Here is a 40844-nt window from a genome sequence, read left to right on the forward strand (position 1 = left end):
GGGTCACATAGCGCCCAAAGAAGGCGGCAAATTGGGCGCTAAGTGACCCCGCGTTGCCGTCTTCGCACCTGCTCAGCCCGTATCGGACCCGGGGTTGGTCAATAATCATTCCGCAGGTCGGTGCTTGCGACGCCCGCGTTGCAGTGGACGCACGCCGTTCGCCGGACTACGGCAGCGGCTGCCGTTCCCCGACGATCACCGCGTCCTCGAGCGTGACGTACGTCCGCCGTCGTCGTTCCAGCCTTTCCTGCTGCGAAGGCGACGGGATCCGCGCACCCTTGGCCCGGTTGCACCCGCTGCACGCGGCGACGAAGTTCTGCAGGCTGGTGGAGCCGCCCTTGGACCAGGGATAGAAGTGGTCGCCATGTTCGGCGGGGCGGGAACAGCGGCGGCCGAAGCCCGCCTCCATCTCGCACTGGCCGTCGGCCCGGGCCATTCCTTCGCGGCGCTGTTGCCGGGTGAAACGGCGGACGGGATCCCGCCGCCGCACATCCCGGGAGCGGATGATGAGCACCGTGATCACCAGGGCAACAATGACGAGCCCCGGGGCCGCGACCGCCGCCAGGACGCCGTCGAACATCTTGCCCAGGATGTCGGTGACCGACGGGCCGGCGTCGCCGAAGGTTGTGTGGACTGTGTTCGGCTGGAAGGAAAAGACGAACGCTGCGGCGAGCCAAACAATGGCCGCGGAGTATGCCATCCGAAGGGACACCCGTGTCCAGTAGATGCGCTTCAGTTCCAGCACTGTATGTTCCCCCAAGTTGGCTGCGATGCCAGATGTTCCCTACTTGGGCGATTGTATGCTCAGAGCTCTGCCGCAGATCAGTTCTGGGCGTTTTCGGAGCGTTGAGCTCTCCGGCGTTCCAGGCTCTTGCGGACTCGGCCTCTGCGCGAAGCCCTTCCGTGCAGAAACAGATGCTCGACAAAGGCCAGTGCTCCTTCGATGAGCAGGAGTATGAAGTCAACGACCATGCGGCCCCCTTCGTGGCTTCGATCCGTACTCGCCCATTCTTCCCGACGTCGCCGCCGTTACACTGCAGCGCTACGACGCGGCCGAATTGAAGCCTGGGTCTGTCGTCGCAGTTTCGAGCAGCCGGTCAAAGCTGCCGATTCCGTAATCGGGAGGGATGGCTGCGATGACGATCCGCGTCGTGGTGACCGCCTCCGTCTTCGGCTTGTTGCTCTGCTTCGGCAGCTGTGCCCGAACCACCTTCAAGCGCAGGCCGGACACCCCGTTCACCAGCAGCGGGTGGCTGCCGCCCTCGACCAGGAGGGAACGGAGTTCATCCGGCGAGAGTTGCGTCGTCCGGTCGGCCGTCAGCTCAAGCATCACCTCATTGACAGTTCCGGTCAGCCGCTGCAAAAACGCCCGCTCGCGCGAATTCGTGCCCAGGATGGCCAGAACCGTGAACGTCGTAGCGAAGATTCCGACGAACACAATCGTGGCGCCGACGTCCCTGAGGCCAGGCGCAAAGATCATCAGGATCAGGCACAGCACGAAGCCGACGATAGAAAGCCCGCCGAACATGGCGCCCGCGCCGTCGGCCGGCCTGCCCGTCCATTCCTTGGAGGTGAAGCTGCACACTTCCCGGGTCTCGGTGCGTGGAGTTGCCATGATCAGTTCCCTTTCACTTCCAGCAGGGCCTCGGCCAGAATGATTGCTTCCCGCGCTTCGCGAAGACTTTCCCGAAGGCCCGGATCCGGGAAGCCGAGACTGAGGCCCTCCGGGGAGAGGGAAAGATCATCGGCGGCCTTCCGGAGATTTTCCCGCTCCAGCGCGAGCATCCGGGACGACGTCAGCTTGACCCTGCTCTTCTCCAGTTCAAACAGGGACGTGTTGATCTGGTCCCGGCGCGCCCGGATCGACCGGCACACTTCCTGCACGCGCTGCGTCCGACTGGTGAACATCCGCTCCATCTTGGCTGCAACGTCCTGAAGTTCCCTCAGGGTGCTGTATCTCCGCGCCTCACGTGGCCCGCTGTGCCGGGCCAGAAGCTGACTGATGAGCGAGAGGCGCTGACCCCACAGCTCCAGCCCTGTCTGGTTCTGGGTGGCGAGCATTTCCGCAGCCCCCAGGGCCGTGCTGAGGGCATTCCGCCGCGGAGTGAGCTTGCCGGCCGCGGCGTCCAGCCGTGCGATGAACTCTGCGTAGTTGTCGAGCGACGGCGGAGCGGGGCTTTCCTCCCTGCTCGCCACCCGCATGGTGGGCTGGGCAGGCGGCCCGTTGGCCGCCGTCGGACTTTCCTTTTTTGTTCCGGCGCGCGGAGGATTCGGCGGCCTTCGCGGCGGGACGGCGCGGGGTTCTGGTCCGGAGTCAGGTGCGCCGTCACTCATGATCAGTCATCCCCATTCATGATCCGCCCACGGCCGCTTCACACCGGCCGTGAACGAAGCAGGAGCGCCCGCGCACCTGCCTGTGAATGCCCATTGTAAAGCGCGGAACTGACGTTGTCTCCGGCTCGGTTTCGCAGGCTCAGCCAGCGACTGCTCCTGACCACCCACCCGGAGTTTTTGTCCAGATAATCCACGTTTGACACGATTCATGTCGCGATACCTGCCCAAAAACTCGGGGCTTCGGCCGCCCGGCGTGCTTCGGTCAGGGATTCATCTCACGTCCCAGGCGGGAACAGTGGCCGGTACACCGGCGGGAAGGCGTTCGCGGGCAGGGTGTCACGTTTGGGCGGGTCTGCCGTGATCGGGTCGTTGGTCCGCAAATTGGCCACCGCGTACTGCACCATCATGTCGTGGTCCTCGTGGACCAGGTTGTGGCAGTGGATCATGTACCTCCCTCCTTCCTGAGCCGTGGCGTCGAACTGCATCAGCGCGGTGATGGATTCGTTCTCACCTGCGTAGAAGACGTCTTTGGGGCCGAGCTCCCAGGCGAAGGGTTTGCCGCCGTTGGTGTTGCGGGCGATGATCCTGGCATCGATCAGGTGGATGTGGACGGGGTGGAACCATCCTCCGGACTGGTTGATGATGGTCCACTGCTCGACGGCGAAGGGCTGCGGGTTGCCGAACAGCTTGGTGAACCCGGACCTTTCGATGTCGTCCCACAGGACCCCGTTGATGCTCCATTGGCCATTCTGGCGCTCGAACCTGAGCTGCCTCTTCACCGTAGCCATCTGCGGCGTCAGGCTCATCGTGTCGATGCCGCCCCGGGACGCGGTGGGCGAGCCCCCGTTGTCCAGCCTCGACGGGATAGAGGAGATGGACCCTGCCCCGGAACCCGAATCGGCCACTACCTGGAACCGCATGATCTTGTTCGTGTTGGCAAAGTCGATGTTGTTCTTGTTGCTGAGGTTGCGCAGGTCGACGGTCTGCCCGGGCCTGTACTTTCGGAAATCGATGAGGATTTCGTAGCGCTCCGCTGTGCCCTGCCGCCACGACGACACAGCCTGGACCACCGGTGTCATGCCGGCATCGGTGCCGACGATATAGACGGGTTCACCGTTGGAGAGGGTAGGCCGGTAGGAGCGTGAGATTGACGCATCGAGCACGCGGAACCGATAAATGCGTGGCTTGACCCTCATCGTGGGCCAAGGCACCCCGTTGACCAGGATGATGTCGCCCCACAGCCCCTTTTCGCCGTTGTCGTTGTAACCGAGCGAGCCGTCCGCCTGGAAGAGTGCGTCGGAAATCATCAGCGGCACGTCGAACTCCCCTTGCGGCAGCTGCGCCCGGTCAAAACGGTCCGACAGGGGGTAGAACGCTGCGAGTCCCGAATACACATTCTGTGCGGTGATGTGGTGCTTGTGGTCGTGGTACCAGAGCGTGCGCGATGTCTGCCTGTTGGGGTAGTGGTAGTTCTTGAAGAAGCCGGGAACGGTGATGTCGTTCGCATAGCCGTCGTACTGGGGCAGGGACGCCGAGCCGTGCAGGTGCGTGGAGGTGCTGAACGTCCCCGGCTGGAGCAGGCCGGTCTGCGGGAACGCGTTGCGGATCCGCACCTCGATCCTGGTGCCCTGCTTTGCCCGGATGGTGGGACCCGGGAAGATTCCGTTGAACCCGGCCACAGTGGTGGTGAGCCCCGGCAGCATCCGGGCTTGACCGAGTTTCTGGGTGAGTGCGTAGCGCTCGAACGGTCGTTTCGGGTCACCGCCATCGAAGCCCCGCTGAAACGGCACGAGCTCCGCGGGCCGCCGGAAGACGCCCCTGAACGGGACGGGCGTGTTCTGCGGGGCAAGCTGGCTCTGACTTATCGGCTCTGTGGTGGCCGCCGCCTCGGCGCCTGCCAACACGCCGGTCATGGCAGCGCCCACAACACCCAGTTTCAGTACTTCCCTGCGAGACGCCATTGTCTCCTCCTGCATCGGGATCAGCCGTATTGAAATACAAAGGCCCGCGGCTTTTTAGCCGCGAGTCCGTCCTCCCCCTTGGAGATGCAGAGACCTAAGGTGCAACGACGCAAGTGTCCGCCGAGCACACTGGGAAAATCTTGCAGGCTCTGCCAGCGTGGACAGGGCCTCACCCTATATGGGGCGTTAACCGCCGCGGGGTGGCTGGTTCCGGGTCCTGGATCGTGGCCGGTTTCGGTACGCGAGAGGGATGTTTTCTTCCTCGCGACGGCGGCTTCTGGGCAACTGAAACCGCCCTTCCGTTGACGCCGGCGCGACATCGGCCGCGGAAAGGCCGTCGGAACCGGAGACCTGATGGCAGGCTTAGCGGGAGGCCGATGGAAATAATTTTGCCCGGGTGTCCTTTTGGCGGCATCCCGTCCGTCGTACTGGTGTAGCAACCCCTAAAGAAGGAGTCATCGTGGAGTACATGCTTTTCATCTGCAGCGATCCCACAGCGCCGAAGTACGTGGCAGCCGAGGACAACATCGAGGAATGGGTGGCCGAGATGGAGGCACGCGGCGTCGCCCTGCACGGCGACCGGCTGCGTCCCGTCGAGGACGCCACCACCGTCACCGTCCGCGGCGGCGAGGTAGTGGTCTCGGACGGGCCCTTCGCGGAGACCAAGGAATGGATCGCCGGTTACGACGTCATCAAGTGCTCCGATCTCGACGAGGCCATCGAGGTGGCGTCCAAGCACCCCATGGCACGGTTCGGCAAGATCGAGATCAGGCCCGTGTGGCCGTTCGGCGAGTAGCCGTCCGCCCGGCGGACGGCTCCGCTGACCGGAGTGGAGACCCAGTGGCACCGACGACGGCGGCCGTCCAGGCCGCCGTCGAAACCGCCTCCGCCGCCGAGACCGCGCGGATCACGGCAACACTCATCCGCGTGACGGGCGACTGGAGCCTGGCCGAGGACTGTGTGCAGGACGCGTTCGCCCGCGCCCTGGCAGACTGGCCGGAACGCGGCATTCCCCGGAACCCCGGGGCGTGGCTGACAACCGTGGCCAGGAACAGGGCGATCGACCGCATGCGGAGCGCTGCCAGCGAACGGAAGGCCGTCCGTGAACTGACAGTTCTTGCGGAGCTCGAGGGGCTGGCCGAAGATGCCGTCATTGATCCGGCGGCCGACGACGACCGGTTGCGTTTGATTTACACCTGTTGCCACCCAGCCCTCCCGCTCGATGCCCGGGTGGCGCTGACGCTGCGTACCGTCGCGGGGCTCACCACCGCCGAGATCGCGCGCGCGTTCCTGGTCTCGGAGGCCACCATGTCCAAACGGCTGGTCCGGGCCCGGACCAAGATCCGGGATGCAGGAATACCGTACCGGGTGCCGCCGCCGGAGCTGATCACCGAACGCACGGCGGGGATCCTGGCCGTGCTGTATCTGCTGTTCAACGAAGGCTACTCGGCCACCGGCGGCGACTCGCTGATCCGCGAGCCGCTGGTCCGGGAGGCCATCCGCCTCGCCCGGCTGCTGAATGCCCTGCTCGACGGGTCCCAACAGGAACCGGAGGCCATGGGCCTGCTGGCACTCATGCTGTTCCACCACGCCCGGCGGACGGCACGGACTGACGCGGCGGGGGACCTGGTCACTCTGGAAGACCAGGACCGCGCACTGTGGGATTCGGCTGCCGTTGCAGAGGCTGCCGCGCTGCTCGCGGCCGCCGGCCGGCTCGGCATTTCCCGCGGTGCCCGGCCCGGGAGCTACCGGATTCAGGCCGCCATTGCGGCGTGCCACATGACGGCCGGCAGCCCGGACAGCACGGACTTCGCCCGGATCGCCATGCTCTACGACGCCCTGGCGCACATTGCACCATCGCCCGTCGTCGAGCTCAACCGTGCGGTCGCCGTCGCCATGTCCCAGGGGCCGGAGGCGGGGCTGGCGCTGATCGAGCAACTGGACCGGACACGGTCACTCGAGGGCTACTACCTGCTGCCGGCCGCGAGAGCGGACCTTCTTCGCCGGCTGGGCCGAAAGGCGGAGGCCGGCCTCGCGTACCGGCGGGCCCGGGACCTCGCACCGACGGAGGCTGAGCGCCGCTACCTGGACAAACGCCTCGCCGAGACCAGCCCCGCGTGCCCGTCCGAATCCAGCCTGAACACGCACTCGGCACCTGCCGGGAAGGAACAACAATGAAACATCTGATGCTGATCCCCAACAATGTTGAAATCTGGAACGCCCTGTCCGCCTCCGAGATCGAGGCGATCATGCAGGCGCACACCTCCCTGCAGCAGGAGCTCCGCGCTTCGGGGGAGTTCGTGGAGGCCCATGAGCTGGGCGAGGAGGCGAAGTTCGTCAGGCACAACGGCGCCGGGTACGCCGTAACCGACGGTCCGTTCATCGAGACGAAGGAAATTGTGGCCGGCTACTACGTCGTCGACTGCGTGGACACAGCCCGCGCCGTGGAAATCGCCGGTAAGCTCGGCGAGGCCCGGCTGTGGCCGATCGAGGTGCGCCGGATCGACCCGTGAGGTTCCGGGCCGGGAAACTCCGGGCTCAGCCGCGGCCGTCCGGCCCACGGCCCCGGCGGAGCAGGTACCCCGTGGCGGCATAGCCCGCCGCGATCACCAGGACACTGCCCAGCCAGCCGAGCGCCAGGACGGCCAGCGTGAACCCGTCCCTGTCCTCGTACGGCGCGAGCGACTGGCCGGCCACGATCACCCGTCCGTCGGAGGGCCTCGCGATGATCGCCAGCCGCAGGCCGGGCTCCGGCTGCCAGGTCACGGCGTCGTACCCAGTTCTCCTGGCCGCCTCCAGCACCCCGGCAGGAATCAGCGGCAGTTCCTTGTGCAGGGTGGCTGTCCCTGATTCCGGCCTGTCGTCGGCGCCGTACACCAGGATGAACACGCCGCTGTCCGGGGTCAGCTCCAGGCGGGGTCCGGCGCTCGCGGTCCCCGCGCCGATCAGCTGGACCTGCGCAGCGGCGGCGGCCGCCGGAGCGTCATTGGCCGACCGGCGTTCCACCTGCTGAAGCACAAGGTAGACGCTGCCGAACAGTGCCGTGACGACTACCGCCGCCGTCAGCCACCCGATGATCCTGCCCATCGCCGCCTCCCAGGGGACACTGCCACTGTGGGACCGGCAGCTTGGGAAAAGACTGGACTGACGGCCGACGGCGGCAGCCGCCGGCCGCCGTCGGGCTCACCTTACAGACGCCGACGGCGGTACCCTCACCGAACGCCGTCGGGGTTCCGGGCGGCGAAAAGTGTGGCGAGCCAGACGAGGCCGGCGAGGACGGCATAGCCGGCGGTGATGACAGGGAGGCTGAGGACGCGGCTGGCCTGGCCGGCGATGAGGCTGGGGACAGCGGACCCGGTGTAGGAAATGGCGTAGATCACGGCGAGCAGGCCGGCACGCTCGCGGGGGAGCGCCTCGGGCAGGAGCGTGTTCATGCTGCCGGAGGTGGCGAGGCCCATGCCGATGCCGCCCACGACGCCCGCACCGATGTACAGGCCGAGAATTCCGGCCATGCTGGCAAAGGCAAGGCCGTGCCCAGCGGTGGCCACCAGCGTCATTCCGATGCGCTGTGCGGCCGCGGGGCTGAAGCGTCCCGCAATGAACCCGCCCAGGAAACTCGGCGCCATGTAGGAGGCGAACACGGCGGCCGCGACCAGTGGACTGTGCGAGCCGAGGTTGTCGGCGGCGATGGAGGGGCCGAACGAGGTGAAGTAGCCGCCGAACGCCCAGGTGGCCACGAAGATGCCCGACGCGAGGGGCAGGAAGGGGCGGGACGCCATCGGGACGGCGAGCCGCGGGATCAGCGAGGACCACGCGCCGGGGGTCCGGGCAACGGTCTCTGGACGGGTGGCGAGAGCTGCCGCGCAGCCCAGCAGGAGCGCGGCGAACACGCAGAAGGTGAGCTCGCGCGGGGCGGGTGCGAACTCGACGAGCAGTCCGGAGAGGAAGACGCCGAGGGTGAGGCCGACGGTTGCGGCGGCCGTGGTCACCGCCGCGACAAGCCACCGCGGTCGCCGGGGAGCGGTGTCCACGATGTAGGCGCCGATGGCGCTGGAGGCGAGGCCGGCGGCAAGGCCCTGGAGGGCCCGGCCGAGCAGGAGGGGGAGGAAGCTGTGGACCCACAGCAGGGTGAGGCAGCCGGCGACGGCGAGCAGCAGCGCGGCAATCGCGACGGGGCGGCGCCCGTGGTGGTTGGAAAGCCGGCCGAGGACGATCAGGGCGAACACGGCGCAGACAAAGTACGTGACGGCCACCAGCGAGAACTGGTCGTTGGTCAGGCCGTCGGCGCTCCGGTAGGTGTCGTAGAGGGGGATCGCCGCGGCGCCGGCGGCGAACACGGAGACGAACGAGACGGTGGCCGCGACGAAACCGCGCCCCTCGGCGGGGGCGGCGGTTCGGCCGGGGCGGGGGTGTGTTTGCGTCATGTGCTTTCTTAGGTGCCGTCGGGCCTTCCGTCAGCGGTTGACGTATCCCAGGTGCTGGCTGTTGTAGCGCTCGCCCTGCACGCCGATCCGCCGCGCGAGGGCGTCCAGGTCGGCGACCTCGTCGGCGGAGAGGCTCACGGCGGTGGCGCCGGCGTTCTCCTCGATCCTGCCGGTGCTGCGGGTTCCCGGAATGGGCGCGATCCACGGCTGCTGTGCGAGCAGCCACGCCAGCGCGATCTGCGCGGGGGTGGTGCCCTTGCTGCCCGCGAGGGCGGCGACGTGCTCCACGAGCGCGGCGTTCGCGGTCCGGTTTTCCTCGGTGAAGCGGGGGATGGTGGCGCGGACGTCGCCCTCGGCGAAGGAGGTGGCAGTGCTCACGGTGCCGGTGAGGAAGCCCTTGCCGAGCGGGCTGAACGGCACGAACCCGATGCCCAGCTCGGCGAGCGTCGGAAGCACCTCCGCCTCGGGGTCGCGGGTCCAGAGAGAGTACTCGCTCTGGAGGGCCGTCACCGGCTGCACGGCGTGGGCGCGGCGGATGGTCTGGGCGGACGCTTCCGACAGCCCGAAGTGCCGGACCTTGCCTTCCGCGATCAGCTCGCCGACGGTGCCGGCAACGTCCTCGATGGGAACGTCCGGATCGACGCGGTGCTGGTAGAACAGGTCGATGACGTCGGTGCGCAGGCGCTTCAGTGAGGCGTCGGCGACGCGGCGGATCTGCTCGGGCCGGCTGTCCAGGCCCACGCTCTTTCCGTCCTCGATGCGCCAGCCGAACTTCGTGGCGATCTGCACCTGGCCCCGGATCGGCTCGAGGGCCTCACCCACCAGCTCCTCGTTGACGTACGGGCCATACACCTCGGCGGTGTCGAAGAAGGTCACCCCGAGGTCGAACGCGGAGCGGATCACCGCGATCATGTCTCCGCGGCTGCCGGGGTTGGGCCCGTAGCTCTGTGACATGCCCATGCAGCCCAGTCCGATAGCGGAGACGGTCAGGCCTTGTCCGAGGGTTCGTGTGTGCATCGTTCGGTCTCCGTTGCGGTCGGTGGTCAGTGGTTTGGCGAGAGGTCCCGGGCGAGAGGTCCCGGGCGAGGGGTCAGGACTGGGTGCCGTTGTACTCGTCGTCGGTGATGTGCTCGAGCCAGGTGGTGGTCGTGGCGGGGTCGTCACCGTTCTCCAGCATGGCGATGTGTTCCATGAAGCAACCCGGTGCGGCGGCGTGCCAGTGCTCTTCGCCGGGCGGCGTGTACAGGGTCTGGCCGGGGTGGACCTCGATGATCTTTCCGTCGCGGCCACCGAACCGGGCGACGCCCTGGGTGACGCGGAGGTACTGCCCGCGGGCGTGGGAGTGCCAGGCGGTGCGCGCGCCGGGAGCGAACCGGACGGTGGCCACGATCATGCGCTGATCACTTTCGTGCGGCAGGGCGATCGGATCCAGCCACACATCACCGGCGAACTGCTCGGGCGGGTTCTTGCCGGTGGGCCTGGTGGGTTCGATGTTCATGCGTTCTCCTTGCGGGTGGTGGAAGTCGATTCGGTGGCCGCATGCGACGCCGCGGCGGCGGTGGCCGCCGTCGTCGTTGCTGTCGCCGTCGTTGTCGCCGCCCAGCTGGCGAGCAGCCGGAGGCCGTCCTCTGACGGGGTGCCGGGGTCGGCGCTGTAGGCGGTAAGCGTCAGTCCGGGTGCGTTCGGGAGTTCAAGGGCGTCGAACGCCAGGTGGAGGTCCCCGACGGAGGGATGGTGGAAGTCCTTGTAGCCCCCGCGGTGGAGGCGGACGTCGCGTTGCGCCCACCGCTTGCGGAAGTCGTCCGAACGGGTGGACAGCTCCCCGATCAGCTCGGTGAGGGACTTGTTGAACGGGTCGCGGCCCGCCTCTGTATGGAGGAGGGCTACGGAGGTGCTGGCCGCCTTCTCCCAGTCCGGGTAGAGGAGATGGGCGCGGGGGTCGAGGAAGGCGAAACGCGCGAGGTTCACGGGTGCGGCGTCCTGGCCGTACACCTCGGAGTACAGGGCACGCCCGAGGCTGTTGATTGCCAGGACGTCCAGCCGGCCGTTGCGGACAAACGCGGGCACGCCGACCATTGAGTCCAGCAGCCTTTGCACGCTGGGGGTCACAGCCTCGCTGGGCTTGCGCCGCGGCCGCGCCGAGGGGGACGCCGCGCGGGCCAGATTGTGCAGGTGGTCCCGTTCGGCCTCGTTCAGCTGCAGCGCCCGGGCGAGCGACTCGAGCACGCTTTCAGAGACGCCGGCGAACGAACCGCGCTCCAGTTTGGTGTAGTACTCCACCGAGACGCCGGCCAGCAGCGCAACCTCTTCGCGGCGCAGCCCGGGGACACGCCGGGTGCCTCCGAACGTGGGCAGGCCCGCCTGCGCCGGGGTGAGCTTCGCGCGCCGGGTGGCGAGGAATTCACGGATCTCGCTGCGGTTGTCCATGCCCACCACGCTACGTCCACCATCCGGGTCTGAGGGAGTCCCTGCCAGTACCCGTATGGGCAGGGACTCCCGCGGGGGCAGGAAAAGGGCGTTGACTTGTTCCCATCGATCCCGCTGAAAGGACAACAACTATGACCGACCAGACAACTGGCTGGACCGGCGGCCAGCGCGCCTTTGGAGATTTCGCGCCAGGCTTGGTCCACTACACCGACCGCGTCCTGTTCGACGAGGTGTGGGAGCGGCCCGAGCTTTCCAAACGCGACCGCAGCCTCATCACCGTCGCCGCACTCCTCACCGGCGGCAACACCGAGCAGCTGAACTTCCACCTCGACTACGCCAGGAGGAACGGCGCCACCGAACAGGAACTTATCGAGGCCATCACCCACCTCGCCTTCTACGCCGGCTGGCCCAAGGCCATGTCCGCCATGACCGTGGCGAAGAACGTCTTCACAGCCGAGCCGGCCCAGGAGAGTTCGGCACGGAAGAACTGACGTCCGTTGGCGCTGGGGCTTGGAATTCGAGAGGCTTGGGTTGCGGCGGGCTGAACCAATGGCTTGCAGGGCACGGAATCGGCATTGAGTTTTTGTCCAGATAATGGCCGTTCCGAGGTCTTTAGGAGCCGATATCTGGACAAAAACTCCTAGCTTGGTGGGCAGGCTCCATCCTCGCGGCGTCGCGGAGGGCCAACGCTGCCTGGACCAGCGCGGCGTGGGTCATGGCCTGGGGGTAGTTGCCGAGCAGCGTCCCGGTGGCGGGATCGGCTTCCTCGCTGAACAGACCCAGCGGACCGGCGACGCCAAGCAGCGCCTCGAAGACTTCCGCGGCCTCGGCCGCCCTTCCCGTCAGCGCGAGGGCCTGGACGAGCCAGAACGAGCACGGCAGAAAGACGCCCTCGTCCCCGGGCAGCCCGTCCTGGCCCGGCGGGTAGCGGTAGAGGAACGGGTAGCCGGCCGACAGCTCCGCCCAGACGGCATCCACCGTGCCCCGCAGCCGTCCGGAGTCCGGCGACTCGAAGCCCGTCACCGGCAGGATCAGCAGGGCCGAGTCCAGGTCGGCCGATCCATAAGAGCGCGTGTACGTGTCCCGGGCGGCGTCGAAGCCCCGCGTCCTGATGTCCGCGGAGACCGCGGCCCGCGCTTCCTCCCACCGGCGCCTCCGCCGGGCGCTGATGCGGTGCGTCTCGGAGATCCGTAAGGCCCGGTCCAGCGCGAGCCAGCCCATGATCTTGGAGTGCACGTGGTGCGCGGCGTCGGCGCGGACTTCCCAGATGCCGGCGTCGGGTTCCGGCCAGCGCCGTGCCACGAGATCCGTGAAGCCGCGCATCGCCCGCCAGGTCTCCGAATTGAGCCGGTGCCCCTGCCGGACGAGGTTCCACGCCGCATCAATAACCCAGCCGTAGCCGTCGAGCTGGTGCTGGTGCGCGGCGCCGTTGCCTACCCGCACCGGAGCGCTGCCGGCGTAGCCCGGCCAGTTCTCCAGGGTGCGCTCGCGGGGGACATGCCCTCCGGTCAGCGTCAGCAGGGCCGGCAGCCGCGGGCGCTGCAGCCTGCTGGCGTGCAGGAGCCAGTTCAGGAAGTTCAGCGCCTCGCCGTCCTTGCCCAGCCCGAGGAACGCGGCGATCCCGATGCTGGCGTCCCGCGGCCAGGCGTACCTGTAGTCCCAGTTCCGGATGCCGCCCGGATCCTCCGGCAGGGACGTGGTGGGGGCGGCCACCGGCGCGCCCGAGGGGGAGTAGGTCAGCAGCTTCAGCGTCAGCAAACTACGCAGCACCGGTTCCCGGAACGGCACATCCCCGCTGATGCCTGACGCCCACTCCCGCCAGCGGCCCTCGTCATTCTCCACGAGGTCCCACGCAGTTTCGGGATCGACCCAGATCAGGGGTTCCGTGTGCGCCAGGGCGAGCACCATCAGAACGGGACGCCCGGGCTCAACGGTGATTGCCGCCGTCGTACCCGGCTCCACCCGCAGCCCGCCGCTGCAGCCAAGCGACATGGCCAGGGCGCCCCATTCGCAGACCACATGCTGTCCCGTCCGGACGCGGGGGCGGAGATGGCGCTCGCCGAAGCGGGGGTCAAAAACGACGGCGGACTCCGCCGGTGCGCCGTCGGCCTCCAGCCGTCGGACAAGGAGAGTCGTGGGCAGCAGGCGACCCGACACTTCCGCCACCATCGCCTCCGTGAGCGTCAGGGTGCCGCCGCCGTCTGTGGCCCAGACAGTCTCAAGCGTGGCGGTGTGCGGCCGGTACCGGCGGACGAGGCGTTTGGCGGGCAGGGCGGGGCCAATGCGGAAAGTACCCGCGTCCGGGCCGCCGAGCAGGGCACCGAAAACGGGTTCGCCGTCGAAAGCGGGCGCGCAAAGCCAGTCGACGCCCCCGTCCGCCGAGACCAGGGCGGCCGTGCGCGTGTCTCCCAACAGCCCGTAATCCGCGAGGGCGGGGGAGTTGTCGTGGTTCATGGGTCACCTTCTCTCGGTCCGGGGAGGCATCAACTGACGGTGAGGAGCAGCCCGAGCAGCGAGCCGTAGACCACATGGGCTGCCACGGCCACCGCCGGCGTCTGGATTCCGTAGTTCAGGCCCAGCAGGCCAGGCGGTTCAAGAGATGCTCGGCTGGCCGGACCGGCCCGGGTGCTGGCCATCCGGGGATGGATGCCGGGCAGCAGGGGCAGAATGACGGTCAGCGCCACGGCGACGTGCAGGAGCCCCAGCAGCGCGCCGATCCACCACGTGGCCCTGCCCAGCAATGCGAATACCGCCGCGTAGCCGAGCGCGAAGACCTGCCCGGCCGCGAGGTGGATGAAGAAACCGGCGATCCGCGCCTTGTCCGGATCCGGCGTGACGAGACTGCCGAGGACCAGCGGCAGGTCCAGCCGGGTCCAGCCGGCCATCTGGCAGGCGATCATCACCGCGGTCAGGGCTGTGGTGGCGAGCAGCCCGAACAACGCCCAGCCCTGCCAGTCCATCTCAACCTCCCGCCGCCTCTAAAACTAAGTTCTCCAATTTTAGAATGCAGGGTGAACGGCGGGCAAGGCCCAGGCCCTACGCGGGATCACCGCAGCTCAACCCACCGGCGCCGAGTTTTTGTCCAGATAATGGCCGCTCCGGGGGCTTTAGGAGCCATTATCTGGACAAAAACTCCTAGCCTGGGTTCGACAAGCTCAACCAGCGGCTACCGGGCGGCGAGGTGCGTCGCCACGTACTCCGCATCCATCCCCACCGCCGCTACCGTGGACGATGCGTGCCTGGTGAGCCACGGCAGCCCCACCGCATAGAGCCCCGGAACCTCGGTGACGCCCCGCTGATGGCGCGGGTAGTTCCACTCGTCGAGGACCGGGATGTCCAGGAAGCCGAAGTCCAGCCCGTAGCCGGTGCTCCAAATGACGGTGCTGATACCCTCGGCCTCAAGATCCAGGCGCGCCCCGGAGGAAGACGGCTGCCAGTCGATGGCCGGCACAGGTTCAGCAGCAGGTGCCCCGATCCCGGCCGCGGCAATGTACGCGTCAAGCATCACCTGCATCCGCTGCCCGAACGCCTGCTCCGTCAGCGCGATGCGGGCGGCGAGGTCGTCGCTGAAGGTGATGACGCCGTCGTCCGTTCCCTCAAAGTGGCCGTGCAGGCGGACGCCCCGGCGGCCCAGGTCCCGGAGGCGGATGCTGTGCCCGCCGTCGTTGCCGGAGACCAGCGGGTTGCACATGAAGCGGGCGGCGGGCGAGGGGAGCTGCTCCAGCTGCAGGCCGTTGATGCCGTAGTCCGGCCGGCGCAGGTTCACCTCGAGGAGCCAGTAGAACGTGTCCTGTCCGCGGTAGCGCCGCGGCGCCTCGGGGCAGGCCGAGACGGACAGGTGCACCTCCCGGCCGGCGGCCAGCAGGTCCTCGGTGATCTGCCCGCCCGACTGCCCGGTCCCCACTACCAGCACCGCCCCGTCCGGCAGCTGCTGCGGGTTGCGGTACTCATGGCTGTGCAGCTGGGCAATGTGTCGGGGGAGTTTGGCGGCCGACGGCGGAATCCGCGGCCGCTGATAGGCCCCGTTCGCCAGGACCACGTTCCGTGCCACCCAGCGCCCCTGGTTCGTGTCGACGGCGAACGCGCCGTCCGCCGTCGGCCCGCCACCCGCCCGGGCGGCCCGGGCAACCCTCGTGACCTCGGTCCCCAGCTGCACAGGCGCCGCGATTTTCCGGGCGTAGTCCCGGAACAGTTCGATCACCTCGTCCCGGGGGAGGAAGGCGTCAGGCTCCGGACCGTCGTACATCATCCCCGGCAGCAGGAACGCGAAGTTCGGCGTATTCAGATAGAACGAGTCCCAGCGGTCCTGCCACGCGCCGCCCAGTTCCGGGCGCTGCTCCAGCAGCAGATGGTCGACGCCGGCCCGGCCCAGCCAGTAGCTCGTGGCCAGGCCGGCCTGCCCCGCCCCGATGACCAGGGTGTCGATGTCACGTGCGGCGGCCGAAGACGGGGGCATGGCTACTTCTTGGCGGCCCTGGGTTTGGGTTCCTTCGCGGCCTTGGGCGGCAGACTGGCGACATATGCGAACGCCTTCTCCGTCCAGGCCCGCGCCCGCGCATCGTCGCCGTCGCCTTCCTCGTTCCACATCTCCGGCAGGCCCGTGTACCCGCCCATGGGACGCTCGGCGGGGCCGAACGGCACCGTCCGCTCCGAGGACTCGAGCACCTCCCGGTCCCCGTCGGAGAGTTTGATCCCGATGGTCGGCCCGAACAGCCCGGCGAACATGTTGCCGTTGACGAACGCCCCCAGGTTGCCGAACATCGGCTTGATGACCACCTCGGGATGGTCAGGCACCACGGCCCGGAAGTGCTCCTTGTCAGCCTCGGTTGGTTTGGGCATTTCCATCGGTGCACCTCCGGGTAGCAGGGCTCAGGCAGCATGTCATGGGCGCGGCTCAGTGCCGTCCCATGCCGGGATCATACGCCCGGCCGGCGGCCCCGGCCACCGTTTCGGGCACCCGGCAAGTTGCCCACGCCGCGCTCTGCTGTTTCCCGGCGTGCAGTGCTATACATAGCTCAAGGCAACTAAATGCAGTGGCGTTTCGGACGGACCGGGCCTGCCCGGAGGCTGGAGGGAAGGTGCTGACCAGGCCAGCCGGAGCGCGGACGTGCCGCCCAGCACTCGTTTCACTTGTCAGCCTCGGAGCGCTCCTCACCTCCTGCTCAGCCGGCAGCGCGGTCACGGACACCGTGTCCACCGCCGCCCAGGACAGCTCCTCCGCCATCGCCACCGCCAAGCTCGCCGTCGGCCTCGACTCCGGCGGCAAGCTCACCAGGGCCGCCACCTCCACCACGCTCGACGACGCGCTCAAGGAAGTGCAGACCAGCCGCGACACCGTCCTGCGCCTCGCGCCCAGCTCGCCCGGGGACCGGCAGGTGCGGGAGGAGGCGCTGAAGGTTCTGGACGGTTCGGCCGCCAGCCTCACCACCGCGCGGAACGCCGTGTCGTCCGACGACGGCGGGCCGTCACTTTCCGAGGGCGCCCGGGCGCTCGCCGCGGCTGAGGACGCGCTGGCGCAGCTGACGTCGAAGGTGGGCAAGAAATGAAGCGCCTGCTCGGCGTCGCCCTTGGCATCCTGACCGCCATCGGCGGCTTCGTGGACATCGGCGACCTGGTGACCAACGCCGTCGTCGGATCCCGTTTCGGGATGTCGCTCGTGTGGGTGGTGCTGGTGGGCGTCGTCGGCATCTGCGTATTCGCCAACATGTCCGGGCGGGTGGCTGCCGCCTCCGGCCGGGCCACGTTCGAGGTGATCCGCGAACGGCTGGGGCCGCGGGCCGGGCTGGCGAACCTGTCCGCCTCCTTCCTCATCAACCTGATGACCGTGACGGCGGAAATCGGCGGCATCGCGCTGGCCCTGCAGCTGGCCAGCAGCGTCAACTACCTGCTCTGGATTCCACTGGCCGCAGTAGCCGTGTGGCTGGTGATCTGGCGGGTCAAGTTCTCCATCATGGAAAACGTCACCGGACTCCTGGGCCTAACCCTGATCGTCTTCGCCGTGGCACTGTTCCTGCTCAAACCGGACTGGGGCAACCTTGCCAGCCAGGCCATCCCCGCCGTCCCGGCCGAGGAAACCGGCGCCACGTACTGGTACTTCGCCATTGCCCTGTTCGGCGCCGCCATGACGCCGTATGAGGTGTTCTTCTTCTCCTCCGGCGCCGTGGAGGAGGGGTGGAAGATCAAGGACCTGATCCAGTCGCGGATCAACGTCCTGATAGGGTTCCCGCTCGGCGGGCTGCTGTCCGTCGCGATCGCAGCATGCGCCGCCGTCGTGCTCCTTCCCGCCGGGATCGCCGTCACGTCCCTGTCCCAGGTGATCCTCCCGGTGGCGGCGGGCGCCGGAAAACTGGGGCTCGCCGTCGTACTTATCGGCGTGGTGGCGGCGACCTTCGGGGCGGCCCTGGAGACGACGCTCTCCAGCGGCTACACGCTGGCGCAGTTCTTCGGCTGGTCCTGGGGCAAGTTCCGCAAGCCCGCGGAAGCCGCCCGTTTCCACCTGTCGATGATGATCTGCCTGCTCGTGGGGCTGGCGGTGCTGGCCACCGGCGTGGATCCCGTGCTGGTCACCGAATACTCCGTGGTGTTCTCCGCCGTGGCGCTGCCGCTGACCTACCTGCCCATCCTGATCGTGGCCAACGATCCCCAATACATGGGCAAGCACGTCAACGGCCGGGGCGTGAATGTGGTGGCGATGATCTACCTCGTGGTGATCCTCGTCGCCTCTCTGGCGGCCATACCGCTGATGATCGTGACAGGAGCCGGCGCATGACAACACCCCGCCCGCTGCCCTCCGTTCCTCCCGTCGCCGGGCAGACCCTGGACGCCCAGCTGCACCTCCTGGACCGCCAGGTCCTGGACAGCGACGGCGTCCCCGTCACCACCGTGGACGACCTCGAACTCGGCGTCCCCGAGGGTGCGCCTGAGCTTCCCCTGGGCACGGTGATTCCCGAGGGAACGCCGGCGCCGGTGCTCACCGCACTGCTGACCGGTCCGGTCCTGGGGACGCGCATCTTCGGCGGCAGGCCGCCGTCGTCCCGGCTGATCCGGATTCCGTGGACGGACGTGACCGACGTCGGCGTGGTGGTCCGGCTCGGCGTCAGCGGCCAGGGCCTCGACGCCGACTGGGTGGAGCGCTGGATCCGGGACAAGATCATCGCCCGGATTCCGGGATCGGGGGGCCGCCGTGATCCTCGGTGACCTCCTGGGCACACCGGTGCATAACGACGACGGCGTGCGGCTGGGGCGCGTGGCCGACGCCAGGTTTGTGGTGGACGGCGCCCCACACCGGCTGATGGCCGACGCCCGCCTGCTGGGTTTGGTGGTCAGCCCGCACAGCTGGTCCTCGTTCCTGGGCTACGAGCGGAATAGCCTCACGCAGCCGTGGCCGCTGCCCAAACTGCTGCGGTGGCGGCACCGCGGATCCTTCTTCGTGATGTGGGAGGACATCGAGGTGCTGGGCGAGCGGTCCGTCCGGCTGCGGCCCGGGTACACGGAGTACAGCCCGGCACTTGACGGAAACGGGCAGGAGTAGGTTTCTTCTCCGTTCTTCCGGCCGGGACGCTGCCTCCGAAAGGTTGTTCCTGCAAGTTTGGCGTTTGCGCTGGTGGATGTCCTGTAGAGTTGATCACGTTGTTGTGTTTGCATTTGGTAGTTCAGGCAGTACGCGCGGTCGAAAGTCCGCGTTCTTCTGAAGTAGCGGTTTTGAACACCCCACACCGGAGGACCCGAAAGTCGGGACTTTTCCTCCACCTTCACGAAGGACATAAATAATGGCTACTGGCACCGTCAAATGGTTTAACGCTGAAAAGGGCTTCGGCTTCATCTCCCCGGACGACTCCTCGCAGGACGTTTTCGCGCACTACTCCGCGATCAACTCCTCCGGCTTCCGCTCCCTCGAAGAGAACCAGAAGGTTTCCTTCGAAACCGAGCAGGGCCCCAAGGGTCCCCAGGCCGTCAACATCCAGGCTATCTAATTTCATAGATAATCTGGGACCGCAAGGTTTCTGAGCAGGGCCCGTCTCCGGACGGGCCCTGCTTCTTTAACCCGCGGATTGATTGCGTACTAGCGCTGTGGCGTGCTAGCGTCATGGCGATCGTGACCCGTTGGCAGGAGGTGAGACCCATGAACGCAGTATCCGCAATGGGTGCTCCCCTGCAGTCCACGATCGCGCGGCTGAGCTAGTCGCCACCGGGAGCGCCTACACAGGCAATTCGCGAAAGGCGACTCCCATGAACACAACACCTTCTTCAACTGTGCATCCCGCCCCGGCGACGGCCTCTGACCGGCCGGGGTCCCATCAGGATCAGCCGCAGGTCGACGCCACCAAGCGGATGCGCGTCGCGGGTGAGCGGGCGCTGGTCCTTGGCGGCGGCGGATCGACAGGCAACGCGTGGCTGATCGGCGTCATCGCCGGACTGTTTGAGGCCGGGCTGGATGTGACCGTTGCCGACCTGATCATCGGCACATCGGCCGGATCCACCGCCGCGGCCCAAATAACGGGCGCGAACCCGGCCCAGCTGTTTGCCGACATCCTGGCCGCCGCGCCCCAGCCACGGAATGGTCCTGCCGGATCAGGCCGTGGACCTGTTCCGGCGCGGCCCGTGACGAACCATCTGGAGCGGACGGGCGCCATCATCGCCGCCGCCGAGGATGCGGCCGACATGCGCCGCAGAATGGGCGCGGCGGCGCTTGAGCTGGATGCTGCGTCGGACGGCTCCGGGCAGACGCGGTGGCGCGCTACCGTCGCCGCACGGCTGCCGAATCAGCTCTGGCCGAAGCGGCAGGTGCTCATCACGGCGGTCGATGCCCATTCCGGTGAGCCGGTGGTGTTCGACCGCCACAGCGGGGTGGACCTGGTGGACGCCGTGGCCGCCAGCTGTTCCAGTGGCTTCGCGTACAGTATCGGCGGCGGCCGGTACATCGACGGCGGCTACCGGTCCAACGCCGACAATGCCGACCTGGCAGCCGGATACGCGCGGGTGCTGGTGCTGTCGCCGTTCGGCGGTAGGTCACGGACTCCGGTGGGCTGGGGGATGCACCTCGCCACACAGGTCGACGAACTGCGCGCACGCGGCAGCAGAGTCGAGACGATCTTCCCGGACAGCGATTCCGAGCACATGTTCGGCGCCAACGCGATGGATCCGTCGCTGCGACCGCCCGCCGCCCGAGCCGGATACGAGCAAGGCAGACCCCTCGCCGAGCGGCTGACCGAATTCTGGCGGTGACGGCTACGGGTCACATCGAGCCCGCTGGTTGCGCCTGTCCCCGTCGGCTGAACGTCAACCACTGCGCGCTCTGGAACAACTGCCACCATGCAATCAACCGACACCGTCCCCGCCTTCGACTTGCGCATCAGCATCCAGGGCTCTCGGAGCCGGAGATCTGGCGCAGGCTTCAGGTGCCGGCGGGGCTGGCGGTAGCTCAGTTCCACCTGGCCGTTCAGGCCGCATTCGGGTGGGAGGACCGTCACCTGTATGGCATTCGGTACGTGGACCCAAGCGGCAAGCCACGCGTTCTCGCCGGTCCGGACGACGAAACGGAAGATTTGGAAGCGGCGCCGGTCTCCGGCGTCGTACTTTCCGACCTCCTGGACCCCATCGCCCGACGGCGTGGAACTCACCAAGGGCGGCTACCTGAGGCCCGCGATGGTGGAACGCGCAGTGGACGAACTGGGCTGGGGAGACGTGGTGGTGGGCAAGGCGAACCGGGAGGCGAACGTACCGCCTGTCCTGGAACTCCGGGAGCACCTCACCAAATGGCGGCTTCTTCGGAAACTGAATGGCCGGCTGGTCCTGGCGCCTGCCGGCAGGCGGGCCCTGGACCGACCCAGCGATTTGTGGGACTTGGTCATCAAAGACATCTTCTCGCGGCGCGGGCAGCTCACTGACGGCGGCGTGAAGTTCTTTCTGGAAGTCAGCCGGACGTTGACCGATCGCGCCCGTTACCGCTGATTGTTCAGAGCTGGCGGCGGGCTGCCAGGAACGCGGTCAGCGCCGGGCTGTCGATCTCCTTCGCCAGCCAGGGAACGGCCTGGGCTGCGGCCTCGTCACCGAGCACGGCGCGGTGGGACTGTGCCCTGGCCACGAACTCCCGCATTCCGCTCCGGCTCGCGAGGGCCCCGAGCCGGTCGACCACTGCTCCGGCCCGGTCAGACCTCGCCGCGATGGCCACCTCCGCCGCAACGTCCAGCAGCCGGGCCGAATACCAGAGGTACCAGGGCTTGGGCTCCATGCCCCTGTCCACCCAGTGCTGCGCGGCGGCCAGGTCGCCGTGTGCCAGGAACAGCCGCGCTTCCGCCCCCGCTGCGAGGGCCATGTAGCAGTGGTCCCCGGCCAGGTCCGCCATCACCCATGACCGGTCGATCATCTCCGCGGCCGCCTCGAGGTCGCCCGCCTCGAGGTAGGTTTCGCCGCGCACTCCGGCAACGAAGGGCTCGAACGCTGTCCAGTGCTCGGCGAGAATCCAGTGCAGTGCGTGGTCCAGGGTTTCGGCCGCGAGTTCCAGCTCCCCGCGCAGCAGCCACACGCGGCCGAGGAGCGCGCTGCTGAACGCCAGCTGCCGGCGGTTCCGCACCTCGCGGGCAAGCCTGACGGACGAGGTCAACGCATCCACCGCGTCGCCATAGCGGGCGGTATCCGACGCCAGCATTCCCTGGATCGCCAGGACCCGTGCCTGCTCGTCAGGGAACCCGGCGGCAGCGGCGCCGGCCCGCTCCAGCCAGCCGGCCGCGCGGTCCGGGACGCCGCGCTGGACGGACAGGTACCCCAGCTCGCGGTAGGCGGCCGCCGCCGTGGGGGACGCGCCGTCGTACTTTTCCGTCGGCGCCTTGTCCGACGGCGATGTGTCCGACGGCGATTCGGCCGAGAGCGCCCGGTGGAGGAAATCCGCCACCTCTGCGCCGCGGCCGCCCGCCTGGTGGATCATCGCCCCCGCCAGTGTGACCAGCGACTCGGCGAGCAGGTGCCGGTCAGGCGTGCGCTGCGCCAGGACGACGGCGAGCCGCAGCTGGTCCAGCCCCCGGTCCACGGCTCCGACCGAGAGCGAGGCCCCGCCGGCGTCGAGATATGAGCGCACCGTCGCCACGGTGGCGGGAATCCCCGGGTCTGTCTCCGGTGCGGCGCCGGACAGCGCTGTGCGGATTTCGGGCGGCAGCGGCAGCCCCAGTTCATCGCGGTAAAGGTTGGCGCACTTGGTCACGTGCTCGCGCGCACGCCGGTGCTCGCCGATCGCCACCAGCGCCCTGACCAGCACGGCGTTGCAGTCGGTGTGGAACGGGTCCCGCTGCAGCGCCCGTGTGGCCAGCTCGGCGGCCTCGCGCGGATCGCCCGAAGCCAGGGCGGACACGGAGGACTCGTACAGCAGGGACTGCGCGCAGTTCTCCAGCCGGTAGCGCTGGTCCGCCAGCCAGGAGTCGAAGACCGGGCAATCCACGAAGGACAGCCCCTCAAGCAGCTGGCCGTTCAGGCTGCGCGGGTCCGGGCGTCGGACCGACCCCGACCCGACCAGTTCGACGGCGTCGCAGCGCAACGGCGGCTGCAGCGCCAGCCGCAGCGGATCGCCGTCGAACGAGACACCGGCGAGCGTCCGGCGCAGCTCGGACAGGTTCCAGCGCAGGGCGCCGAGCGGATCAGCCGCGTCCGGGAACAGCAGCGTTGCCAGCCGCGACCGCCCGGTGCCGTCCGGCTGCAGCGCAAGGTAGGCCAGCACCGCCCAGGCCTTGCGGCCCCGGGGCTGCGGGGGAGCGTTGTCGGTGGACTCGATCGCGGGCGGACCGAGGAGCCGAATAAGGCTTTCGGCCATACGCGTCATTTTAGCCCCGGCGTTCCGCGCCGTCAGCGGGCGTTCACACGCTTGCTCACACGCCCGCCGGACACACTGAAATCACCCAATCAACACCACCACTCATCCGAGGGAAACACCATGGAACTGCTCATCATCATCGTTCTTGCGGGACTCTGGGCTGCAGGCGCCACCGTCCGTGCCATCCTGCATGACGGCCGGGGCCACACTCCGGGCGAGCGCTCCACCGAGCCCTGGCAGGCGGGCCACCTGCCCAGCGTGCCGTTCTCCGAGGCGCGGCTCTAGGGGCGGGAGAGGTTTTAGGAGCGACGGCCGCTGGCGAGCCTGGTTCGGACAGGCTCTACCAGCGAGCCTGGTTCGGACAGGCTCTACCAGCGGGCCTGGTTTCGACAGGCTCAACCGCTCCGGGAAGCTCAACCAGCGGGGTTATGTTTCGTCGGCCAACCAGGAACTCGACCGGCCATCCGGCTAGGATCGATTGGTGGCGTCGCATGGCGTCCAAAGATCTTGAGGAGCAGGGATGGAACTGGGGGCCACGAAGGTTGAGGTCTTTGCCGACGGCAGGGTATCCGTGGGCGGAGAGTTCATTTCGCCGTCCGAAGGCGTAGATCCTTACTCCGCAGCCATTGCTGTCCTGGCTGACTACGCCAAGATGTCCGGGAGTCCTGTGCGGGCCGAGGCGACGGATCACTCCAGCGGCCAGGAAGGAGAGTTCCACGTATTTCCGGACGGCCGCGCTGAGCCCGTGGCCGCCCCCCAAGCTTCCATGCCGCAGGCTTCCACCCCCGAAGCTCCCGTCCCGGGAAGCTCCGTTCCCCAAACCGCAGCTCCAAAGCAGCCGGTGTCTGCGCCGGGGGATGAGCCGCCTGTAACCTATCAACAGACGGGCACAGCGCAGGCAGACACAGTTGCTGAGCGGCAGGCCTACGGTTTCGCCCATGCGGAAACACAGTTTGTTCGTCCGGACCGGCCGCGCCCCACGTCCGGTATCCGTGGAGCACTCTATGCGGCCACCGGCGGCTACGTGAACCTGGGCCCCAGCGCCAAGGACCAGGACGAGGCCGAACTGGAGCGCCGGATCGCCCGGCCGCTCTCGGGTAGCTTCAACACCGCGATCCTCAGTCTGAAGGGCGGCATCGGCAAGACCTCCACCACTGTGGGCGTCGGCATGATCCTGGCCGAGTACCGCGGCGACCACCCGTGTGCCATCGACGCGAACCCGGACAGCGGTGACCTCGCGGAAAGGGCCATGGGCGAAATGATCTACCAGAAGGTCAAACCGCGGACCGTGACCGACATCGTCCGGGACGTTGACCGCATCAAGTCCCTCACCACGCTGACCGACTACATGCATCACGCCAACCGGCTGCACCTAGTGGCCGGTGAGCAGGATCCTGCCCTGTCCGACGCCCTGACGGCAGCCGAATACCTCAAGATCAAACACCTCGTCTCCCAGTATTACGCCGTGACCCTCACGGACTGCGGCACCGGCGTGTCCCACCCGGCCATGGCCGGGGTGCTCCCGGAAGCCACCAACCTTGTGATCGCCTCGGGCTACGCGGTGAGCGGCGCCAAGCGCGCACGCAATACGCTGCAGTGGCTTGCCGGCCACGGCTACGAGGACCTCGCCCGTAACGCGATCGTGGTGGTCACAGACAAGGACCAGGTGTCCAGCCGTGTGAACAAACGGGCTATTGAGGAACACCTGGCCGGCTACTGCCGGCAGCTCATCACCGTCCCCCACGACCGCGGCGTGGCCGACGGCGACCGCATCTCCCTGGACAAGATCTCCCCGGCAACCCGCAGGGCGTACAAGGAAATCGCTGCCGCAATCGTGGACGGCTACGTATAGGATCCGGGGCCCGTCGCCTCAAGGCTGACTGCGGTCCCTCATCCTGCGGCGGGGAACAGGAGTTTGTGCTGCACGTCCCTGGTCCGGCCCAGGTCCCCCTCGCCGCTCTGGCGGAAACGCACCACCAGGTGCTGGAATGGCGCGACGCCGGCCAGCTCAGCCGTTGCGACCGCGGCCACTTCTGGATTCACCGGGATGCCGAGGTGACGCCCTGGACCCAGAACCAGAAGCTCGGGCATCCGCAGCCGGTCCATCCCGGCGCCGACGCCCGGCCCGTCGGCGCCGAAGTGCCGCTCAATGGACAGTTCCTGCACGTTAGCGTCCACCGCAGCCGCCGCGGCGGCAGCCGCAGAGGGCACGGCCCCTCCACCCCGCTCCGCCAGCACGTCGAAAGCCTCCACCACGCCCGATTCCGTCCGGTACGCGGTCACCGTGCCTGCGAAACCCGCGCCGGCAACGAGCGCACACGCCAACGGCATTCGCTGACGGACCCAGGTGGTCAGTCCGTCCGGATCCCAGGCCCTGCCCAACGGCTCGCTATCGTCCATCAGGAGCGGCGCCAACCCGACACACGAGCCCAACAGCCGTTCCGTGAAGTCGCCTATTTTCAGGCCGGCGCTGGCCTCATGGAGCACGCTCCCTCGGATCACGGTGGCGCGGCATGGTGTGTGGCCCTCCGGCAACGGGGCCCCGGCGAAGCCGTCCTCCAGCCCCGCGGCTCCGGGCGTGACCCACGGAATGCCAGCCGAGCGAAGAAACGCGAGCATGGGGTAGCTGGGCCGTGCCGTGCGTTCTGTCTGCACGGTCACAATGCCCTGCCCGGCCGCGCCCTGCGCTGCTTCACGCAACCTTGCGAGCAACGTGCGGCTCAGCCATGGCCGCCGGCCTGGGACCCGGACCACTGCCAGGGGCGCGCCGCTCATGTGCCCTGTGCCGCTCGTTTGCCCCAGTCCGCGTTGATGAGCTCATTGGACTGCGGATCCATGAGCAATCCCCGGGTGCCGACCACCGTGATCATTAGGAAAGACCGAACCGCCTCTGCAGTGTCCTTGTCATTGGGGCAGCTGATCTCGGAGACCCACGCGTCGCCCCGCAGCTGGGCTGCGGTCTCGCTGCCGTAGATCCTCCCGAGCTCCTCGCCGGGGACCCTGTGAGGGGCCGTCAGGAGCGCCAGGTCGTCGCCGTCGAAGCCCAGGACCAGGTGCTCCGTGTCTTTGACGGCCACCACGGTGAACTTGTTCTCAAACTGTTCAGAGGCGTACGCGAACCGTCCCCGCCGAGGATCTTCAGGGCAGATGAGGTGGAATTCGTAGGTCACTGCGGGACCTCGCCGTCAAACTGGAATGTCTGGATCATGACGGGGTTCCGGCTGGGCCGCAGGATCCTGGCTCGTCCGGTAGCCAGGGGCAGGGGCCGCTCACCGTTTGCGATGACTCCTTCGGACCTGTCCCCGGAGAACAGGATCACCGGGGACCCGGCAGCCCGGAGGCCGGCGATGAACGGATCATGGACGGTGACGGCCGCGCCGCTGGTCCGGCCCGTCACCAAGGCGTGAAGCCCGACGTCGGCACCGGAGGGAAGATATCCGGCCAGCGGCCGCAGAGGCTGGTTGCCGGTGGCAACGAGGATGTCGTAGTCATCCACGAGAAGCACGATCCGCGGAGTCCGCACCGGCGCTGTGCTTCCGTCACCGAGCCGGTCACGCACCTGGCTGGCCACGAACTCGGCCAGCTGGCCAGCCCTTTGGCCGTTGGCAGCATACTCGCCCAGGTATTCCTCGGGAATGAAGTTCTGGAGCTGCTGGCGGGGATCGAACACGGCGAAGACCAGCTCGCCGGGCTGGTGCGCGGTTATCAGCTGGGCTGCTGCCGTGCGGAGGAGGTTGGTTCTGCCCGTTTCGGGGTCGCCGAAAATGACGGCGCCGCGGTCGCTTCCCAGCAGCTCCAGCTCCTCCACGCCGGCATCCTGCTCGCGGATGCCCAGTGCGATCGCGCCCGGGGCGGAGCGGTGTTCGGATGGAAGGACGGCGCGCCCGGGGAGGACCCGGACCGGGGCGGCGCGCCGGGTGGCGTATTGCGACAGCGCGGCGGACAGCTCGACGAGATCCCGGCCGGCGCTGCCTGGGTCGGCTGTCTCAGCGAGCGACGGCAGCGCGAACTGGCCGATGGTCTTGTCCATGGTCAGCGCCCTGCCGGGCCGGTTGGCGCCGAGGGTGCTGGCCAGACGGCGGTCGATCGAATCTGCGGGGTCGGAGATGTGCAGCTCGATCCTGTTGCCCAGCAGGGACTGGCGGGACATCCGGACCTCGGACCAGCTGCGGACAGTCACCAGCACGTGGACTCCCAGGGAGCTGCCGCGGGTCATCACATCCGTGACCACGTCCTCAAGTTCGGGGAACTCCGTGGTCAGGCTCCCGAAGCCGTCGATCAGCAGGAAAGCGTCGGTACAGCCCAGTTCCGGGACGCCGCCCCGGCTGCGCAGCGCGCGCATTGCGGGCAGGGAGTCCACGGCGTGCCTCTCAAAGGCGGCCTGCCGCTCGGCTATCAGATGCTGCACTTCCTCAAGGGTGCGGCGGATCAGTTCCCTGTTTCCGCGTCCCGCCACGCCGCTGCAGTGCGGCAGCCCGGCAAGCGCCGCCAGCGAGTTGCCCTGCAGATCTACTGCGTAGAGGTTGACGTCGTCCACGCTGTGGCTCAAGGCGAGCGACGCGGCAACGGTTCGCAACGCCGTTGAACGTCCGCTCTGGGGCGCGCCGATGACGGCGAGATTCCCGCCGCGCGCGGTCAGGTCCAGATGCCACGGGCCCTGCCACTGCCGCGCCGGATCGTCGAGGATGCCGACGGACGGGTTCAGGTAGCGGGGCTGCCGCAGCCGCGGCCCGGCGGATGTCAGGTCCAGGGAGGCGCCGGTCCTGCCCAGCGCCACCGCGGCCGGCAACGGCGGCAGCCAGACCGGCGGCGTCTGCCGGGGCTGGGCGGAAGCGAATCCCACCAGCGATGACAGGATGGTCGCCGCCTCCGCGGGGACGGCAGCTCCCAGCTCCGGAGGGGCCGGACGAGGTACGACGGCGTCTGCCGCCGCCGTACTTTCGGCAGCTTCCCGGGTGTCCCGGGCATCGAGACGGAAGGTGCCGACGGGGAGGACGGCATCCGCCTCCTCGAACCGCTCGTCCTCAGCCGAAGGAAGCGCAACGGAGACGTACGCGGCACGGAACCGTTTGAACACCGTGGTGTCCACCTTCAGGATGCCGTGTCCCGGGGTGCTGGGCAGGTGGTAGGCATCCGGCACATCGATAATGGTCCGGCTTTCACTCTCGGAATTCGTGTGCAGGGCAATGCGGTAGGCGAGGTAGGTCTCCAAGCCGCGCAGCATTCCGGTCTCAACCTTCTGGGAAGCGAGCAGCAGGTGGATGCCGATCGAGCGGCCGATCCTGCCAATGGAGAGGAGCAGGTCAATAAAGTCCGACCGGGCGGTGAGAAGTTCGCCGAACTCGTCGATGCACACGAACAGGTAGGGCATGGGGTCAGCCAGCGCGGGGTTGTCCGGCTGGCGGTCCCTGGCCTGGCGGTAGTCATTGATGTGGGCAAAGTCCCCGCCGTTTTTCAGCAGCTCCTGGCGCCGTTTGACCTCCCCGGAGAGGCTTGAGTAGATCCGGTCCACCAGGCTTGCGTCGCTGACCAGGTTGGTGACCAGTCCTGCCACGTGGGGCGCTTCCTGGAAGGGGGCGAAGGTGGCCCCGCCCTTGTAGTCCACCAGCACCATGTTCAGGTCCTTGGGGGAGTGCGACGCGATCAGGGACAGCACGATGGTGCGGAGCAGCTCACTCTTGCCGGACCCGGTGGCACCGACGCACAGGCCGTGCGGTCCCATGCCCTGCTGGGCGGGCTCCTTCAGGTCCAGGTGGACGGGCGTACCGTCCTCGTCCTCGCCGACGGCGATCCGCAGGAAGTCAGTCCCGCGCGGCGTATTCCACAGCTGGAGCATGGCCTCTGCCGTGTAGCCGTCCAGGCCCAAAGCCTCGGCGTAGCTGCGGGATGACTTGTGTTGGCCGAACTCGTGGGACAGCTCGGAAAGCCGCAGCGGTGCCAGTGACCGTGCCACAGCCTCCGCCACCACCATGGGAACCTCATCTGCGGTGCCGATGATTGCCTGGCCGCTGGCCGTGACCTCCAGCGTCAGCGTATCCGGTGCCACCGTCAGCCTCAGGTCCACCGTGCCAGGCTCCTGCTGCTGCCCGGACAGGACGTGGATCCTGGTGACGGCCAGCTGGCTAAGAGGCACCTCGGGCGGCAGTCCAGGCAGCGGCGCCGCGTTCTGGCCGGGCAGGTCCGTGATGATGACCAGCCGCGGCAGCGCGTCGGGGGCGAGCCGCTGGAAGTTCCTTGCCGCACTGCTCAGCGCGGCGGCACGGGCATCCAGCGAGTTGCGCAGGAGCGCGGCCAGACCCTGCGCCGAGTCCGCCCAGCGCAGTTTTCCGCGGTCCTGCAGGTGCGGCAGCCACTTGGTCCACTCCCACGCCGCGCCGTCCCGGTCCGCGGAAAGAATGGCCAGTTCCAGGTCCTCGGGTGACTGCCCGGCCGCCAGCTGGCACAGCAGGCTGCGGCACACCATCAGAGCCGTCTCCCGGTCTCCGACGATCGAGATGTCGGAGACCGAGCCGAGGGGAAGGGTCAAGGGCATGTTGGGGGTGCGGCTGAAGCGCTCGCGGAGCTGTTCCGCCTCGGAGAGCATGAACGCGTCAGGCCGCTCGACCGCGTCACCGCTGTCCTGCACGGCGATGTCCCGTCGGGGGACAGTGCCCGTGCCGAACCGTGCCACGAGAAAGTCCCCGGAGGTCCGCCGGCGTTCCCAAAGACGGTGCGGATCATTGATGACCCTTTCCACCAGGTGCCCGGCCGGTGGGTGGGCAGCGTGTGCTGCGGTGCGTGCCTGCTGCTCCTCGCCCTCGAAGTCCTGGCGGCGCCGGCGGACGTAATCCATGTAGAGCCGGCGTTTTCCTGCGCGCTGCCGGGTAGCCTTGCCGCGCTGGGAAAACATGAGGACCACTGACGCCAGGACGGTGGCCACCATCATGACGGCGCCGATGCCGGCCAGCGAGGATCCGCGGAACAGCATCATGACTGTGACGGACGTGGCGGCACCCAGCATGGGCACCAACGCCAGCAGGTTCATGCCTCCTGCGCCCGAGGCCAGTTGTGGCGGTGCATCCAGCCGCGAGGACGGCGGAGCCTGCTCGGGCAGCGTGGTCCGGGCGGGGCGGTGGACAATTCTGGTGGTCATGGTCAGGCCCTGTTTGCGGCAAGGAGCGCCCGGCCGGCGGCTTCGGTGGCGGCAATCCTTGTCCGCGACCCGAGCCTGCTCAGCTGCAGGGCGCCACCGCCAGCCAGATGCCGGTCGAAGGGCAGCAGGTTCCCAGCCGGGTTCCTGCCCTCCAGCCGAGAATGCATCTGCTGCCGCGAGTGCACTGTAACAGCCACCTGCTGCACGTTCGGGAAGGCCTCGGCCAAGGTGTTCCGCACAGACTCCAACCTGAGAGCCCTGTCCTCACCCGGCAGGGCCCTTTCCTCACCGGGAGGGGACACCAGCACCACGGCATGGGCGGTTTCCAGCAGGGCTCCCGCGTGCCGGGACAGGGGAGAGGCTCCGGCGTCCACTACTGTCACGGCCATGAACCGGGACAGGGTGGAGGACACATCTGTCCACTCGGCCAGGGGCACAGGGGAGTCCGCCATCGCCCGCACATCGGTCCGGGCGGCGGCGAACACCTGGTTGCCGCACGCCGCAGCGTTCGCTGTGGCGTCTGGCAGAGTCCGCACCGGCTGGGTGCGGAACTGCTGGATCAGGACGGACAGCGGCGCTGCAGTAGCAGTACCCAGTCTCTGCAGCAGCATGCCCGACTGGTCTGTTGCGTCCACGGCCATCACTGCTTCCTGGCGGATGCTTCCCAGCAGTTTGGCCAGTACGGCGGTGACTGTGGTGGTGCCTGCGCCGCCGGCAGTGCCCAGGACAACGATGCGGCGCCCCGTGGTGATGGGAGCCTCGACGTCGGCGCTGGCGCGGATGAGGCGTTCGGACAGCACACCGGACGTGACGGCGTCGGTCACCTCAAACCGCACGCGCTCCCACAGCGTGTCGCCGCCCTTCCTGCGCGTCCCCGGGTTCACCGCTGGAGAAACGGCAGGGGCGGCCGCCACAGCGCGGGGGCTGGTCGTGCGGGTGCCGGCCGCCCGGGGCCTGGTCACGTGTGCAGCGGTCTCCGAAGCGGAGAGGGCAGTGACCGGCAGGGCCGGTGACATGCCCGGAAAGCCGCCGCCCGCCGTCGTCGTAACCTGTCCCGGGGCTGCGGATGGTTCTCCGGATGATGCGGAGGAGAAGGGGAAACCTGCGCGGGGCTGATCAGCCAAAGGTCTGTCCTAGCTGTGTGTAGGTCCCGGACAAGCCCAGAACCAGGGGGATGGTGGCCAGTACGCAGAGAAGTTCCAGCCGGGAGGCCGTCAAGCGGAGCCGGGCCGCCGTCTCCTCGCGGACCCTGACCACTGAGGCGAGAAGGATGGCCAGGGCCACGGCCCCGACGCCACCCACGAGCCAGGGCTGCCGCAACGCAAGGGAGAGGGCGACGGCGACGCCCAGGCAGGAGCCGGCAGCGGCCAGATACAGTCCCGCCCGCTGGCTCAACAGCGGCAGGGAGAGCCCGCGGAGCGTCAGCGCCCCCAGCAGGGAGAAGGCCAGGGCCGTTGCCCATGCGGGCCTGTCGGCCGCGGTGGCGGTGATGACGGCGGACAGCCCCGCCATGCCGCTTGCGGCCAGAGTCCACCCCGTGAGTGTGGAGTGCGCTGCACGGACGGCGTCCAGTGTGCTCTTTCGGCTGATACGCCTGCCCTGCCGCTGGTCGTCGTCCAGGGCGCTCAGCCCGGTGAGTACGGTGGCCAGGCGCGGAGCAACGCCCACAGCGAAGACGGCAGCGATGCCCGTGGTTCCTGCCGCCAGCGGCACGTCCCCCGTGCTCCAGCCCATGAGCGTCCAGATCCCGCTGAGCCCGGCGAGGAGGCCCGCGCTGGAGAGGAAGGGCACATATCTGCGCGTAGCCACGGCACCGGCGGCAAGGCCTGAGACCACAGCGCCGGCTGAGAGCACGGCCGCCTGGGCGAGAGGCTCCAGCGTGAGGGCGACCGCCACGGCGGCTGCCAGGCCCGCCAGTATCAGGGCAAGTCCGGCCGGCACCGAGCGCCAGCGGCCCAGGGCGGCGCCGGCCACCAGCAAGGCTGCGGCGACGGCCACCGCGACGCCTGCGTCAGGTCCGTCCAGCAACATCACCGCTGCAATGACGGACCCTGCCAGCAGGAGGCCTCCCAGGGAGGCAAGCCCCGTGGTGCGCAGCCGTCCGGACCACAGGGCGGGTGTGCGCTCCGTGGTGTCGGCAGCGAATGAGGCAACGTCGTAGACCTCAGGTGCGGGCGGCACGCTGACGTCGTCGCGAAGGTACAGCAGCGTGCCGTCGGTGATCCCGGACTGGCGTAGGCTGAGCGAGTCCTCGAGCGTGGTCCCGGTGCTGGTGGTCAGCACCGAGGACGCGGCCGGCGCCTGCAGCCCGCCGGTCCTCTTGGTACTCGTCACGGAGCCGTCTTCGTCAGCCATCAGCTGCAGAAGTTGCGGAAGAAGGGAAGCCACCGGCTCGTCAGAAGGGAGCCGCACATCGAGATGCCGGTTGTCACCGATGATGGTGATGCGGCTCAGTGAGGTGCTCATGCGGCTCCCGCCTGGTAGTTGTGCGCCACGGGGGATGCGCCAGCCTGCTGGCTGGACTTACCGGGTTGGCTGGACTGCTCACTGAGCAGGTGCTGGACAAAGCTGTACCCGACGCAGATGGCAGCGATCAGGGCTGCTACCAGAAGCGACTGCAGCAGCCGGGCAGTGAACGTTGAGTAGCTGCGTTCCTGGAGATTCCTGCCAAACAGAAATGCATCATCCAGGCGGCTTTTGCGGACCTTCGCCGACTCGAGAAGCCTTGAGTCGAAATCTTCAGCCATCGCCTGTTTCCCCCTTAGTAAGCAAGCACGGCCAGCTGTGGCCACCGCGCGGCGGCTATCAGCCCTTAAACCTATCGCGGGTTCCGCGTGGCTGTGCAAGTCAAGGGCCTCACGGGGGCTTATTTACTGCATCGACTGGACATATTGCGGCCTCCATGTCCATGCTTGAACGTGCCGTCGCCGTCCGGCGCGGGTACGGTCTCAGAGCATCTTTAGTCTCAGAACATCATTTGGGGGAGTCATGGCCATCTTCGACATGGGCGCGGACACGCTCGGCAGCCTGAACAAGCAGACAGACGCATCGCACCAGGACCTCGGAGCCCTGGTCCGCAGGTTCGTCGACGCTGTTGCTCCGTTGGAGGGCCGCTTCAGCGGTGCCGGAAAAGCGTCCTTCGACTCCTTCAAAAACCGGTCCGATCTGGTGGCCACCGAACTGAACGCTGCACTCGCGGCTATTGTCGAGGGCCAGTCGGGGATGAATACGGCATTCCAGCAGGGCGATCTTGCGGCCAGCGACAACGCCCGCCGCACCGAGGGGTCCGCGAACTTCGACGGCGCCCGCTTCCAGGGGCGCGCCGGCTGAGCCGGGCGCCTGCTGAATTCCGTCACCAACACCCTTTAGATCCGGAACGGAGTAGGGGCCGCCAGGGCTCCGACACAAACCATGACTGCAAACCGCATTGCCTACGACACGAACGTTTCATCCCAGGTGCAGGGAGACATCCAGGCGCTCGCAGCCCAGCTGGAAAGCCTCATCGCCCAGCGCCAGTCCGATGTCAACCAGGCCATGGCTGACTTCCGCGCTGACGGCGTGGATGCCGAGTACCAGGCCGTCGAGGCACGCTGGGGAAGCGCCGCCAACGAAGTGCGGGCCATCGTCACCCTGGTCCGCAGCACCCTTGGGCTTAACGATGAATCCGCCACAACCGCCGCCACTTCTGCCCGCAACGCGGTGCAGGGCATCGGCTGACGCGGCGGTTCATTCCCATGGCAGGTGCATGGAACATCGACGTGCCGGCCAGCCAGGCCGTGATCGGCTCAGCAGCATCGTCTGTCCAGGGGCTGCAGGAGCCAATTGGCCAGATGCAGGCAGCGCTGATGGGTGTCTCCGAGTCGGTGCCCTCGCCCGTGGTCCAGGCGGCCCTCGGCGCCTTGGTGGAGGCCGTGATCGTTCCGGCGACCCAGGGGCTGGTTTCGAAGAGCGTGAACGTTTTGGAGAGCACGGCGGAAGCAGTCGGCCACTACGCGGCCGGTGACCTGAATATGGCAGCGAACGCGGCCCGCGGGGCGTCAGCAATGCCGGCGGGCTGGGCAAAGGCCGCCGGCCCGCAACCGCGGCCCAACTAACCACTTCAAATTTAGGGAATCAGGACGGCGATGAGCAGCGGGTTCGCGGAAGTTTGCACGATTGGGGCCGGAGCAAGCGGTATCGACGCCGGCGGCCTCCCGCCATTGCCCGACGCCGACGCGCTGGAAACGCACGCCACCGCACTTGCCGGGGCCAGTGCATCGATCAGTGCGGGAGTGAATGCCGCTTCCCGGACATGGACCGGCCTGTCCGGCGCCTACGAGGCACCGGAACAAGGCGTGGTGCTTTCTGGATTCTCGCCGATCGCCTACCGCGCGGCCAGCCTGCAGGGCATAACTGAACAGTGCTCCGCGGCGCTGCGTTCCTTTGCCGGGCGGACGCGGGATCTGAAGCTCCGGGTTGAGGCCCTGAGGGCTGAAGTCAGCGCACTGGACGAGCTGATCCTGGGAAATGATGACTGGCAGTCGAAGATCGACATTGTCGATCAGCGCCGCGAAACCTATGACCGCTGCAGTGCGCTGGCCCAGGACATCCTGGATTCAGACGCCGCCTGCGCTTCCGCACTCAATGTACTGGCCGGTGGCGAGAAGGTTTCCGCTGCTGTCATTCCCAGGCAAAACCTGAACGGCTCCACGGACGTCCTGTCGAATGTTTTTTCGAACGTGCAGCACTTCCTGGGCAGCGACCAAGAGATTGCCGACCAGCCATGGGGGCCGGCCAACGTCTCCCTTCGCGCGGGCGGGCTCGCCTCCCTGGGGCAGGGCGCCCTTGCCGCAGTGGTTGGTGCCGGCCAGGGCCTGTACACGCTCCTGGGTACCACGGACAAGGAGCAGCAGGTCCGTGCCTGGCAGGGCCTCGGGATGCTCGCCGGCGCGGCGCTGACCACTCACCGGGCGATCTCGCGGGCCGACGGAAAGTTCTCCGCGGAAGAGTTGAATGCCATGCTCACCGTGGGCGACGCCGTCAAGGGTGCGGTTTACTACGACGAGTGGGGCAAGGACCCGTGGTACGCGGCCGGCGGCGCTACGGTGGACGTTGCGGGACTTTTTGCCGGTGGCGCCGGCGTCGGATTGAAGGCAGGGACGGCCGCCAGCAAGGCGGGAATGGCAGCCGAAAAGATGGGTGCCGCCGCGACGGAGGGCTCCCGACTAGGAAGGCTGGCTCCTGCTTTGGGCAGTTCCGCCGATGCCCTGGGAACGGCCGGTGCCGTCTTGTCGAAGCCAGGCTCTGTTGCCCTGAAGATATCCGACGTCGTCATGCCGGAAACTACGGCGAAGCTGCTGGACAAACTGGCCGACGTCCGCGTCGAAGGGCCCGCGCCCAGCCACACGCCCGACGCCCCGGACCTCCCTCGCACGGGCATAGCCGAAGGCAACGGACCTGCACCTCTGCGGCACGAGGATGCCAGGGTGGCTCGGCCTGGGGCGGCTGAGGAGAGCCCGGCGCCCCGCGGCGAGGGGGCGGGCGACGCTCCCGACGACGATGCCAAGGCGGTTGCCGGTTCGTCCGAGGTCCCGGGCGAACGCGTGCCCCACGTGGACGACGAGCCCAAACCCGAGGACGCGCTGTACGGGCTGCCACGTGATGTCCACGCCGAGCACTCGCCGTACCCTGCGATTACGGATGTCAACAGGGAGACCATGGAATTGGTCTCCGATCCGCAGGCTCCCTGGGGCCGCGCTCCCGAGGGAACTCCGTTCAGCAAAGCTGAGTACGACGAGCGGTACACCAAGCCGGGCAGAGAAGGCGCCGTATGGTCCGAGTATCCGCCCAACGCGGGGAGGGTCCAGGGCACGGGTTGGGATTACATGAGCTTGAAAGCCTTCGTCCGGGATTACGGCGGCCAAGTGGACCGGATAGGTGATTCCGACGGGTCGTACTTGGGACTGATAGAGGATGGCGTACCAGCTAGTTTTGAGGACCGTTCCCTGCCGGTGGCGTCACTGGAGAAGGCATACTCCACGTATCGGTTGGTAGAAGATTGGCCCCCGGGCGCGGAAGGCTGGACGATTGAAGTATCAAAGATTGCTCCTGCCTTCGGGCGGGAAGGCGGGGCCATGCAATTGCAGATTATGGATAATCTGGGTAAGCCAGTCCCGGTCGACTCGCTGCTGGACGAAGGAGTGCTGACGCCGTGAGTGACATGCAGCAGCAGCTGGACGAACTAATGGCCAGAACAGGCGACATGATTGCCAAAGCCGGGCACACAGCCAGAAAGAGCGACAGCGACGGCTCCTGGTACTTTGCCCCGAGCGGCGACAACTACAGGCACGTTCTGGTCCGTGACGGATTGTTCGTTGTTGGACAGGTCGACCGCAACAACCCCGAGTACGATGTTTTTACGTCAGAGTACGCCCGCGATACGGAGCTGTTTATCGTCTTCTGGCTGTGCAGCAGCTGGCGGTCGCAGCGACGTCTTCCCAAGTTGTTGACGGTTCCCGTACCTGTCACGATTGACAAAGTAGCGCCAGGATTCAGCTTGGAACGCGATGGCTCCGCTTGGGTGCTTAGGGAGGCAGCCACCGGCGCTGAGCGGCGTACCTCTAACGCATCGGGGTTGGTTCATTTTTCCCATTACGTCAACATGTCCCCGGAGGAATTGCGTGAGGCGTGCTTGGCGCCCGGAGGGAAACCACCCTTCTTCCCGCTAACGTAAACAAACTTCAAGATCTTTTGGCCTGCCTTTTCCAGAGAGGGAAAGTATGTTTGACGTCTACCCGCCCGATAACGGCGCCCTGCCCGGTGACCGCCTGGCGCTCAAGAGCCTAAGCGAATTCCGCCGGCTCTACGGCGGAACCGTGGACAGGGTTGGTGGTGAGGACGGTTCGCACCTGTACCTGCTCATTGACGGCAACCCATCCAGCTTTGAAGCCAGATCCCTCCCGGTGAATGCGCTGGAGCTGCCCTACTCCCGGTATCAGATGGCCGCAGACTGGCCTCTGGGGACCGAAGGGTGGACTGTGGAGGGTTCAGTCGTGGGCCCCGGCTTTGGCCGCGCCGGAGGAGCCAGCCAGGTGCTGTTCCGCGACGCGGACGGCACAATTCTGACGGTCGACGAACTGCTGAAGGCCGGGGTGCTGACCAAGTGACTATCAATATAGAACCCACCATGTCCCGTTTTCCCGAGTTGGCCAAGGCCGCCAATTACAGCATGGCCAGGTCCGGGGACGACTCATGGTGCCTCTACAATCTTGGCGGGGAAGTCCAGCTGTACCTTCGCGAGGTGGACGGGCGCTTTGTGCTCACCGAGGCCGAGCGCGAACGGTCAGAGCGAATCGTGTTCGTATCGCCTCTCCTTGACGACATCGAGAAGTTCCTGGTGTTCCGTCTCACAAGCCTTTACCGCCGTCGGCAGGGCCAACCGTTGCTGCTGGTCACGCCCGTTCCCGTGACGGCCGACAGCGTGGCCCCCGGTTTCTCACTGCGACTGGTCGGGGACGGCCTGGCCACGCTCACCGAGGCCACAACCGGCGTCGAACGTCAGGGGCGGATCATTCCACTTGTGGAGTTCTCGCACTATTCGGCACTGTCCGCAGATGAGCTTCGGACCTACACGCTGCACCCTGAAGCCTCGCCCGTCTTCAGGGCCACGAACGCCGTCTAAGGTGGTTTCCACCGTGAAGCCGCCGCCGGGGGCCCAGGCTCAACGAACGGGGTTGGTTTCGACGGGCTCAACCTGCGGCGGCTAGTGCAGCCCCATCGCTTCGCGTACCTCGTCCAGGATGTGGTGCATGGCGGCCTCTGCGGCGACGGCGTCCCCGCCGGCCACGGCTGAGGCAACATTCTCGTGGGCTTCGAGGGCTTCCTGGCGCGGCTTGAACGGCATGAGGCCCTGCTGGGTCCGGCTGGTCAGCACCTCGGCCACCATCCCTTCGAGGGACGAGAACATCTCGTTGCCGCAGCTCTTCAGCAGCAGCCGGTGGTAGGCGATATCGGCTGCCGTGAACGCCTCCAGGTCTCCGGCCTCACCCAGCCGCCGAAGCTCCGCGGCCAGGGCCACCAGCTGGCTGCGCTCGGCGGCACTCGCCCGGCGGGCGGCACCGGCCGCGGCAATGGGCTCGACGGCGATGCGCAGCTCGGTGAGGCTGGCGTACTGCTGGGCGCGACGGTCTGACGCGAGGCGCCAGCGCACCAGCTTGGGGTCGTAGACGTTCCAGAGGTCCGGGCTCTGCACCACAATGCCCACCCGGCGGCGCGAGTACACCAGGTTCATCGATTCCAGGACCTTCATGGTGTCGCGGGCGACGGTGCGGGACACGCCGTACTCCTGCTGCAGGCCTTCAAGGGTCAGCCGGCTTCCCGGCGCGAGGCTTCCGGACGCGATGGCCACGCCAACAGCGTCAAGTACGCGTTCATGCATCGCGGGTGACAACCCGCCGTCGTACGCGGTGACCGCGTGGTTCCCTGTCGCCGTCGACATGATCCTGCCTCTCTTTCGCGCCGCAGGCGCTCTCCCAGCGTACCGGAAGATGAGGCAAAGGTATGACCTGTGACACGCAAAGATAGTATCTTTCGCCACAAATGGTGATACCTTATCTCCAGCGCAGTTCGAAACGGACTGCAGATTGAGCTTCTTCCACAAGCCAAAGACGTCTTCTTCGGAGGTAAACGATGCAGTATCCAGCCACGCACCTGGTGGTGATGGGCGTCGCCGGTTCCGGCAAGTCCACGATTGCCGCGGCACTGTCCAAGCATCTGGGCTGGGCATGCGCGGAGGCGGATGAGTTCCACCCGCAGGCCAACATCGCCAAGATGAGCCAGGGTGTTCCGCTACAGGACGAGGACCGCTGGCCCTGGCTGCAGGAGATCCAGAAATGGATGACCGAACGGGCGCGCTCCAGGCACAGCACCGTGCTCACGTGCTCCGCGCTCAAGCGGACATACCGCCAGCTGCTGTCCGACGCCGAAGGCCGCGTCCTCTTCATCCACCTGCACGGCGAGGCGGACGTCCTCAGCCAGCGCATGCAGGGCCGCGAAGGCCACTTCATGCCGCCCACGCTCCTGCCCAGCCAGCTGGCCACTCTCGAACCACTGACCGCGGAGGAACTCGCGGCCGGAAGCCTCCGCCTGGACATCACCCGGTCGCCTGAGGAACTCATTGCGGAGATCCTGGCAGCCCTGCAGCTCCCCTCGAACCGGGAGCTCTCCTCGAACCAGGAGCTCCCCACCGACCAGGCGCCCTGCGCCAACTAGCCACGACCCGGGTTCCGCGCCCCAAAAGCGCGGACCCACCCCCCCAAGTAATCTGCTTCAAAGGAGAACCATGACCATCGAAGGATGGACCCAAACGCTGGGCGCGGGACCGCTGCTGCTCATTGCGGCGGTGGCGATCGGCGTCCTGCTGTTCCTGATCATCAGGCTGCGCATGCACGCGCTGCTTGCCCTGATCCTGGTCAGCCTCGGCACCGCCTTCGCCACGGGCATCCCCGCCAACCAGGTGGTCCCGGTGCTCATCAACGGCTTCGGGACGACCCTCGGAACCGTGGCGCTGCTCGTCGGCCTGGGCGCCATGCTCGGCCGCATCGTGGAAACCAGCGGCGGCGCCAAGGTGCTGGCCGACTACATGATCGGCATCTTCGGTGAGAAGCGCGCCCCGTTCGCGCTGGGCCTGGCCTCGCTGGTCTTCGGCTTCCCCATCTTCTTCGACGCCGGCCTCGTGGTCATGCTCCCCGTGGTCTTCGCCGTCGCCCACCGCCTGGGCGGGGGAGTGCTGCGCTACGGCCTCCCCGCCGCCGGCGCGTTCTCCGTGATGCACATCTACCTGCCGCCGCACCCGGGCCCCGTCTCGGCGTCGGCCTTCTTTGAAGCGAACATCGGCCTCGTGACCATCGCCGGCCTGATCACCGCCATCCCCACCTGGTACCTCACCGCATACCTGTACGGCCTGTGGACCGGCAAGAAGCTGGAGCTCCCGGTTCCGGAACTCCTGGGCCACGCCACCGCCGAGGCCGAATCCCACCCGCCGCGCTTCCGCACCATCATGGGGCTGCTGCTCCTGCCGCTGCTCTTCATCTTCATCAACACCGGCCTGAACACCGCGGCCTCAGCGGGTGTGCTGCCCGCCTCCGTCAAGAACGAACAGTGGTTCCAGTTCCTGCGGACGCTGGGTGAAACCCCGGTGGCGCTGCTCATCACGGTGTTCGTGGCCATGTTCGTGCTCGGCGCCCGCCGCGGCGTCAACAACGGCGTCCTGGAGAACCTGCTCGAATCGTCGCTCGGTCCGGTCTGCTCGGTCATCCTCATCACGGGCGCCGGCGGCATGTTCGGCGGCGTGCTGCGCACCTCAGGCATCGGCGACGCACTGGCCGACGTCCTGGGCCACATGGGCATCCCGCTCATCCTGGCCGGCTTCCTGATCTCGTCCATCCTGCGCATCGCCCAGGGCTCCGCCACCGTTGCCCTCACCACCACCGCCGGCCTGATCGCCCCGGGCGTCGCCGCTGCCGGAATGAACGCCATGCAGGTGGCCGCCCTGGTCATCGCCTGTGCCGCCGGTTCAGTCGTTGCCTCGCACGTGAACGACGCGGGCTTCTGGATGGTGGGCCGCTTCTTCGGCATGGACGTCAAGACCACGCTGAAGACCTGGACCGTCATGGAAACGCTGATCGGCGTGATGGGCTTCGGCATCTCCGCAGCCATCTTCGCCGTGGCCGGGCTGGCCGGTTAGCGTCACGTTCTGGAGTACGACGGCGGGAGGCCGGCAGATCTGC

The 40844-nt window shown here is 67.6% G+C and carries 43 protein-coding genes; 22 read left to right on the forward strand and 21 right to left on the reverse strand.

Going from position 1 to position 40844, the window contains the following annotated elements:
• Positions 1–166: 166 nt before the first annotated feature.
• From ACFQ50_RS18335 to ACFQ50_RS18350, 4 genes are all read right to left on the reverse strand, one after another.
• A complete protein-coding gene (locus tag ACFQ50_RS18335) occupies positions 167–745 on the reverse strand; it encodes an HNH endonuclease (RefSeq protein ID WP_377997066.1) in 579 nt (192 codons plus the stop codon).
• A 297-nt stretch (positions 746–1042) separates the two neighbouring features.
• Entirely contained in the window at positions 1043–1615 is a 573-nt protein-coding gene (locus ACFQ50_RS18340) for a hypothetical protein (protein WP_377997067.1), read from the reverse strand.
• Between the two features lie 2 nt (positions 1616–1617).
• Positions 1618–2334, reverse strand: a complete 717-nt coding sequence (locus tag ACFQ50_RS18345) for a hypothetical protein (protein ID WP_377997068.1) — start codon at positions 2332–2334, stop codon at positions 1618–1620.
• Between the two features lie 275 nt (positions 2335–2609).
• Positions 2610–4295 (reverse strand): multicopper oxidase family protein, encoded by a 1686-nt coding sequence (locus ACFQ50_RS18350; protein WP_377997069.1) that lies wholly within the window; start codon positions 4293–4295, stop codon positions 2610–2612.
• Between the two features lie 469 nt (positions 4296–4764).
• Between ACFQ50_RS18350 and ACFQ50_RS18355 the strand changes: the two genes are divergently transcribed.
• Genes ACFQ50_RS18355 through ACFQ50_RS18365 form a run of 3 tightly spaced genes read left to right on the forward strand, consistent with a single transcriptional unit; the run spans position 4765 to position 6808 of the window.
• Positions 4765–5091, forward strand: a complete 327-nt coding sequence (locus tag ACFQ50_RS18355; RefSeq protein WP_377997106.1) for a YciI family protein — start codon at positions 4765–4767, stop codon at positions 5089–5091.
• 44 nt (positions 5092–5135) lie between these two features.
• The gene (locus ACFQ50_RS18360; protein ID WP_377997070.1) at positions 5136–6473 is read left to right on the forward strand and encodes an RNA polymerase sigma factor; all 1338 of its coding nucleotides are present in this window, start codon (positions 5136–5138) and stop codon (positions 6471–6473) included.
• Positions 6470–6808, forward strand: coding sequence for a YciI family protein (locus tag ACFQ50_RS18365; RefSeq protein WP_377997071.1), 339 nt, complete (start codon positions 6470–6472; stop codon positions 6806–6808). Before ACFQ50_RS18360 ends, ACFQ50_RS18365 begins: the two co-directional genes overlap by 4 nt.
• 25 nt (positions 6809–6833) lie before the next feature.
• Here ACFQ50_RS18365 and ACFQ50_RS18370 read toward each other — a convergent pair whose 3' ends face one another.
• From ACFQ50_RS18370 to ACFQ50_RS18390, 5 genes are all read right to left on the reverse strand, one after another.
• Positions 6834–7382 (reverse strand): hypothetical protein, encoded by a 549-nt coding sequence (locus ACFQ50_RS18370; RefSeq protein ID WP_377997072.1) that lies wholly within the window; start codon positions 7380–7382, stop codon positions 6834–6836.
• Positions 7383–7507: 125 nt separating this feature from the next.
• Positions 7508–8719 carry an MFS transporter gene (locus ACFQ50_RS18375; protein WP_377997073.1) on the reverse strand — a complete coding sequence of 404 codons (1212 nt, stop codon included), beginning with the start codon at positions 8717–8719 and terminating at the stop codon, positions 7508–7510.
• 30 nt (positions 8720–8749) lie between these two features.
• Positions 8750–9736 carry an aldo/keto reductase gene (locus ACFQ50_RS18380; RefSeq protein WP_377997074.1) on the reverse strand — a complete coding sequence of 329 codons (987 nt, stop codon included), beginning with the start codon at positions 9734–9736 and terminating at the stop codon, positions 8750–8752.
• A 73-nt stretch (positions 9737–9809) separates the two neighbouring features.
• Positions 9810–10217: a cupin domain-containing protein gene (locus ACFQ50_RS18385; protein WP_377997075.1), complete on the reverse strand. Its 408-nt coding sequence runs from the start codon at positions 10215–10217 to the stop codon at positions 9810–9812.
• On the reverse strand, positions 10214–11146 hold the full coding sequence (locus ACFQ50_RS18390; RefSeq protein WP_377997076.1) for a helix-turn-helix transcriptional regulator: 933 nt from the start codon (positions 11144–11146) through the stop codon (positions 10214–10216). Before ACFQ50_RS18390 ends, ACFQ50_RS18385 begins: the two co-directional genes overlap by 4 nt.
• 131 nt (positions 11147–11277) lie before the next feature.
• Here ACFQ50_RS18390 and ACFQ50_RS18395 point away from each other — a divergent pair, with 131 nt between their 5' ends.
• Positions 11278–11637 carry a carboxymuconolactone decarboxylase family protein gene (locus ACFQ50_RS18395; RefSeq protein WP_377997077.1) on the forward strand — a complete coding sequence of 120 codons (360 nt, stop codon included), beginning with the start codon at positions 11278–11280 and terminating at the stop codon, positions 11635–11637.
• Positions 11638–11758: 121 nt separating this feature from the next.
• Here ACFQ50_RS18395 and ACFQ50_RS18400 read toward each other — a convergent pair whose 3' ends face one another.
• The 4 genes from ACFQ50_RS18400 to ACFQ50_RS18415 form a co-directional block, all read right to left on the reverse strand.
• Positions 11759–13600 carry a glycoside hydrolase family 15 protein gene (locus tag ACFQ50_RS18400; RefSeq protein ID WP_377997078.1) on the reverse strand — a complete coding sequence of 614 codons (1842 nt, stop codon included), beginning with the start codon at positions 13598–13600 and terminating at the stop codon, positions 11759–11761.
• 29 nt (positions 13601–13629) lie between these two features.
• On the reverse strand, positions 13630–14106 hold the full coding sequence (locus tag ACFQ50_RS18405) for a hypothetical protein (RefSeq protein ID WP_377997079.1): 477 nt from the start codon (positions 14104–14106) through the stop codon (positions 13630–13632).
• A gap of 206 nt (positions 14107–14312) precedes the next feature.
• On the reverse strand, positions 14313–15602 hold the full coding sequence (locus ACFQ50_RS18410; RefSeq protein ID WP_377997080.1) for a flavin-containing monooxygenase: 1290 nt from the start codon (positions 15600–15602) through the stop codon (positions 14313–14315).
• Positions 15603–15604: 2 nt separating this feature from the next.
• The gene (locus ACFQ50_RS18415) at positions 15605–15991 is read right to left on the reverse strand and encodes a TfoX/Sxy family protein (RefSeq protein WP_377997081.1); all 387 of its coding nucleotides are present in this window, start codon (positions 15989–15991) and stop codon (positions 15605–15607) included.
• A gap of 233 nt (positions 15992–16224) precedes the next feature.
• Between ACFQ50_RS18415 and ACFQ50_RS18420 the strand changes: the two genes are divergently transcribed.
• From ACFQ50_RS18420 to ACFQ50_RS18450, 7 genes are all read left to right on the forward strand, one after another.
• Positions 16225–16692 carry a hypothetical protein gene (locus tag ACFQ50_RS18420; RefSeq protein ID WP_377997082.1) on the forward strand — a complete coding sequence of 156 codons (468 nt, stop codon included), beginning with the start codon at positions 16225–16227 and terminating at the stop codon, positions 16690–16692.
• The gene (locus tag ACFQ50_RS18425) at positions 16689–17915 is read left to right on the forward strand and encodes an Nramp family divalent metal transporter (protein ID WP_377997083.1); all 1227 of its coding nucleotides are present in this window, start codon (positions 16689–16691) and stop codon (positions 17913–17915) included. Before ACFQ50_RS18420 ends, ACFQ50_RS18425 begins: the two co-directional genes overlap by 4 nt.
• A complete protein-coding gene (locus ACFQ50_RS18430) occupies positions 17912–18343 on the forward strand; it encodes a hypothetical protein (protein WP_377997084.1) in 432 nt (143 codons plus the stop codon). Before ACFQ50_RS18425 ends, ACFQ50_RS18430 begins: the two co-directional genes overlap by 4 nt.
• Positions 18330–18677, forward strand: a complete 348-nt coding sequence (locus ACFQ50_RS18435; protein WP_377997085.1) for a PRC-barrel domain-containing protein — start codon at positions 18330–18332, stop codon at positions 18675–18677. Before ACFQ50_RS18430 ends, ACFQ50_RS18435 begins: the two co-directional genes overlap by 14 nt.
• A gap of 238 nt (positions 18678–18915) precedes the next feature.
• A complete protein-coding gene (locus tag ACFQ50_RS18440; protein ID WP_003806113.1) occupies positions 18916–19119 on the forward strand; it encodes a cold-shock protein in 204 nt (67 codons plus the stop codon).
• Between the two features lie 256 nt (positions 19120–19375).
• A complete protein-coding gene (locus ACFQ50_RS18445) occupies positions 19376–20371 on the forward strand; it encodes a patatin-like phospholipase family protein (protein WP_377997086.1) in 996 nt (331 codons plus the stop codon).
• A gap of 173 nt (positions 20372–20544) precedes the next feature.
• Positions 20545–21033, forward strand: a complete 489-nt coding sequence (locus tag ACFQ50_RS18450) for a hypothetical protein (RefSeq protein WP_377997087.1) — start codon at positions 20545–20547, stop codon at positions 21031–21033.
• Positions 21034–21101: 68 nt separating this feature from the next.
• Here ACFQ50_RS18450 and ACFQ50_RS18455 read toward each other — a convergent pair whose 3' ends face one another.
• Positions 21102–22946, reverse strand: coding sequence for a tetratricopeptide repeat protein (locus tag ACFQ50_RS18455; protein WP_377997088.1), 1845 nt, complete (start codon positions 22944–22946; stop codon positions 21102–21104).
• Between the two features lie 120 nt (positions 22947–23066).
• On the opposite strand from ACFQ50_RS18455, the gene ACFQ50_RS18460 reads away from it, so the two are divergent.
• Positions 23067–23231 carry a hypothetical protein gene (locus ACFQ50_RS18460; RefSeq protein ID WP_377997089.1) on the forward strand — a complete coding sequence of 55 codons (165 nt, stop codon included), beginning with the start codon at positions 23067–23069 and terminating at the stop codon, positions 23229–23231.
• A gap of 235 nt (positions 23232–23466) precedes the next feature.
• Positions 23467–24798 carry a MinD/ParA family protein gene (locus ACFQ50_RS18465; RefSeq protein WP_377997090.1) on the forward strand — a complete coding sequence of 444 codons (1332 nt, stop codon included), beginning with the start codon at positions 23467–23469 and terminating at the stop codon, positions 24796–24798.
• Between the two features lie 38 nt (positions 24799–24836).
• On the opposite strand, the gene ACFQ50_RS18470 is transcribed toward ACFQ50_RS18465, so the two are convergent.
• Genes ACFQ50_RS18470 through ACFQ50_RS18495 form a run of 6 tightly spaced genes read right to left on the reverse strand, consistent with a single transcriptional unit; the run spans position 24837 to position 32825 of the window.
• A complete protein-coding gene (locus tag ACFQ50_RS18470; RefSeq protein ID WP_377997091.1) occupies positions 24837–25721 on the reverse strand; it encodes a DUF6177 family protein in 885 nt (294 codons plus the stop codon).
• On the reverse strand, positions 25718–26116 hold the full coding sequence (locus ACFQ50_RS18475; protein ID WP_377997092.1) for a hypothetical protein: 399 nt from the start codon (positions 26114–26116) through the stop codon (positions 25718–25720). The genes ACFQ50_RS18470 and ACFQ50_RS18475 overlap by 4 nt, the downstream gene beginning before the upstream one ends.
• The gene (eccCa, locus tag ACFQ50_RS18480; protein ID WP_377997093.1) at positions 26113–30078 is read right to left on the reverse strand and encodes a type VII secretion protein EccCa; all 3966 of its coding nucleotides are present in this window, start codon (positions 30076–30078) and stop codon (positions 26113–26115) included. Before eccCa ends, ACFQ50_RS18475 begins: the two co-directional genes overlap by 4 nt.
• 2 nt (positions 30079–30080) lie before the next feature.
• Positions 30081–31202: a hypothetical protein gene (locus tag ACFQ50_RS18485; RefSeq protein ID WP_377997094.1), complete on the reverse strand. Its 1122-nt coding sequence runs from the start codon at positions 31200–31202 to the stop codon at positions 30081–30083.
• Entirely contained in the window at positions 31195–32544 is a 1350-nt protein-coding gene (gene eccD / locus ACFQ50_RS18490; RefSeq protein ID WP_377997095.1) for a type VII secretion integral membrane protein EccD, read from the reverse strand. Before eccD ends, ACFQ50_RS18485 begins: the two co-directional genes overlap by 8 nt.
• Positions 32541–32825, reverse strand: coding sequence for a hypothetical protein (locus tag ACFQ50_RS18495; RefSeq protein WP_377997096.1), 285 nt, complete (start codon positions 32823–32825; stop codon positions 32541–32543). The genes eccD and ACFQ50_RS18495 overlap by 4 nt, the downstream gene beginning before the upstream one ends.
• 241 nt (positions 32826–33066) lie before the next feature.
• On the opposite strand from ACFQ50_RS18495, the gene ACFQ50_RS18500 reads away from it, so the two are divergent.
• The 7 genes from ACFQ50_RS18500 to ACFQ50_RS18530 all read left to right on the forward strand — a co-directional run bounded on the left by ACFQ50_RS18500 (position 33067) and on the right by ACFQ50_RS18530 (position 37738).
• The gene (locus ACFQ50_RS18500; protein ID WP_377997097.1) at positions 33067–33408 is read left to right on the forward strand and encodes a hypothetical protein; all 342 of its coding nucleotides are present in this window, start codon (positions 33067–33069) and stop codon (positions 33406–33408) included.
• 81 nt (positions 33409–33489) lie between these two features.
• A complete protein-coding gene (locus ACFQ50_RS18505; RefSeq protein ID WP_377997098.1) occupies positions 33490–33795 on the forward strand; it encodes a pore-forming ESAT-6 family protein in 306 nt (101 codons plus the stop codon).
• A 17-nt stretch (positions 33796–33812) separates the two neighbouring features.
• Positions 33813–34172 carry a DUF6507 family protein gene (locus tag ACFQ50_RS18510; RefSeq protein ID WP_377997099.1) on the forward strand — a complete coding sequence of 120 codons (360 nt, stop codon included), beginning with the start codon at positions 33813–33815 and terminating at the stop codon, positions 34170–34172.
• 30 nt (positions 34173–34202) lie between these two features.
• The gene (locus ACFQ50_RS18515; RefSeq protein WP_377997100.1) at positions 34203–36272 is read left to right on the forward strand and encodes a glycohydrolase toxin TNT-related protein; all 2070 of its coding nucleotides are present in this window, start codon (positions 34203–34205) and stop codon (positions 36270–36272) included.
• 5 nt (positions 36273–36277) lie between these two features.
• Positions 36278–36790 (forward strand): Imm61 family immunity protein, encoded by a 513-nt coding sequence (locus ACFQ50_RS18520; RefSeq protein WP_377997107.1) that lies wholly within the window; start codon positions 36278–36280, stop codon positions 36788–36790.
• Positions 36791–36836: 46 nt separating this feature from the next.
• Entirely contained in the window at positions 36837–37223 is a 387-nt protein-coding gene (locus tag ACFQ50_RS18525; protein ID WP_377997101.1) for a glycohydrolase toxin TNT-related protein, read from the forward strand.
• Positions 37220–37738, forward strand: coding sequence for an Imm61 family immunity protein (locus tag ACFQ50_RS18530; RefSeq protein WP_377997102.1), 519 nt, complete (start codon positions 37220–37222; stop codon positions 37736–37738). Before ACFQ50_RS18525 ends, ACFQ50_RS18530 begins: the two co-directional genes overlap by 4 nt.
• Before the next feature lie 81 nt (positions 37739–37819).
• On the opposite strand, the gene ACFQ50_RS18535 is transcribed toward ACFQ50_RS18530, so the two are convergent.
• Complete coding sequence (locus ACFQ50_RS18535; protein WP_377997103.1) at positions 37820–38554, reverse strand: FadR/GntR family transcriptional regulator; 735 nt, start codon at positions 38552–38554, stop codon at positions 37820–37822.
• Between the two features lie 191 nt (positions 38555–38745).
• On the opposite strand from ACFQ50_RS18535, the gene ACFQ50_RS18540 reads away from it, so the two are divergent.
• Both ACFQ50_RS18540 and ACFQ50_RS18545 read left to right on the forward strand, forming a co-directional pair.
• Positions 38746–39327: a gluconokinase gene (locus ACFQ50_RS18540; protein ID WP_377997104.1), complete on the forward strand. Its 582-nt coding sequence runs from the start codon at positions 38746–38748 to the stop codon at positions 39325–39327.
• A 70-nt stretch (positions 39328–39397) separates the two neighbouring features.
• On the forward strand, positions 39398–40801 hold the full coding sequence (locus ACFQ50_RS18545; RefSeq protein ID WP_377997105.1) for a GntP family permease: 1404 nt from the start codon (positions 39398–39400) through the stop codon (positions 40799–40801).
• Positions 40802–40844: the final 43 nt, after the last annotated feature.

It is taken from the genome of Arthrobacter sp. NPDC056493 (assembly GCF_042795115.1).
Taxonomy (GTDB): Bacteria; Actinomycetota; Actinomycetes; order Actinomycetales; family Micrococcaceae; genus Arthrobacter.

Excerpts from the sequence above, each read along its gene's own strand:
- eccD (WP_377997095.1), bottom strand. The coding sequence starts at position 32,544 with ATGAGCACCTCACTGAGCCGCATCACCATCATCGGTGACAACCGGCAT.
- ACFQ50_RS18440 (WP_003806113.1), top strand. The coding sequence starts at position 18,916 with ATGGCTACTGGCACCGTCAAATGGTTTAACGCTGAAAAGGGCTTCGGC.
- ACFQ50_RS18375 (WP_377997073.1), bottom strand. The coding sequence starts at position 8,719 with ATGACGCAAACACACCCCCGCCCCGGCCGAACCGCCGCCCCCGCCGAG.
- ACFQ50_RS18390 (WP_377997076.1), bottom strand. The coding sequence starts at position 11,146 with ATGGACAACCGCAGCGAGATCCGTGAATTCCTCGCCACCCGGCGCGCG.
- ACFQ50_RS18465 (WP_377997090.1), top strand. The coding sequence starts at position 23,467 with ATGGAACTGGGGGCCACGAAGGTTGAGGTCTTTGCCGACGGCAGGGTA.
- ACFQ50_RS18460 (WP_377997089.1), top strand. The coding sequence starts at position 23,067 with ATGGAACTGCTCATCATCATCGTTCTTGCGGGACTCTGGGCTGCAGGC.
- ACFQ50_RS18500 (WP_377997097.1), top strand. The coding sequence starts at position 33,067 with ATGGCCATCTTCGACATGGGCGCGGACACGCTCGGCAGCCTGAACAAG.
- ACFQ50_RS18350 (WP_377997069.1), bottom strand. The coding sequence starts at position 4,295 with ATGGCGTCTCGCAGGGAAGTACTGAAACTGGGTGTTGTGGGCGCTGCC.
- ACFQ50_RS18445 (WP_377997086.1), top strand. The coding sequence starts at position 19,376 with ATGAACACAACACCTTCTTCAACTGTGCATCCCGCCCCGGCGACGGCC.
- ACFQ50_RS18510 (WP_377997099.1), top strand. The coding sequence starts at position 33,813 with ATGGCAGGTGCATGGAACATCGACGTGCCGGCCAGCCAGGCCGTGATC.
- ACFQ50_RS18415 (WP_377997081.1), bottom strand. The coding sequence starts at position 15,991 with ATGGAAATGCCCAAACCAACCGAGGCTGACAAGGAGCACTTCCGGGCC.
- ACFQ50_RS18345 (WP_377997068.1), bottom strand. The coding sequence starts at position 2,334 with ATGAGTGACGGCGCACCTGACTCCGGACCAGAACCCCGCGCCGTCCCG.
- ACFQ50_RS18380 (WP_377997074.1), bottom strand. The coding sequence starts at position 9,736 with ATGCACACACGAACCCTCGGACAAGGCCTGACCGTCTCCGCTATCGGA.
- ACFQ50_RS18495 (WP_377997096.1), bottom strand. The coding sequence starts at position 32,825 with ATGGCTGAAGATTTCGACTCAAGGCTTCTCGAGTCGGCGAAGGTCCGC.
- ACFQ50_RS18540 (WP_377997104.1), top strand. The coding sequence starts at position 38,746 with ATGCAGTATCCAGCCACGCACCTGGTGGTGATGGGCGTCGCCGGTTCC.
- ACFQ50_RS18455 (WP_377997088.1), bottom strand. The coding sequence starts at position 22,946 with ATGGCCGAAAGCCTTATTCGGCTCCTCGGTCCGCCCGCGATCGAGTCC.
- ACFQ50_RS18395 (WP_377997077.1), top strand. The coding sequence starts at position 11,278 with ATGACCGACCAGACAACTGGCTGGACCGGCGGCCAGCGCGCCTTTGGA.
- ACFQ50_RS18400 (WP_377997078.1), bottom strand. The coding sequence starts at position 13,600 with ATGAACCACGACAACTCCCCCGCCCTCGCGGATTACGGGCTGTTGGGA.
- ACFQ50_RS18525 (WP_377997101.1), top strand. The coding sequence starts at position 36,837 with ATGTTTGACGTCTACCCGCCCGATAACGGCGCCCTGCCCGGTGACCGC.
- ACFQ50_RS18365 (WP_377997071.1), top strand. The coding sequence starts at position 6,470 with ATGAAACATCTGATGCTGATCCCCAACAATGTTGAAATCTGGAACGCC.
- ACFQ50_RS18355 (WP_377997106.1), top strand. The coding sequence starts at position 4,765 with ATGCTTTTCATCTGCAGCGATCCCACAGCGCCGAAGTACGTGGCAGCC.
- ACFQ50_RS18370 (WP_377997072.1), bottom strand. The coding sequence starts at position 7,382 with ATGGGCAGGATCATCGGGTGGCTGACGGCGGCGGTAGTCGTCACGGCA.
- ACFQ50_RS18545 (WP_377997105.1), top strand. The coding sequence starts at position 39,398 with ATGACCATCGAAGGATGGACCCAAACGCTGGGCGCGGGACCGCTGCTG.
- ACFQ50_RS18405 (WP_377997079.1), bottom strand. The coding sequence starts at position 14,106 with ATGGACTGGCAGGGCTGGGCGTTGTTCGGGCTGCTCGCCACCACAGCC.
- ACFQ50_RS18385 (WP_377997075.1), bottom strand. The coding sequence starts at position 10,217 with ATGAACATCGAACCCACCAGGCCCACCGGCAAGAACCCGCCCGAGCAG.
- ACFQ50_RS18535 (WP_377997103.1), bottom strand. The coding sequence starts at position 38,554 with ATGTCGACGGCGACAGGGAACCACGCGGTCACCGCGTACGACGGCGGG.
- eccCa (WP_377997093.1), bottom strand. The coding sequence starts at position 30,078 with ATGACCACCAGAATTGTCCACCGCCCCGCCCGGACCACGCTGCCCGAG.
- ACFQ50_RS18470 (WP_377997091.1), bottom strand. The coding sequence starts at position 25,721 with ATGAGCGGCGCGCCCCTGGCAGTGGTCCGGGTCCCAGGCCGGCGGCCA.
- ACFQ50_RS18520 (WP_377997107.1), top strand. The coding sequence starts at position 36,278 with ATGCAGCAGCAGCTGGACGAACTAATGGCCAGAACAGGCGACATGATT.
- ACFQ50_RS18340 (WP_377997067.1), bottom strand. The coding sequence starts at position 1,615 with ATGGCAACTCCACGCACCGAGACCCGGGAAGTGTGCAGCTTCACCTCC.
- ACFQ50_RS18515 (WP_377997100.1), top strand. The coding sequence starts at position 34,203 with ATGAGCAGCGGGTTCGCGGAAGTTTGCACGATTGGGGCCGGAGCAAGC.
- ACFQ50_RS18505 (WP_377997098.1), top strand. The coding sequence starts at position 33,490 with ATGACTGCAAACCGCATTGCCTACGACACGAACGTTTCATCCCAGGTG.
- ACFQ50_RS18430 (WP_377997084.1), top strand. The coding sequence starts at position 17,912 with ATGACAACACCCCGCCCGCTGCCCTCCGTTCCTCCCGTCGCCGGGCAG.
- ACFQ50_RS18425 (WP_377997083.1), top strand. The coding sequence starts at position 16,689 with ATGAAGCGCCTGCTCGGCGTCGCCCTTGGCATCCTGACCGCCATCGGC.
- ACFQ50_RS18410 (WP_377997080.1), bottom strand. The coding sequence starts at position 15,602 with ATGCCCCCGTCTTCGGCCGCCGCACGTGACATCGACACCCTGGTCATC.